This is a genomic window from Streptomyces sp. SKN60 (assembly GCF_026236535.1).
Taxonomy (GTDB): domain Bacteria; phylum Actinomycetota; class Actinomycetes; order Streptomycetales; family Streptomycetaceae; genus Streptomyces.
Map to the genome: position 1 here is coordinate 1 of NZ_JAHTMW010000014.1, position 57,671 is coordinate 57,671.

Below are 57,671 nucleotides of genomic sequence, written 5' to 3' on the forward strand. Positions count from 1 at the left end.
GAGCGCGGAGGCCCTGGAGACCCACGCGAAGACGTTCGGTCCGGTCCTGGCCGACCTCGGCCATGCCGACCTGCGGCAGCCGGGTCGATCAGCCCGCGGGCCTGATCCTGGCGAACTTCGCCGCCAGGACCGGGCCGAGATGCTCGACGATGTCGTGCCCCTCCTCGCCGGGATACGGCAGGTACTCGAGGAACGACGTCACGATGACCCCGTCGACCTCACGGATGCCGAGGCTGCTCTGCTCCTCCAGGAACCGGAGCACTTCGCGCCAGTCCGGAAGGTCGGACGCCGCCTCGTCATCGTGTGCGAGGAACGAGCGCATCGTCTCCTGGTACACGTCCCAGAAGAACATGTGCGGCAGCACACCGTGCTCGTTCTCGATGTGGTCGGAGAGCATCTCCTCGAACTCGGGAATCCGAGCGGCGAGCTCCCTCACGAGCTGTTCGTCCCGTCCCATCAGCAGCTCGCCAGGACCGGGTAGTTCTGGAACCCCTCGTACCGCCCGGCCAGGGCGTCGTCGAACGCGGCGATCAGCGCCTCCGCGACCTCGACGTCTCGTGCGCTTCTCACGATCGGCTGCTTCTTTCCGCCCTTGGGCTTCCACTCGGCACCGTCCGCCATGAAGTTCACCAGCGAGGCTCGCGCCTGGTGTCCCTTAGCGACGTGGTCCCTGTTCTCGACCTGGTCCCCGCCGAGGAACTCGTGGTTGGCCGCCGCCATGGCGGTGCCGTCACCCGTGCGGACGGGGTTTCCGATGCCCTTGTAGAGGCTGTTGATGATGTTCTGCAGCTTCGGGTGGTCGACCTGGGGGATCGACGGAATGCCGTCGTTGTGGACGAGGAGTCCCGTGGTGCCTGCGACCACATAGTACGTGTGCAGGTCGGACACCGTCAGGTTGTAGACGGGGGCGTCCGGGACGGTCCACCGCTCGACCGACGTGACCTGCACATGCGTGCCCGTGCCGGTCTGCAGCCACTGGCCGGAGTGCAGCTCGGTCGCTTCGACCCACGCCCGCAGCTCGGGCACCCAGAACGGGTGGTTGTCGGTCGCGGTGACCTGGGCCGTCTTCTGCCCAGCCGTGCCGGCCTTGCCGTCGAGGTCGATCGTGACCTTGACGAGGTGCTTGAGGCCGGTGCCCTTGATCTCCGCGGTCACCGTCTCGACCCGGGTCTCCCCGGTCTTCGGGTTGGTCGCGACGACCTTGTCGCCGGTCTTGACCTGCTCGATGGCCTTGACGGAGCCGTCGGCCATCAGCACCTTCGTGCCGGGGACGAAGCTGTTTCCGCCGCGAGTCGGGCAGGCAGCGCCGCCCCCGTCACCGGCCCTGCCGGAGCCGCCGCCGCCGCTCGAGCCGCCGTTGCTGCGGGAGGAGCCGCCGGACTTGCCGCCGCCTCCGTCCCCGGAGCTCTTGCCTCCGCCGCCGGAGCTCTTGCCTCCGCCGGAGCTCTTACCGCCTCCGCCGGAGTGGGAGGAGGACTTGGGCGCGGACTTGGCCTGGGCCTGCTTGTGGACGGGGTTGCCCGTCTTCCGCTTCGCGGCGGCCGCCGCGTCGGCCTTTCTCTTGGCGGCTTCGGCCGCCTTCTTCTTGGCTCTTTGCGCGGCCTCCTTCTTGGCCTTCTCGATGGCCAGCTTCTTGGCTCTCAAGGCTGCCGCTTCGGCGGCCTTGGCGGCCTTGAGGACGGCCTCGGCGGCACGCTTGGCGGCCTTGAACGCCTTGATGGCGCCGATGGTGCGGTTGACCGCCTTGATGACCGACGGGATCTTGCCGAGCTTCGTCCATGGAATGGCGTCGACCACGATGCTGACGCAGGACCACATGTCGCCGCCGAAGCAGGCGATGGCGTCGTTGATGCCGATGAAGTCCTTCAGCGTCTCCCACGCCACGGCCAGGATCACCGAGGTCAGGGACTTGCCCATGGTGGACTGCGCCTGCGCGACCTGCGCGGCCGACAGACCCGCGCCGGCGAGGGCCGCGGCCTTCTCCGAGGCGGTCAGGCTGATCGCGAGACCGGTCGGGTCGGAGTACGTGACCGGGTTGTTCTGCGCGTACGCGTAGCCGTTGGCCTGCAGTGGGTCGTTCAGGTCGAGCATCGGGTCGGCGGACAGGAAGCGTCCGACCACCGGGTCGTAGAGACGCGCGCCGAGCGGCTGGTAGCCGGAGGCGTCGTCCCTGGTCGCGCCGAGGAATCCCTTGTGGTTCTGCAGGTTGGCATCGGCGATGCCGCGCTCGTTGCCGAAGGGGTCCTGCTTGCGGATGCGTACCGACATGCCGCCGTAGAGGGCGACCTCCGCGTACGCGCTGCCCTGGTGGTCCGCGGTCTGGGCGACCAGGGTCTCCGAACCGGTGCCGTAGGCGTAGCGCATGACCGCGCCGCCGGGGGCGGCGTACGTGCGCTGGGTGTTGACCAGGACACCACCCTGCTGGACGGTGACCTCGGCCTCTCCCAGATGCAGCGTGGCCTGCTTGCCCTTGACGGTCAGCAGGCGGCTGCCGTCGGGGCCGTAGATGTGACGGGTGTCGTTCTGCGGCAGCCACTGCTGGGCGGCCTGGGCCGCGTCGCAGGTGGCGAGCACGATCGCGGTGCCGTTGACGTTCGCCGCGCCCTGCACCGCGAGGCACAGGCCGGAGGCGACATGGGTCAGCTGACCGGAGGCGTTGCGCTTCAGTTCCTGTGCGGCGGAGCCGTCGCACTTCTGGATCTGGACGGCCGCCCCGGCCGTGTTGGCGGCGGGCTGGAGACACCAGGCGTCGTTCACCGAGAGCGCGCCCCGGTCGGGATCCGTCTGCGGTGCCGTCGCCGTGCCCGGAGTGGGCGTGAACTTGAAGTTCTGGGCCGTCGACGCGTTGCAGGCGTAGAGCTGGATCGGCTGGCCGGCCGCGCCCAGACCCGACTTCAGGTCGAGGCACTTCTGGCCGAGACCCACGTACGGGGTCTTGCCGCCCGTGCCGGCACCGGTGATCCGGTCGACCTGACCGTCATAGGTCCAGGTCAGGTCCTGCTTGTCACCGTTCTCGATGGAGGTGACCGACTTGGTCTCACCGGTCAGCTCGTACAGACGCTGTGCCTCCGCCTTGACCTGCGCACCAGCGGGGCTGGTGTAGGTCTTCGACACCTTGGTCAGCGTGTGCGGCTGGCTGCCGTCCGCCTTGCCGTAGGCGTAGGTGCTGGTGGCGTCCTTGGCGGTGTTGCCGGAGAGGTCCTTCTCGGTCAGCTTGGTGCGGTTGCCGAGGAGGTCGTACTCGTACTCCTGCCAGTAGCCGGAGGCGTCCGCGCCGGCGGCGACGTTGAGCGTGCCGTCGGCGTTCTTCGGGGTGGTGCAGTTCTGCGTCGCCGGGTCCTTGGAGGTCCAGGCGGACTTCAGCTGGCCCATCGGGTCGTAGACGAAGCACTGACGCTCCTCGATCCCGACGGACTTCTCCTGGATCGAGGTGACGTTGCCGGCCGGGTCGTAGGTGTACGCCCGGTTGGAGACCAGGTTGCCGCCGACGACGGAGTTGTCCGCGCTCGCGCCGGACTTCTCGCGGTAGACCGACTGCTCCTTGAGCTCGCCGGAGCCCTCGTCGTAGGCCTGCTGCGTCCAGACGCGGTACGGCTGGGCACCGAGGGTCGACCGGAGGACCTGGCCGTACGCGTCGTAGACGGTCTCCGAGCCGTACCAGTCCTTGCCGGAGATCGAGAGCGGCTTGCCGTCCTTGTTGTAGCGGACGACCAGCTTCTCGGCGTCGAGCTTGCCGACCGCCGGAAGCTGCGCCTCGTCCAGCATGCCGGTGTCGGAGTACGTGTAGTCGTACCGGTAGTCCTTCTTCAGCCCCCACGTGTCGGCGATGGACTGCGGCAGGCTGAGCGTGGTCGAGGTCGGCTGGTAGTCCTTCGTGTAGCCGTCGACCTTCTGGGTGTACGCCAGCGCGTCCGTGTAGCGGGTGGCGGTGGCGGGCATGCCCTTTCCGCCCGGCGCGGAGTCGTACGAGAACTCGGTGAGCAGAGTACCGGTGGAGCTGTCCAGACGCTGCTGGGTCGGCCGCGACAGCTCGTCGTAGCCGTTCCAGACCTTGATGCCGCGGGCGTTGGTGGACGTCAGGACACGGCCGCGGTGGTCGTACTCGGTACGGGTCGTGCCCGTGTCCGGGTCGGTCGCCGTCTCCATACGGCCACGGTGGTCGTACGTCCAGGACCACGGGTGCGTCGGGTCGGCCGAGGCGGTCGCCTTCACCATCTGGCCGTGGGTGTCGTACTGGTAGCTCGTGGAGGTGAACCCGCCGGGCGCCGCCGGGTTGAAGGTGTCCGTGCGGGTGGTACGGCCCAGCGCGTCGGTCCAGACGCGGTAGGACGAGTCGCCCTGCGGCTGGACGATCTTCGACCAGTCCTCGCCGTACTCGTAGCGGACGGCCCGCTCCGGGTACGCCCGGGAGCTGGACTCCTTGGTCGTCGGGTCCACGTACTTCATGTACGGGGTCTCCTGGAGCACACGGCCCAGACCGTCGTACGTGTAGCGCGTGATGTTCGGGATCGCCGTGTCGGACAGCGGCGTGAACAGCTCGCCCGGCGTGGCCTCCTTGGTCAGGTACGCGTTGTTGGTCTGCCAGACCTCACCGGAGCTGTTGTACAGCGTGTCGGTGACGAGGTAGCCGGCGTCGTTGTCCGCCTCTTCGAGCGACTGGCGCTCACGGCCGAGGCCGTCGTAAAGCGTGACGGACGTCTCGATCCGGTCCTCGTAACCACGCGCATAGGTCGTGACGTACGGAGGCTTACGGATCTTGATGTTCTCGTCGGTCGGGTCCGTCTCCTCCGCAGGAATGGTGTAGACCGCACGGAAGTCCGGGATCGAGGACGGCGAAGGGGTGCGGCCCGGGCCCCAGGCCTCGGCGAGACGGCCCATCGGGTCGTAGACGGCTTCACTCACCAGCCCGTTGGGGTCGGTGGTCTTGAGCGTGACCGAACGGCCCGGCTCAAGCTCCGAGATCTGGGTGTGGCCCAGGACGTTCGCCTCGGTGATCTTGAAGACCTGACCCGTCGGCGGGTCGAACGTGATCGACGAGGACTTCTGATCGGGGTCGGTCTCCCGGATCACACGGCCGATGGCGTCGAAACCGGTGGTGCCTTCCGTCTGGAAGCCGGTGCCGTCGCCCTTCAGCGACCACGACTCGGTCGCCAGGCCGCGGGTGGTGGAGCCGAGGGCCGTCCCGTAGGCGGTGCCGTCGTAAGCGGTACGGGAGCCGCCGCTCAGCGTGCTGAGATCGGCGAAGTTCGCGTTCGCGCAGGTCGTCGGCGACACGAGGACCTGCTTGGACAGACCGATGAGGTTCTTGCCCGTGTGGTGCAGGTACTCCAGCTTGGTGCAGGACTCGTCACCGGTCTTCCCGGTGTCACCGAGCGACTCCACCAGCGTCGGCAGCCCGTACGTGTCCTCGTACGTCGTCGACGTCTTCACCGTGCGCACCGTGCGCGGGTCGTCCGTGTTCGTGCCGGACGACTTGGTGTACGCGATCTCCTCGGGTTCCGTGACCCGCCAGGCCCGCAGCGGGGTCAGGCCGTCGTCGCGGTCACGCTTGGCGAGTTCGGTGGCCTCGGGCTTGGTGATGGAGCGGGACAGCCAGTCGGTGTCGGCCTTCGTGGAGTCGAGGTAGGTGAGCTCCTCGGCGATCCGGCCGGCGAAGGGCTCGCGGTCCTTGGCGATCTCGGCGCCGGTGATGTCCGTGACGGGCACCGTGTCGCCCATGCCCCGGAAGAAACGGGTCACGGCCTTGGAGCGCTGGCCGGGGGCGTCCGGGGTGCCTTCGACGACCGGGCCCGTGAGGACCGTGGTCTGCTCGAAGCCGGCGAACTGCGAGTACGTCCGGGTGGACTTCTTCGTGAACTCCGCCTCGGCGAGCTTCCAGGCCGGGCTCTTGAACTCGTACTCGGTCCTGGTGGCGAAGCTGCCGTCGATGTTGGGCAGTTCCTCGACGGTGTCCACGACGTACTTGTGGAACCAGTCGATGTCCTCGACCTCGGGGTCCGGGTTCCAGTACGACGGGTAGCAGAGCCGGCTGTTGGCCTTCAGGGCCGCCGTGTCCGTCTTCGTCGGGAGGTTCTGTCCGGTGGCGCAGTCGCCCTCGATCGGCTTGTAGCGGACGATGGTCTCGCCGCCGTACTCGTTGACGACGCGGACGATGCGCAGCCGGGAGAAGCCGGGGCGCTCCGGGTGGTACGCCTTGACGCGGTTCGGCATGTCCTCGGCGTTGGACTCGAACCGGACCGGGTTCAGCGTGACCTTCGCGTCGGTGGAGCCGTTGCGCGCGTAGCCGGTGCGCTGGACGGACTCCAGCCACAGGGCCGTGTTGGGGCCGGTCTTCAGCGTGGCGAAGCTCTGCACGAGCTGGTAGTCGTCGACGACCTGGCGGGCGGTGGTGTCGGTGCGCCGCTGGGCCGAGGTCTGGATCTTGTCCAGGCGCTTGCGGGTCCAGAAGGACGGGCCGGCGTTCCAGCACTTCTTGCCGGCCTCACAGCGCAGGTCGGCCGGGGTGTCGAACCAGGGCCGGTACTGGCCGGGGTCCTTCGAGGTGAAGTTGGCCTCGGTGCAGGTGACGGTGCCGACGGTGTAGCAGCGCTCCGCGACGGTGAAGCCGACCCTGGCCGGGGCGGTCGCCGTGAAGATGTTGTCGCTGCGCTGGCCGTAGTAGATGTGGTCGAGCCAGCCGTCGCGGTCGTAGACGACCGGAGCCTTGAAGTTGAAGTTGCGGGCGTAGTAGTTCTGGTCCTTCTTCCACCACAGCGACATGGCGTTGCCGTGGACGTCCTCGACGTAGTCGAGGCCCCAGCGCCAGCCCTGCGTGCACCAGGAGTTGGTCCAGTCGGTGGTCGTCGGACCCTTGTAGCAGTCCTCGCCGCTGTGGTTGCCGTAGACCGGGACGGTGAGCACCGAGTCGGTGGTCGGGTCGTCGGCGGCGGTGCCGTGGTCGGACCAGCCCGGGAGCTTGTTCTTGCCGAAGTGGTACTTGGTGCCGTCCTTGGTGGTGACGACCCAGTACTCACCGTCCTTGGCGCCGTTGCCGGTGGCCTCGCCCTTGATCACCTGCACGGTGGAGCCGTCGCCGTTGGCGGTGAACCACTTGGCCTTGGTGGCGTCCCACACCAGCTCGGTGGTCATGCCGCCGAGCGAGAGGGTGGCGTTCTCGGAGCCCCAGCACAGGTCCGCGGTGCGGTGCGTGGAGTTGTTGGAGCCGGCCTTCTTGGAGTCCTGGCGGCAGTTGGCGTACGTACGGGTGATGGAACCCGCGTTGTAGTCCCAGCCGTCGCCGATCCAGGAGGCCTGGTTGTTGGTCGACGAGGTGCGTCCGTCGACGGACTGCGAGGAGTACGCCAGGTTGACCTTCGGCATCAGACCGCCGGCGGTCTCCGGCACCTGGATGTCGTACGAGTAGGTGAACGCGCCCGAGGACGAGCCCGCCGACCAGGCACCCGAGGAGAGCAGCGGCGAGGCCGTGAAGTCACCGGACACCGACGAACCGGTGTCGAGGCCACCGACGGCGGCGCCGCCGTTCGCGGCGACCGCGGGCTGGACGCCGTCCCGGTAGGAGGCCTTGGTCGCGTTGGAGGGGACGAAGCCCTCGCCGACGAGGCTGGAGACCGGGATGCTGCCGCTGAGGATCTTGCGCGTCTTGGCGCTCTTGGCCGCGGTGGACTTGGTGGGCGCGTCCTTGGCGGCCACCGTCTTCACCGAGCTGCGCAGCCGCTGGAAGTTCTTCTTGCCGTTCTTGACGTCCTTGTCCGCGTCGGAGAACGACATCGGCTCCGTACCGCCGCCGTCGGCGCAGTCGCCGGTGGTCGGGGACGAGTAGACGCAATCGGGCAGCAGCATCAGACCGAAGCGGTCGGCGGCCTGCGGCCCGTACAGGTCGGCGAAGCCGGTGGTGTCGATGCTGATCGCCACTTCGGCGTTCGGATCGACCGTGGCCGGCGGGGTGAGCTTCATGACGATGCCGGAGACGCCCGCGTCCTGCGAGGTCGTCTGCGGGGCCACGCCCACGGTCCAGTCACCGGCGAGCGCCGCCGGGTCCCCGCCCTCCGGCACGCCGATGGCGACCGGCAGGTTGTTGGTGACCGGCACGGTGGTGCCCGGCGTGCTGGTCCCGGAGAGCGTGGCGTTACCGGTGCCCGAGGTCCACGCCGCGGTGTTGGCGGGGGCGTACGGGTCGACCGGGACCTGCGGAGCCAGGGTGAGCGCCTTGTCCGCGGCCACGTCGCCCTCTGCCGTGGTGGCCGTCGGCAGGTCCGGCAGGTCGACCTGGGAGATCGACTCCTCACGGCTCATGCCCGGGCCGGGGACGGCGAGCGCCTGCCCGCCCAGGCTCGTCACCGTCAACGTCGAGGACAACAGAAGAACGATCGCCGCGCGGCTTCGCCGCCGGCGCCGTCGTTGTGACTCTGTCATGGCTGGGCGTCCTCGCCCCAGCCATGACAGCGGACCTGAAGCACGCATACGCGTCGACTCCCACCCTGGCAATTCAGACAACGGACGAGGTGCGAAAACACCAAAGAGCACACGCCTGACCAGGCGTGTGCGTGCGCACTCTCTGTCATGTCCGGAGCGGATTTCAAGATCGGTCCGAGTCCCGGAAGGAGATGCGAGTGATCTGCGTCACAGGGCGAAATGGATCATTCCGTTTCACCGACGCCCAATCAGAGAGATGGGGCCTTTCCGCCGATCAGGGCCAATGCAGCCCCATGAAAGCCCTAAACCAGACCCAGTTGACGCCGCGTCGCATCGGTTCCACCTTCGCGTAACGGATTCATAAAACCTTCATACATGGACGCCGCCCTTCGCATGTGTGACCGTGTGCGCGCCTTCTGCCCCGCGGCCTGCCGACCGGGGCTGTCTGTGCTGTCCTCAATCCGCCTGGTTCCCACGGGAGTAGACCGCCGTGACCGCGCCGCCCCGATATCTCAGCCCCTTCGTGCGCACGCGCACGCGGCTGTCCCTGACCCTCGGCCTCGTCCTGGCCGCCCTGACCGCCGCCCTGTTGCCCTGGTGGCAGCCCGGCGGCTCTTCCCCGTCCACCGCCGGTGGCGCCACCGACGCCACCCAGGCCTCGACCGGTCCGCGCGACGAGGCCGCCGCCATGACCGAGGCCCTGCGCACCCGCAAGCAGGTGCTCGTCGACACGGCGACCACCGCCACCGCGCTGACCTGGGCGCTGCCTGACGGGCAGTTCAAGACCCGGGTCACGGCCGCGCCGACCCGGGCCAGGAACGCCGAGGGCGAGTGGGCCCCGATCGACAATCGTCTGAGGCGGACGGCCAAGGCCCCCAAGGGCCTCGGCATCGCGCCCGCGAACCCGGCCGTTCCGGTACGTTTCGCGAGCGGAAACGCCCAGAAGCCCCGCGCCGACCGGTCGTTCGCCCGCGTCGAGACACCCGGCGAAACGGTGCTCGCCGAGGTGGAGCTCGACGGGCACACCGTCGCCTACACCTGGCCGGGCGCACTGCCCGAGCCGGTGCTCGACGGACCGCGCGCGCTGTACTCGGAGGTGCTGCCGGGGGTCGACCTGCTGCTCGTGGCCCGCGAAGAGGGCGGCATGGCGCAGGTGCTCATCGTCAAGTCCCCCGAGGCGGCCCGGCAGGAGGCGCTGAAGACCGTCACGTACGGGCTGCGCTCGACCACCGCCGTGTTCCGGCAGGACCGCAAGGCCAGCCGGGTCCAGGTCCTGGACGAGGCAGGCAAGGAGGTCGGCTCGATCCCGACCCCGTTCGCCTGGGACTCCAGTGGCCGTGACCCCGAGCTCCCCCCGGGCACCCCGAACCGCACGGCCGTCGCCACCCCGGCCGACGTGCTGAAGCTGTCGGGCCTCACTGGCATCGAGCCGGGCGCCCACTCGGCCGCGCTGCCGATCGCCCTGGCCGGCGAGAACACGCACGCGGCCCGGCTCGGCCTCGGCTTCGCCGCCACCGGCCTGACCGCCCGCGAGGGCGTCACGTACCCGCTGTTCGTCGACCCGCCGCTGAACACCGGCTGGGACGCGTGGACGGTGGCCTACAAGCCGTACCCGAGCACGAGCTTCTACAACGGCACCAACTTCTCCTCCGGCACCTCCGACGCCCGCGTGGGCCACGAGTCCGACACCGGCGGCACCGCCCGCTCCTTCTGGCGGATGGACTGGTCCAGCAGCATCAAGGGCGCGGAGATCACCAGCGCGACCTTCAAGGTGCTCAACAACCACTCCTGGTCCTGCACCGACCGTGAGATGCAGCTGTGGCGCACCGGCTCGATCTCCTCGGGCACGACGTGGAACGCGCAGCCGAGCTGGTCCGCCGAGATCCAGCGCAAGTCCTTCGCGCACGGCTGGTCGACCTCGTGCCCGGACGCGTACGAGGCCTTCAACGTGAAGTCCGCCGCCCAGTACGTCACCGACAAGGGCTACTCGACGCTCACCATGGGCATGCGGGCCACCAGCGAGTCGGACACGCAGACCTGGCGCAAGTTCCGGGCGACGTCCGCGACCGTCGAGGCCGTCTACAACCGCAACCCGAAGGAGCCCTACAACGGCACCTCGACCCCCGGCGGCGCCTGCACGCCCGGCCCCGGCGCGGGCGTGACGGTCGGCAAGACCAACATCACGCTCAAGGTCACCGCCACGGACCCGGACGACAACATGAGCAAGGTCCGCTTCCGGTTCTGGAAGACCGGCGGCACCGTCCCGGCCGGCACGTACGTGACGATCGGCGCGAGCGGCGGCACCGCCTCGCTGACCATTCCGGTCACCGACCCGCTCCTGAAGGACATCACCGCCAACACCACGTTCTCGTGGGACGCGATGGGCCAGGACTCGGCCGGCGCGACCTCCACCAACTACCCGCCGGGCACCGAGCCCTGCCGGATCACGGTCGACCCGAGCGGCCCGTCCCAGCCCATCGTCGAAAGTGACGTGTTCCTCAAGGCCACCTCGGACGGCGCCACCTGGGCGACCGTGAAGTTCGGCCAGACCGGGCCCATCACCTTCGAGTCCCCCGGCGCCGTGAAGTTCACGTACGCCTGGGGCGGCGTCACCCCGGTCACGGTCAACGCCGACGCCAACGGCCTGGCCACCGTGTCCGCCCTGAAGCCGCTGAACGCCGGCCCGAACACGCTCCAGGTGTACGCGTACGACAGCCTCGGCAACCCGAGCGTGCGGACCGACTACACCACCTACGTCCCGCCGAAGGAGAGCGAGGACGCCCCCGGTGACACGGGCGGCGACGGCACACCTGACCTGCTCGTCATCAACGCCGACGGCACCCTGCGGACGTACCCGGGTCAGCCGGTCGCCGGAACGGGCCAGCCGGGCGGCGAGCTGTACGGCCAGCTGTCCGCCTCGTACACCATGGGCGCCGACGGCAAGCCGGTGCTCAACCCGACCGGGCACTGGTACGACGCGACGACCGGCAAGGCCGCGCTGATCGCGCACTACCAGGACGCCTACCCCGGCGACGGCACGACGGACCTCTTCGCCGTCACCCCCGACGGAGGCTTCTGGCTCTACCCGGGCGACGGCTACGGCTCCTTCGACGTCGGCCAGCGGATGAAGGTCCGCCTGCCGTCGAACGCGCCCGCGCCGTCCACCTGGACCCAGCTGAAGGCCGTCGGTGACATCACCGGCGACAAGCACCCCGACCTCGCGCTGCGGGCCGGGACCGCCTTCTGGGTGCTCTCCGGCTACACCGGCGGCGCCTTCCAGGCCGCCACGCTGATGGAGGGCACCGCCTGGGCCCCGCGTGACATCGTCAACATCGCGGACATGAACAAGGACGGCACGCCCGACCTGCTCTGGCGCAACGTCGACAACGGCAACATGTACGTCCGCCACGGCAAGCCGGGCCCGGTGGCCGGCAGCGTCGACCTGGAGTCGATCAAGCTGGCGGCGAACTCGCTCAACGGCGACGTGTCCTTCGGCACCAGCTGGACCAAGGCCAACATCGACTGGGCCATCGGCATCCCGGACATCAGCGGCGACGGCATCCCGGACATCTGGGCCCGTTTCGTGTCCGACGGTCACATGGCGATCTACCACCCGTCGACCACCAACACCAACGCCCCGGTGAAGACCGTCATCGGGTCCGGCTGGATGGAGAAGCTCGGCTTCGGGTGATCCGAGGCCCTTCGGGTCGTGTACGAGTGAGCCCCCGGCGCCGGAATCCCGGCGCCGGGGGCTCACCCCTTTCCAAGAACCATGGGGCGCTACGACGCCGCCGCCCCGCCCTCCGCGATCGCCTCCGTCACCTCGGCGACCCGCAGGGCCTCCTCCGTCGCGAAGCGTTCGCGGTCGAGGGCCTCCGCGATCTCCTCGTCCTGGGTCATGAGGAGGTCGAGGTTGGAGTCGCCGAGGTCGAAGACGCCCATGTCGAGGTAGGCCTTCTGGAGGCGCTCGCCCCACAGGCCGATGTCCTTGACGCAGGGCACGATCCGGCTGAAGAGCAGTTTGCGGAAGAGGTGCAGGAACTCGCTCTGTTCGCTGAGTTCCTCGGCCTCCTGCTTCGGGATGCCGAAGTTCTCCAGGACCTCGACGCCGCGGAGCCGGTCGCGCATCAGGTAGCAGCCCTCGATGACGAACTCCTCGCGCTCGCGCAGTTCGGCGTCGGTGAGCTGCTGGTAGTAGTCGCGCAGCGCCATCCGGCCGAAGGCCACGTGGCGGGCCTCGTCCTGCATCACGTACGCCAGGATCTGCTTGGGCAGCGGCTTGTCGGTGGTGTCGCGGATCATGCCGAAGGCGGCGAGCGCGAGGCCCTCGATCAGCACCTGCATGCCGAGGTAGGGCATGTCCCAGCGGGAGTCGCGGAGGGTGTCGCCGAGCAGGCCCTGGAGGTTGTCGTTGATCGGGTAGAGCATCCCGATCTTCTCCTGGAGGAAGCGCCCGTAGATCTCGGCGTGCCGGGCCTCGTCCATGGTCTGGGTCGCCGAGTAGAACTTGGCGTCCAGGTCGGGCACCGACTCCACGATCCGGGCGGCGCAGATCATCGCGCCCTGCTCGCCGTGCAGGAACTGGCTGAACTGCCAGGAGGTGTAGTGCCGGCGCAGCTCGCCCTTGTCCTTCTCGGTGAGCTTGGGCCAGTACTTGGATCCGTACAGCGACATAGCCTCGTCAGGGGTGCCGAGCGGGTCGTACGGGTCGACCTCCAGGTCCCAGTCGATGCGTTTGGCGCCGTCCCACTGCTTGTCCTTGCCCTTCTGGTAGAGGGCGAGGAGGCGGTTCTGGCCGCTCTGGCCGTCCGCCGCCTGGGGGTCGTACTCCCAGGTGAAACGGGCGGCGCCGGACGCCGGCACCGACCAGATCGGCTCCCCCGGGGCCCGGACGTAGAAGTCGTGCGTCGACACTGACGGCTCCTTCCCGCTGTCTTCCAGCAGGCTCACACGTTGGTAGACGCAGGGTCAACAAGTCGTGCGCGAGGGATTGACCGAGTTACTGACGAGGAGTCTTATAAATGGCATGCCCCGCCTGACCGAGCCCGACTTCAGCCTCCTGCGGGACGCCCTCGGGCCGCTGCGCGACCGCGAGCAGGTCGCACAGCGGCTCCTGGAGTCCTCCCTCAAGCACTCCTACGACCCCGAGACCGAGCTCGACTGGAACGCGCCCTTCGAGGACGGCACGTGGTTCTGGCCGCCGGAACTGGTCTCCCTCTACGGCACCCCGCTCTGGCGCCGGATGTCCGAGGAGCAGCGGATCGACCTGTCCCGGCACGAGGCCGCGTCGCTCGCCTCGCTGGGCATCTGGTTCGAGATCATCCTCATGCAGCTGCTCGTCCGGCACATCTACGACAAGTCGCTGACCAGCAGTCATGTGCGGTACGCGCTCACCGAGATCGCCGACGAGTGCCGCCACTCGATGATGTTCGCCAAGCTGATCCGGCGGGGCGGCGCGCCCGAGTACCCGGTGCCGCGGATGTACCACAACCTCGGCCGCGTCCTGAAGACCGTCTCCACCACCCCCGGCTCCTTCGCCGCGACCCTCCTCGGCGAGGAGATCCTCGACTGGATGCAGCGCCTGACCTTCCCGGACGAGCGGGTCCAGCCGCTGGTCCGCGGCGTCACCCGCATCCACGTGGTCGAGGAGGCCCGCCACGTGCGCTACGCCCGCGAGGAACTCCGCCGCCAGATGATCACCGCCCCGCGCTGGGAGCAGGAGTTCACCCGCCTCAGCTGCGGCGAGGCCGCCCGGGTCTTCTCCACCTGCTTCATCAACCCCGCGGTCTACGACAACGTCGGCCTGGACCGCCGCGAGGCCGTCGCCCAGGTGAAGGCCAGCGGTCACCGGCGCGAGGTGATGCAGTCGGGCGCGAAGCGGCTGACGGACTTCCTCGACGACATCGGCGTGCTGCGGGGCGCGGGCCGGCGGCTGTGGAGGTCGTCGGGGCTGCTGGCCTGAAGGGGGCGGGGCGGGGGCCGGCCCGAAATCCCGAGCTGGCATCGCCCCTCGGCCGTCGCCCGCGCGGGGTTACGCTGCGGGCATGACCAGTGCCGCCTCGCCCGCGTACCGCCGCCTCAGTGTCGAGGAGCGGCGGCGGCAGCTGCTTGAAGCCGCGTTGACGCTGTTCGCGCACCGGCCGCCGGAGGAGGTGTCGCTCGACGACGTGGCGGAGGCGGCGGGGGTGTCGCGGCCGCTCGTGTACCGGTACTTTCCCGGCGGGAAGCAGCAGTTGTACGAGGCGGCGCTGCGCTCCTCCGCCGACGCGCTGGAGCGCTGCTTCGCCGAGCCGCCCGAGGGGCCGCCCACCGAGCGCGTTTCCCGGGTGCTCGACCGGTATCTGGCCTTCGTGGACCAGCACGACGCGGGGTTCGCCGCCCTGCTGCGCGGCGGGAGCGTCGCCGAGACCTCGCGGACCAGCGCGATCGTGGACGAGGTGCGGCGGGCCGCCGCCGAGCAGATCCTCTTCCACCTGGGCGTGGGCGCGCCCGGGCCGCGGCTCGGGATGATGGTGCGGACCTGGATCGCGGCCGTCGAGGCGGCCTCGCTGATCTGGGTCGACGAGGGCAAGCGCCCGCCGGCCCCCGAGCTGCGGGACTGGCTGGTCGACCATCTGGTCGCGCTGCTCGCCGCGACCGCCGCCGGCGACGCGGAGACCGCCGATGTCGTCGCCCGGCTGCTCTCCCAGGAGCGGGCCGCGGGCCCGGTGGGGCGGCTGGCCAAGCGCGTGATCCCCGTGGTCAGCCAGGCCGCGCACCTCCTCTGAACCCCTCTGAACCGGCCAGAGGGGACACTGGTGGGGTGAAGAGCGAGAACACCCCCTTCCGCGGCGGCCCCCTCGACGGCCGGGTCCTGCCCGTGCTCGTCGGACCGACCGGGCACCCCCCGAAGTGGTACGAGGTGCCGGTCCCGGCCCACGACGGGCACCCGGCCACCGTGTACGCGTACCGCCGCGAGCCCGCCGGCTACACCAAGCGGCTCGGGCTGCAGCGCGGCTGGGTGTACGAGTACGCGCCGGGCGGCCGCGAGCGGCGCGAGCTGAAGTGGCCGTGGACCAAGCCCTCACCCAAGCCCGCTGCGCCGTCCGAGTGAGCGCGCCGCACACCGTACCGATGGTCCGCTCATCGCACCATTCGTGCCGTCATCATCCACCTGGAGGTGGTGACGTGCCGGGACGACTGCTGCGCATGGTCTGTACGGGAGCCCTCGCGGGCGCCCTCGCGTTGTCGACGACGGTTACCGGCACCGCCGCCCCCACCGATCCCACCGACTCCGTCGGCGGCCTCCTCACCCGGCTCCGCACCCTCTACCAGGAGACCGAACGCGCCGGCGAGGCCTACAACGCCGCCGACGAGTCCCTGAAGAAACAGGCCGCCGACACCCGGAAGACCGGCGCCCGCCTTGCCGCCGCCCGCACCGCGCTGCAGAAGGGCCGCGACGAGGTGGGGCGGCTCGCGCGCCAGCAGTACCGCAGCAGCGGCGAGCTCTCCCCGTACCTCGGACTGCTGCTCTCCGCCGACCCCGGCGAGGCCCTCGACCAGCGCCGGCTGCTCGCCCGCGCCGCCCGCGAACGGGCCGCCGCCGTCGCCCGTCTGCAGACCGCCGAGAAGAAGGCGGACGCCCTCGCCGCCGCCTCCCGCACCGCCCTGGAACGCCGCACCGCGCTGCTCGGCGGCCGGAAGAAGCAGAAGGAGACCGTCGAGGCGAAGCTCCGCGAGGTCGAACGGCTGCTCGCCGGCCTCTCCCCCGACCAGCTCGCCCGGCTCGCCTCCCTGGAGACGCAAGCGACCGCCGGCGCCCAGAGCGCCCTGCTCGGCTCCGGCGCGCTCGACGGCGCCCTCGACCCGACCCGTACCCCGTCCGAGGCCGGCGGCGAGGCGCTGCGCTTCGCCGTCGGGCAGATCGGCAAGCCGTACGAGTGGGGCGCGGAGGGCCCCGCCACATACGACTGCTCCGGCCTGACCCAGGCGGCCTGGGCGGCGGCCGGCCGGGAGCTCCCCCGCACCAGCCAGGAGCAGTGGGAGACCCTCCCGCACGTGGCCCTGACCGACCTGCGCCCTGGCGACCTGGTCGTCTACTTCCCCGAGGCCACCCACATCGCGCTCTACCTCGGCGACGGCATGGTCGTGCACGCCCCGCGCCCCGGCGCCCGGATCAAGGTCTCCCCGATCGCGGCCAACCCGCTGCTCGGCGCCGTACGCCCGGACCCGGCGGCCCGGCCCCTGGACACGTTCGCGCCGCCCGAGCTCCCGGCGGGAGCCACGGACGGCGCGGACGAGGGTTTCTCCGGCGATCGGCCGCCGGAGGGCAGCCGGGCTCAGGCCCCGGCCGCCACGGACTCCAGGTAGGCCGCGGTCTTCTCGGGCTCGAAGAAGAAGTTCTCGAAGTCCGCCGGGTTGTCGAAGCCGTTCGCGAACCGGTCGGCCACCGGCGGCAGCTGCCCCGCCGCGCCGATCAGGTTCAGGACGTGCTCCGGCGGGACGCCGAGCATCGCGTTGGTCCACTTCGTGACGTGCTGGGCGGTCTCCCAGTAGCGGTCGAAGGTGGCCTGCATCCACGCCTCGTCGAAGGGCCGGTCACCGTGCTCGACGATCGCGTCGAGGTACGCGGCGGCGCACTTGGCCGCCGAGTTGGAGCCCTGGCCGGTGATCGGGTCGTTGGCGACGACCACGTCGGCGACGCCGAGCACCAGACCGCCGCCCGGGAGGTGCCCGATCGGGTTGCGCACGGTGGGGGCGTATCGGCCCGCCAGCGTGCCGCCCGCGTCGGTCAGTTCGACCTTCGTGGCCCGCGCGTACTCCCACGGCGTGAACTTCTCCATCAGTTCAAGCGTGAGCGCCAGGTGGTCCGCCGGGTCCTTGATGCCGCGGAAGGCGTCGACCGGGCCGCCCGGGATGCCCTCCCAGAAGAGGATGTCGGCGCGGCCGGAGGTGGTGAAGGTCGGCATCACGAACAGCTCGCCGACGCCCGGCACCAGGTTGCAGCGCACCGCGTCGAAGTCGGGGTGCTCGGGGCGCGGGCCGAGCCCGTGCACGTACGCGACGGCGAGCGCGCGCTGCGGCTCCGCGTACGGGGAACGCTCCGCGTCCCGGCCGAACATCGACACCAGCTCGCCCTTGCCGGCGGCGACAAGCACCAGGTCGTAACCGCGCGCGAAGTAGTCGAGGTCGCCGACGGCCGCGCCGTGGATGACCAGCTGGCCGCCGCGCTGGGCGAAGGTCTCCAGCCAGCCGGCCATCTTGACCCGCTGGTCGACGGACTGCGCGTAGCCGTCGAGCCGGCCGACCCAGTCGATCACGCGCTCACCGGCGGGGCCGGCGACGGAGACGCCGAGGCCCTCGGTCCGCGGGGCCTGCGACTCCCAGAAGTTGAGGCCCAGGTCGCGCTCGTGGCCGAGCGCGGTGTCGAACATGCACTGCGTGGACATGACCCGCCCGGAACGGATCTCGTCCGCCGTCCGGTTGGACATCAGGGTGACTTCGTAGCCCTTCGACTGCAGTCCGAGGGCGAGCTGGAGGCCGGACTGACCGGCCCCGACTATGAGGATCTTCCGCATGGGCGACCTTGGGGGTGTGCTGGGGGGCGGGGCTATTCGGGGGTGGCTTCGAGGGCGTGCTCGACCATCGCGAGGAGCGTCTCGACCACGCTGTACCGCTTGCGCGCGTCCATGATCAGGACCGGCACGTGCTCGCCGATGGTCAGTGCGTCCCGGACATCCGGGACCTCGAAACGCTCGGTGCCCTCGAAGTGGTTGACGGCGACGATGTACGGCAGTCCGCAGCTCTCGAAGTAGTCGAGCGCCGGGAAGCAGTCGGTGAGGCGCCGCGTGTCGGCCATGACGATCGCGCCGATCGCGCCGCGCACCAGGTCGTCCCACATGAACCAGAAGCGCTGCTGCCCGGGCGTGCCGAAGACGTAAAGCACCAGGTCGTCGTCGAGGGTGATCCGCCCGAAGTCCATCGCGACGGTCGTGGTCAGCTTGTCCGGCGTGGCGGTGAGGTCGTCGGTCTCCTCGCTCGCCTGCGTCATCAGCGCCTCGGTCTGGAGCGGGGTGATCTCCGAGACCGCGCGGACGAAGGTGGTCTTGCCGACGCCGAAGCCGCCCGCGACGACGACCTTGGTCGCGATCGGGGCGCGGGTGTGGTCCAGCTGCCAGTCCCGGGCGCCCTCTTCGGGATCGGGATCGGGTTCGGGCTCGGCCGCGCGTTCAGGCTCGTGTTCGGGCTCGGCCGCCGTGGGCTGGGCGGGGATGCCGGTGAGCACCGGCGCTTCGGTTTCGTCGGAGACGGAAGTCGCCTCAGAGACGGCGGAGTCCACTCAGCACCCTTTCGAGCAGCGCGCGGTCGGGCTGGCCGGTGCCGTGACCGGTCCCGTACACACGGATCTTTCCCTGGTCGGCCAGGTCGCTGAGCAGCACCCGGACGACACCCAACGGCATCTTCAGAAGCGCCGATATCTCGGCCACCGTCCGCATCCGGCGGCAGATCTCGACGATGGCCCGCATCTCCGGCATCAGACCGCGCGCGGCCTTCCCGCCGTCAGTGAGAGCCTTCCGTCCCGGCGCGGCCTCCAAGGCCGCCACGAAGGTCTCCACGAGGAGGACGTGGCCGAAGCGGGTGCGGCCGCCGGTGAGCGAGTAGGGGCGGACCCGGGAGGGGCGGCGCCCCTCCCCGCGTATCGGCAGCCGGTGGGTGTGCGACGCGGCGGTCACTGTGCGCTCTCCATGGACCGGGCGGACTTGGCCAGTTCGCTGCGGAGCTCAGGGGTGAGGACGTGGCCGGCGCGGCCCACGAAGAGCGCCATGTGGTACGCGATGACGCTCATGTCGCAGTCGGGCGTGGCGTGCACGCCGAGCAGCGAGCCGTCGCTGATCGACATGACGAAGACGCTGCCCTCCTCCATCGCGACCATGGTCTGCTTGACCCCGCCGCCGTCCATCAGCCGGGCGGCGCCGATGGTGAGGCTGCCGATGCCCGAGACGATGGTGGCGAGGTCGGCGCTGGAGCCGCGCGGCCCGTCGGCCCGGTCGGCCGCCTCGGGCGCCCCGGTCGGGACGTCCGGGTCCGACGACAGCAGGAGCAGGCCGTCGGAGGAAACCACGGCGACGGAGCGGACGCCCGGCACCTCCTCGACCAGGTTGCCCAGCAGCCACTGCAGGTTGCGGGCCTCGCTGCTCAGTCCGAATGTTCCGGTCGCAGTCAACTGCGTGCCTCCTCGACTGTGTCCCCCGTCTTCTCCTCGGTACGGCTTGCGTCAGCGGCGCGGATCTCGGCCGCGACGTCGCGGCGGCCGTTCTCGGCTCCTCGCTGGAAGCCGCCCAGGCGCCTGCGCAGCGCCTCGGCGTCCACGCCGCCGCGTCGTATCGGCGCGGTGGGGGCACCGGCCTGACGCACTATCCGCGGGGTGCGCTTGGGCAGTCCTTTGTCGGTGACCCGCTCCCACTGCCCGGAGCGCGGGCCGGACACGAGGTCGGCCTCGGGCTCGGCCTCGGGCGCGTACGCGACCTCCGGCTCCGGCGCCGGGAGCTCCTCGGTGGCGCGCTCGTGCGCGTCGGGCTCGGCCGGCGGGTCGGGCAGGCGCACCTGGAGCGTGGTCTCGGACACGGACTCGCCGAGTCCGAGGGTCTGTACAGGCTCCTGTACGCGTACGGGTACGGGCTCGGGCGCGGGCTCGGCGGCCGGAAGCGGCGGCTCCGCCTCCACCCGCGCGATGGCCCGCTCCGCCGCCTCGACCAGCGGGTCGCGGTGCGAGGGCAGGGTGTTGGAGTTCGCCTCGGCGACCGAGCCCGGCAGGGTCAGTACGGGCACGTGGCCGCCCGCCGCCAGGGTGACGGTCGGCGGGACGGTGGCCGGCGGGGCGGAGGGCAGCAGCGGCAGCGGGAGCACCACGACGGCGGTCGTGCCGCCCTGGGTGTGCTCGCGCAGCTCGACCCGTACGCCGTGGCGCTCGGCGAGCAGCGCGGTGACCCGGATGCCCAGGCCCTCGCCGTCCGCGCCGGTGCCGGCCGGGTCGCCGGGGTCGGCGAGCCGGGCGTTGAGCTCGGCGGTCCGGTTGGCGGAGATGCCGATGCCCCCGTCCTGGACGGAGAGCATGACCTCGCCGGATTCCAGGAGCCAGCCGGACAGCTGGACCTGGGTGTCGGGCGGCGAGAAGGAGGTGGCGTTCTCCAGGAGTTCGGCGATCAGGTGGCTGAGGTCGTCCGCGGCGAAGCCGGCCACCTGGGCGTGCGGCGGCAGCGACTGGATGCTGACCCGCTCGTAACGCTCGATCTCGCTCACGGCGGCGCGCAGCACGTCGACCAGCGGCACCGGGCCGGGGTGGCCGTGGTGGTGCTCGTGCCCGGCGAGGACGAGCAGGTTCTCGCTGTGGCGGCGCATGACGGTCGCCATGTGGTCGAGCTTGAAGAGGGTGGCCAGCCGGTCCGGGTCCTGCTCGCGCTCCTCCAGCTTCTCGATGACGCCGAGCTGCCGCTCGACCAGGCCGAGGCTGCGCAGCGAGAGGTTGACGAAGGTGTGCTGGACGGTGCCCCGCAGCCGCTGCAGCTCGGCGGTGAGCAGCGCGTTCTGCCCCTGGAGCTCGGCGCGCTGGGCGGCCAGCTCGGCGGCGACGGCCTCGCGGGCGCCGGCCAGTTCGGTGCGCTCGCCGTCGAGCCGCTCGACCCGGGCGGAGAGCTCGGCGAGCCGGCCCTGCAGGGTGTTGAGGGACCGTACGACCTGGGCGAACTCGTCGTTGCGCCCGGTGAAGCGGATCGGGCCGGCGTCGCCGTCCGGTACGGAGCCGGGCTCGGTCGCGGCGGCGAGCCGGGCGGCGCCGATGCGGAGCACGGCGAGCGGGCGGGTCATCGAGCGGGCGACGTAGGTGGCGATGCCGACGGCGACGAGCAGACAGCCGCCGAGGAACGCGATCCGGACCTCGAGCGCGGTGACGTCGTCGTCGCGGAGCGCGGAGAGGGCGTCGACGCGCTGGGTGGCGAGGGTGGACTCGACGCCGCGCATCTGCTCGATGCGGGCGGAGAGCGCGGCGTCCAGCTTGACCGGGTCGGTGTCGAGCTCGGACTCGGAGAGCTCGGGCCGGTCGGTGAGCTTGCCGAGGTAGCGCTCGGCGCTCTTGACGTCGGGGCCGGCGACGGTGGCGGCGAGGGAGTCGCGGGCCGGGGCGGCGGCGGCCTGGTCGAAGTCGGCGAGGGCGGCGAGTTCACGGACCCTGGCCTGCTGGGCGGCGGCGGTGAGCGCGTTGCGGGCGCGGTCGGCCTCCTCCGCGCCCTCGGGCTTGTCCGTGACGTAGGTGCCGGTGGCCGGGTCGTAGTGGGTCGTGCCGCCGGACTCGGGACGCGGGACGGCGAGTGCGGCGAGCAGCAGTCCACGCTCGGCGGAGGCCTGTTCGGTGGCGCGGCCGAGGGCGGCGGGGGCGCGCAGGGCCTCGGCGGCGCGGGCCGGGGTGCGTTCGGCGAGCGCGTCGGCGAGGGCCTGGAGCTTGCCGATGACGTCGGTGTAGGCCTTGTGGGCCTCCAGGGCGGTGCCCTTGCCGGTGAGCGCGGTGCGCCGGACGGAGGGCAGGCCGGCCAGGTCGCGGCGGAGTTCGGCGGGGGCGGCGGCGCGGATCTCGTCGATCTGGCGGTCGACCCGGGCGGAGCGGGCGTCGGTGATCCGGCGCTTGTCCTTGGCGCTGCCGGTCTGCTCGTCGCGGCCGGCGGCGATGTAGGCGACGACCTCGTCGCGCTCGTCGGAGAGCGAGTGGGCGAGGGTGACGGCCTGGCGGTCGAGTTCGGCGAGGGCGACCAGGTCGACCGACTCGTCGAGGTCGGCGGAGGCGGTGAGGACCATGGGGGCGCCGGCGGCGAGCACGGTGACGCCGACCAGGGCGACACCGGCGAAGAGCCGGCTGCGGACGCGCTTGGCCCGGCCGGCCGGGGCCGTGGCGCCGGGGATCGTCGCACCGGGACCGGCCGTGGCACCGGGACCGGGGGGCGTGACGCCGGGGGCCGCGGGGGTCGCGGGCAGCCCGGGGTTCTGCGGGTCACCGGGGGTCTGGCTCCGCGTGCCGTTGTTGCTCCGAGGCCGCTTCTTCTGCACCGGTGCTCGCATTCTTGACTCGTCCGCCCATGAAGCAGAGGTGACGACCGGTCACATGTAAGAGCCCCCACCCCTGGTGTGTCTTCCGACCATTTCAGCGGTTCTGGTCAGGGGTCTGGCATCGGCCGCTCCGCCACCCGAACGAGTGAACAACACTCCGTAGTTGGCGAACAACTCCCGCCCGCGGGTACGGGTGTGTCCGGCTTACCGCCGGTTGGATCTTCCGCGCGGGCTTTGGCAGGATGCCCGCCCGCAGCTTCCCGGAGCCTTCACTTCCGGGCCTCCGCCCCCGTCAGGTGCCTTTGGTACAGGCCATTTTCGGGCGTCTGGAGGCGGCGTGAAGGAAGGATGCAGGCGGGTCGTCCGACGAGGCCGTGCGGGGCAGACTGTGGATCATGCGCACGGAAGCGGTGACCCTCCCCGGCAGTCCCGAACGCCCCAATGAGGACTGGGCGGCCGCAGCTCTGCCCGCCGCGGGGGCGGGTGGGACGGTCGTGGTCCTGGACGGGGTGACGCCCCCGGCGGGCGACGACGGTTGTGTGCACGGGGTGCCCTGGTTCACCGCTCGGCTGGGCGGCGCTTTGACGGAACTGTCCGCTTCACGGCGCGATCTGACACTGTCCGGGATTCTCTCCTTGGCAATCCGGCGCACCGCGGACGCCCACCGGAACACCTGTGACCTTTCTCACGTCCGCACTCCGCAGGCGACGGTGGCCATGGCGCGCTGGGACGAGGCGACGGTGGAGCACCTGGTGCTGTCCGACGCGGCGCTGCTCCTCGCCGCCCCGGACGGCGCGGTACGGGCGGTGCTGGACGACCGGCTCGACCGGGTGCCGGACGAGGTGCGCCGCTCCCTGGCGGCCACGGACCGGCTGCGCAACGCGGAGGGCGGCTTCTTCACGGCCGCCGCCGACCCCTCCGTCGCCGCCCGCGCGGTGACCGGGACGAGCCCGCGCTCGGCCGTACGGGCGCTGGCGGCGCTCAGCGACGGCGCGACCCGCTGGGTGGAGCTGTTCCGGGCCGGCGACTGGACGGACCTCTTCGCGGTCCTCGACAAGGAGGGCGCGTACGGGCTGCTGCGCCGGGTGCGGGCCCTGGAGACGGCGGACGCGGCGGCCGGCGGCGTACACCGCTGGAAGGTCCACGACGACGCGACGGTCGTCTACGCGGCTTTCTGACTGGTCCGGGACCACCCATGTGACCGCCGAGTGAGCCAAAGGGCGCGCCGGGGGAACAGCCCTGAGCGCGCGGAGCCTCCCGAGGCACGAGGGAGGCGAGCACGGTCGGGGCTGTGAGCCCGGCTCAAAGCGCCCGGAGGCGAGGGAGGCCAAACAAAGGGGGCACCCTCAGCCTTCGGCCGACCGTACGTTGAAGTGGTGGAGCAGCCGGGCCAGTTCCGCGACCTCGGCGCGGTCCCAGTCGGCGAGCTTGCGGACGTAGCGCTCGCGGCGGGCGTCCCGGACGTGGCGGAAGCGGCCCTGGCCCTCCTCGGTGAGCCGGACCAGGGAGGCGCGGCCGTCGGCGGGGTCGGGGTCGCGGGCGACCAGGCCGAGGTCCTCCAGGGCGCGCAGCTGGCGGCTCATCGTGGCCTTGCCGACGCCGAAGTAGCCCGCCAGGTCGGTGGCGCGCTGGGGTCCGGCGTCGTCGAGCCGGACGAAGAGTCCGTAGGCGGCGGGCTCCAGTTCGGGGTGGACCTCGCGGGCCATCTCGCCGGACTGGGCGCGGGCGCGGCGCAGAAAGACCGCCAGTTCGCGTTCCAGGGCGAGGAATTCCTGGTCCACACCACTCCCGCTCTTGGGTCCGGCTTCACTCCCCGTACCGCTTACGTGCACGTCAGCACCCCTCGCGCGCTTTCCGCTCGCTGAAAGTTTCTTACGCCGCCGGCCATCGCCGCAGCTCTTTCAGTATTTCGCAGGCGTAGACCAACGGCAGCCGCCGGGCCCTCTTCCGTCCGGCGGGTCTACGTGCGTAGCGTCGTCTCCGGCGACACTGCATGACATGTCCGCGCCAGCTTTGACGCGGGCAGCTCCGTCCTGGTTCCCCCGTCCTGGTTCCCCCGCCGAGCCCCTCGGAGGCACGCGATGCGTGTGCACAGATCCGGAACGACCCTCGCCGGCGCCGCTCTCGCGGCCCTGACCCTCACCCTCCCCCTCGCTCTCTCCGGCACCGAGAGCGCCGCGCCGGACCCCGACGCCAAGACCCCCAAGGCCGCCAAGCAGGTCCCCGCCCGCGGCTCCGCCTACATGGGCATGGGCGTGATCGCCCACGACGGCCAGGGCACGGCGCCCGGCGGCATCTCGATCCAGGCCGTGCAGACCGAGGGCGTGGACGTCTCCAGCCACCAGGGGAACGTCGCCTGGTCGACGCTGTGGAACAGCGGGGTGAAGTGGGCCTACGTCAAGGCGACGGAGGGCACCTACTACAAGAACACCTACTTCGCGCAGCAGTACAACGGCTCGTACAACGTGGGCATGATCCGCGGCTCGTACCACTTCGCCACGCCGGACACCACGACGGGCGCGGCGCAGGCCGACTACTTCGTGAACAACGGCGGCGGCTGGTCGAGGGACGGCAAGACGCTGCCCGGCGCGCTGGACATCGAGTGGAACCCGTACGGCGCGACCTGCTACGGCAAGACGCAGTCGGGGATGGTCTCCTGGATCCGCGACTTCGTGAACCGCTACAAGTACCGGACCGGCCGCGACCCGGTGATCTACACGGCCACCAGCTGGTGGAAGCAGTGCACCGGCAACTACGGCGGCTTCGCCACCACCAACCCGCTGTGGGTCGCGCGGTACGCCTCCGAGGTGGGCGAGCTCCCGGCCGGCTGGGGCTACTACACGATGTGGCAGTACACCTCGTCCGGCCCGACGGTCGGCGACCACAACCACTTCAACGGCGACCTCTCGCGGGTGCAGGCGCTCGCAAACGGCTGACGGAACCGTACGGCGGCGGGGTCCCGGGCGAGCGGCACGCCCGGGACCCCGCCGTCGCGCGTTCGCGGCCACCTCTTGCCTATTGGTATGGACCAATGCGACCCTCTTGGCGGCGCCACCGGGAGACCGCAACTCCCATGAGCCGCACGTGTGTTGCTCGACCCGTCCTCCCCACGCACGAGAGAGAGCCCCCGCATGCCGTCCCCTCGCCGCACCACCGCCGCCCTCGCCGCGGTCTCCGCCGCCGCGCTCGTCTCCCTCACCCCGACCGCTGCGCAGGCCCACGGCGCGGTGTTCAACCCGGTCAGCCGGATCGCCGCCTGTTACGCCGAGGGGCCGGAGTCCCTCGACTCGCAGGTGTGCAAGGACCTCGTCGCCGACTCCGGCACCCAGCCGCTGTACGACTGGAACGAGGTCAACATCGCCAACGCCGCCGACAACCACCAGGCCGTCATCCCGGACGGCAAGCTCTGCTCGGCCAACCGCGACAAGTACCGCGCGCTCGACTGGGCCCGCACCGACTGGCCGGCCACGGCGGTCGCCTCCGGCCCCTTCGGCTTCAAGGTCCGCGTCACCGCCCCGCACTCCGGCACGATGACGATGTACATCACCAAGCAGGGCTTCGACCCGACGCAGCCGCTCAAGTGGTCGGACCTCGACAGCACCCCCGCCGCCGTCTACAACACCACCCGCACCTCGACCGACGGCTACTACTCCTTCAACGGCTCCCTGCCGTCCCGCACCGGCCGCCACATCGTCTACATGGTCTGGCAGCGCAACGACAGCCCCGAGGCCTTCTACAGCTGCTCGGACGTCACCTTCGGCAGCACGGCCGGCGCGACCAGCACGGCCGCGCAGGCCCCGACCGAGTCGAAGATCGCCGCGGGCGCCTCGCTCTCCACGGTCAGCCACGCGGGCCACGGCGGCGACGAACAGCCCCCGGCCCTCTCCGCCGACACCACCGAGTCCCCCGCCTCCCCGCTCCCCCTGGCCCTCGCGGGCGCCGGCGCCCTGGCCGCCTTCGGAGCGGGCAGCATCCTGCTGACCCGCCGCCGCAACGAGGGCTAAGGCGTCAGGCCTTCAGGGCGGCGACGAAGGACTCCCACGCCGGGGCGGCCACCACGAGGACCGGCCCGGCGGGGACCTTGCTGTCGCGGACCGGGACGACGCCGGGAACGTCGTCCCGGACCTCGACGCAGTTTCCGCCGTCGCCGTCGCTGAAGGAGCTCTTGCGCCAGCCGGCGTCCGCGAAGTCGTACGAGACCTCGACGCACTCGCCGCCGTCGCCGTCGCTGTAGGAGCTCTTGAACCAGTGGGCGTTGTTCAGGTCGTAGGCGCGCATCGTCTGTAGTCCTCCGCCGCCGATTCGATCAGGGCCAGGGACGCCTCCGGCGACAGCGCGGCGCTCCTGAGCAGATCGTAGGCCGCCTGACTGCGCTTCACCACCGCCGGATCGTCCAGCAGATTCCCCGAAAACAGCGCCTCCGTATAGACCGTTGGAGGCTGGTCCTCGAACTCCATCATCTGAATCATCTTCCCCATCTGGGGGTACGCGCCCGCCGCGTACGGCAGCACCTGGACCAGCGCCTTGCGCTCGCGCACGTACGCCGCGATGTGGTCCAGCTGCTCGGCCATCACCGCCGGGCCGCCCACCGGGATGCGCAGCGCCGTCTCATGCAGGATCGCCCAGTACACGGGCCTCGTCTCGTCCTTGAGGATCGCGGCCCGATCCATCCGCCCCTTGACGGTGTCCTCGACGTACTCGTCGGTGGCGAGCGGGTTGCTGGAGAGAGTGACCGCGCGCGCGTAGGCGGGCGTCTGGAGCAGGCCGGGCACAACGGTGGGGGCGAAGGCACAGATCTTCGTCGCCACCGCCTCCAGCTCGGCCGCCGCCTGAAAATACGACGCGTACGGCGACTTGTTGATCAACCTCCGCCAGGTCTTCTCAAACAGGTGCCCCGTCTTCAGCACCTCGTCGAACATCGTCGCCAGCTCCAGCTGCGGCTTCCGGACCCCCTGCTCGAACAACCCGATGTACGCCCCGGAGACGAACACCCGCGCACCCAACTCGCTCTGCGTGAGCCCCGCCGCCTCCCGGTGCTCCTTCAGCAGCTCACCGAAGAACTCCCACGCTTCCTGCCGCTTAGCCTTGGCCATGGTTTAACTCCCCAACCCTGCAGCACAGTTGCCACCCCCGTAGCCACCACCGACTCTACGGACTCCCCCTCACCCAAAGCACCCGGACCCGGAGATTCCCCCGAACGGGGGTTAACGGCGAACAGGAGGGCTCCGCTTCCGGCCACATTGACGCCCTATCAGCCATTGCCCCCCTGAACCTGACACAGTCCCCGTTTCCATTCCTGCTCGTCGGCCGCGTAGCTGAAGAATCGCAGACTCATGCCAATTTGAAGTAAGTTGAGGATTCTCACATGCGCATATCGGCCTCCAAGGTTGCTGTCGCGGCCGCGATCACGCTGGTACCGGTACTGGGAGCCGCCTCCACAGCGAGCGCCGGAACCGCAGGCGCGCAGGTCACCACCTGCCCCAGCGACGGATACATCACGCGCGGCGATCGTTGCACCACGCTCTCCAACGGCTACCTCTCGATCCACCTCGGAGACGGTGGTAAGACGATCTCGGTCGTGTACCGCAAGACGGGCGGAAGCGCCATCACTGGGAAGTTGGGATATCTCCGTAGCGGCAGCACCCATTACAAGGCGTCCCAGACCATCACGACGTCGGTAGAGGCTTACGCCCTGTGGGGCGGGGTCGCCAATCCGTGCTACCCCACCAACGGGCTTCTCTACACATCCGGAACGACCTACCAGACGCCTGCCGCCACCTCCAGCAGCTGCTGACACGGTTCGCGTCCGACCTGCTTCCCGTCCCGGTGCGCTACCGCACCGGGACGCATCACATCGCGCTGCCATCGCCTAGAGAGACCCTGAATTGCTGTACGCGGTATTCAAAGGGCACGAGATGTTCGTGCTCTTGGCCACCCTCATCGCCTTGTCCGTGGGAGCTCTGCGCTTTCGCATCGCGCGATCGAGAGAAACCGAGCGCCCCGCGTTCCACGCCTTGCTCGCGGCAGCCGTCACCGCCGTCGTCTCTCTGACGCTGTGGTCGACCGGATCGCCCACGGAACAGTCGCGGATCTGCATCGTGAACAGCGACATAACCGAGCCCCTCACGACATCCCAGGGAATCCTGAACGCTGGACTCTTCCTCCCGGTCGGCCTCCTCGGCGTGTTGGCGACACGCAACGTCCTGGGAACCCTCATCGGCGGCTTCCTGCTGACCACCGGCATTGAAACCGCCCAGGCCACACTGACCTTCCTGGGGCGGGGCTGCGACACGAGCGACCTGCTGATGAACACTCTCGGAGTTGCCGCCGGCGCCGCCGTCGGATGGGTCGCGACAAGGATCGACGACTCCGAAGGTTCGGTGCGCCTGCTTTACGCCACGCGCCGACTCGTCACCGTGTGGCTGGGTTCTGCCGCGCTCCTCATCGGCCTTTGGGTGGCGTTCATTCACCCCGAGAGAGTGGCATATACAGTCGCTGTCGTCGACGCAAACGAAGACCAGCAAGGCGCGGCTCGCAAGGCCGTCGCATCCGCATTCGGCAACCATTTCAAAATCAACAGCATCGATTTTGCGCGAGGCCCGAGTGGTGATGCCGGCACGGTGATGGCCAACCTCGACGTGGGGTTCGCCGAGTTGAGCTGGCCGGATCGCAGAACCTTCAAGGCATCCCTCGACATGTCGAGCGGGAACGGCTCCACCGGGTATCCGCTCGGCGGCAACCCTGTCGGTCGCCCCATCAACGCGCAGGCGGCACATGATCTCGCTCTCTCGTATGCCAAGGACCACGCCCCATGGGCCCTGGGCGGCGCCGAACCCGTCACGTCGCCCGTGGGGGCCAAGGCCGAGATGGGCTGGATGACAAGCTGGCGCCGCCACAACAGGGATGGCGTGATGATGCCGATGCGGCTCGACATTCAGGTCGACCCTTCCGGAGCGATGACCCAGCTCATCATGCGCGATATCGATGATCCCGCTCTTCCTGCCCCCAGAGTGACGAGGGAAGAGGCGGCCAGAATGTTCCGTCAGGCAGCCGCGGTCGACTCGGGTACACCGGTCGAACTCGAGCTGGTCGCGAAATCAGTCGACGACGAGTGGAAGATTCACTGGCTCGCCTTTGGCCAGATCAAGGGAGGGAGCGGCCTCGCAGTCATCGACGCCGAGGCGCGAAATCTCATTAGTTTCAGCTCGCAACCAGCGGGCGTGCCCATCAATGAAGTGGTGAGCGAGGCGGCTCAGTAACAGCGCCTGCCGCCCCGTCTGCCGGACAGGCCACGCGGGAGGCGCCCGGGGTGTGCGTCGCCCTCGTGCCCTCCGTCGCTCCATCGGGTGTCGATTTCGCGCCATCCGCACCAGGACGGGTGGGAGTGGGTGGTTCCGTGGACAAGCTTCGGGAGAGCTCTGTTCGAACGGCCGTCAGCGCACGTCGTCCGATCGCGAAGGTGAGCACTCCATGCGGAAGCAGCAGCGGTGGGTCTACCACCGCGGAGATGGGCCGCGCACGGTCGGGGTGGAGGAGGAACTGCTCCTCGTCGATCCCGAGAGCGGGATGCCCCGGCCGCTGTCCGGCGCCGTCACCGAGATCGCCGCCTGGCACGCCGATGTGCTGCGGCCGGCGGAGCGGGGCGAGCCGGCGAAGTCCGAGTTGTTCTGCGAGATGCTGGAGATCGCCACCCCGCCCTGCGCCACCTCGGCCGAGCTCGACGAGCGGCTGCGGCAGGCCAGGACCGCCGCCGCGGCCGCCGCCAAGGAGGCGGGCGCGGCCGTCGCGGCCCTCGCGACCGCGCCGGTGCGCTTCGACCCGCTGCTCAATCCGGCCGACCGCTACCGGCGGATCGAGGACCGGTTCGCCCGGCTCGTCGACGACAAGCTCACCTGCGCCTGTCACGTGCACGTCCATCTCGCCTCCGCCGAGGAGGGCGTCGGGGTCCTCGACCGGCTCCGGCCCTGGCTCGCGCCGCTCCTCGCGCTCAGCGCCAATTCGCCGTACTGGCAGGGCCGGGACACCGGCTACGCGAGCTGGCGCCACCAGCTCTGGTCGCGCTGGCCGATGAGCGGGCCGAGCGAGCTGTACGGCGACGTCGCGGCGTACGAGGAGACCACGCGGGCGATGCTGGCGAGCGAGGTGCTCGTCGACGACCACATGGTCTACTTCGACGCCCGGCTGTCCCGCCGATACCCGACGGTGGAGGTGCGGGTCGGCGATGTGTGCCAGCACGTCGAGGACGGGGTGCTCCTGGCCGTCCTCGTCCGCGCCCTGGTGGACACCGAGGCCCGGTCCTGGCGGGCGGGCCGGGAGGCCGATCCCGTTCCGACCGCCGTGCTGCGCCTGGCGTCCTGGCGGGCCAGCCGATACGGGCTCCGGGGCGAGCTGCTGCACCCCCTGACCTGGCAGCCGGCCCCGGCGGCGGCCGTCCTGGAGGCCCTGCTCCACCATGTCACCCCGGCCCTGCGGGCCGCCGGCGACCTGGACCGGACCGTGCGCGGACTGGAGCTGCTGCTCGCCCGGGGCACCGGGGCCGACCTCCAGCGGGCCGCGCGGGACGGCGCCCCGGGTCTTGCCTCGGTCGTCGCCGACGCCGTACGCCGCACCACCCCCGCCTGAGACGGCCGGTGGGGCGCGCCCCACGCGGAACGCGCCCCACCAGGCCGGCCGTCAGGCCGGACCGGCCGTCAGGCCGCCGCGCTCACCGCGAGCTCCGCCGGGGTCAGCGCGATCTCCAGGACCTGGCGGACGTCCGTGACCGGGTGGACCTCCAGCTTCTGGAGGATCTCGGCGGGGACGTCGTCGAGGTCGGCCTCGTTGCGCTTGGGGATCACGACGGTCGTGATGCCCGCGCGGTGGGCGGCGAGGAGCTTCTGCTTCAGGCCGCCGATCGGCAGGACCCGGCCGGTGAGGGAGACCTCGCCGGTCATCGCGACGTCCGTGCGCACCTGCCGGCCGCTGAGCAGCGAGGCGAGGGCCGTGGTCATCGTGATGCCCGCGCTGGGGCCGTCCTTCGGGACCGCGCCGGCCGGGAAGTGGATGTGCACGCCGCGGTCCTTGAGACCGGTGACGGGCAGCTCCAGCTCCGCGCCGTGCGAGCGGAGGAAGGAGAGCGCGATCTGCGCGGACTCCTTCATCACGTCGCCCAGCTGACCGGTGAGGGTCAGTCCGGCCGCGCCGGTCTCCGGGTCGGCCAGCGAGGCCTCGACGAAGAGGACGTCGCCGCCCGCGCCGGTGACGGCGAGGCCGGTGGCCACGCCGGGCACCGAGGTGCGGCGCTCGGCCGGGTCCTGGGCGGACTCGGGCACGTGGTGCGGCCGGCCGATCAGGCCGCGCAGGTCGCCCTCGCCGAGGGTGGCGGGCAGCTCGCGCTCGCCGAGCTCGTGCTGGGCGGCCACCTTGCGGAGCAGCCGGGCGATCGAGCGCTCCAGGGTGCGGACGCCCGCCTCCCGGGTGTACTCGCCGGCCAGCTTGCGCAGCGCCGACTCCTCCAGGACGATCTCGCCCTCGGCGAGCCCGGCCCGCTCCAGCTGCCGGGGCAGCAGGTGGTCACGGGCGATGACGACCTTCTCGTCCTCGGTGTAGCCGTCGAGGCGGACCAGCTCCATGCGGTCGAGCAGGGCCTCCGGGATGGCCTCCAGGACGTTCGCCGTGGCGAGGAAGACCACGTCGCTCAGGTCGAGTTCGACCTCCAGGTAGTGGTCGCGGAAGGTGTGGTTCTGCGCCGGGTCGAGGACTTCGAGCAGCGCCGCCGCCGGGTCGCCGCGGAAGTCGGAGCCGACCTTGTCGATCTCGTCGAGCAGGACCACCGGGTTCATGGACCCGGCCTCCTTGATCGCCCGGACGATGCGGCCGGGCAGCGCGCCGACGTACGTGCGCCGGTGGCCGCGGATCTCCGCCTCGTCCCGGACGCCGCCGAGGGCGACCCGGACGAACTTGCGGCCCATCGCGTGCGCGACGGACTCGCCGAGCGAGGTCTTGCCGACGCCGGGCGGGCCGACGAGCGCGAGCACGGCGCCGCCGCGGCGGCCGCCGACCACGCCGAGGCCGCGCTCGGCCCGGCGCTTGCGGACGGCCAGGTACTCGGTGATGCGCTCCTTCACGTCCTCCAGGCCCGCGTGCTCGGCGTCCAGGACCGCCTTGGCGCCCAGGATGTCGTACCGGTCCTCGGTCCGCTCGTTCCACGGGAGTTCGAGCACGGTGTCCAGCCAGGTGCGGATCCAGGAGCCCTCCGGGGACTGGTCGCTGGACCGCTCCAGCTTCTCGACCTCCTTGAGGGCCGCCTCGCGGACCTTCTCCGGCAGGTCGGCGGCCTCGACGCGGGCCCGGTAGTCGTCGGTCTCGTCCGCCTCGCTCTCGCCGTTGAGCTCGCGCAGCTCCTTGCGGACGGCTTCGAGCTGACGCCGCAGCAGGAACTCGCGCTGCTGCTTGTCGACGCCCTCCTGGACGTCCTTGGCGATGGTCTCGGCGACGTCCTGCTCGGCCAGGTGCTCGCGCAGCTGCGCGGTGGCGAGCTTGAGGCGGGCGACCGGGTCGGCGGTCTCCAGGAGCGCGAGCTTCTGCTCGACGGTGAGGAAGGGCGAGTAGCCCGAGTTGTCGGCGAGGGCGCCGACGCCCTCGATCTGCTGGACGCGGTCGACGACCTGCCAGGCGCCGCGCTTGCGCAGCCAGCTGGTGGCCAGCGCCTTGTACTCCTTGACCAGTTCGGTCACGGAGCCGGGCACCGGATCGGGCAGGACCTCCTCGACGACGGTGCCCTCGACCCACAGGGCGCCGCCGGGGCCGGTGGTGCCGGCGCCGATACGGACCCGGCCGCGGGCGCGGATCAGCGCGCCGGGGTCGCCGTCGGACAGCCGTCCGACCTGCTCGACGGTGCCGAGCACACCGGTCCCGGCGTACGTGCCGTCCACCCGCGGCACCAGCAGCACCCGGGGCTTCCCGGTGCCGCCGCGCGCGGCGGCCTGCGCGGCCTCGACCGCGGCCCGTACGTCGTTGTCGGACAGGTCCAGCGGCACCACCATTCCGGGCAGCACGACCTCGTCGTCGAGCGGCAGCACAGGCAGAGCGATCGGCGCGGACGCCATGGACTCAGCAGCCATGATCTCCCCTTCGGCAGTCAAGTTGAGCTATGCCGACTCAATGCATCTGCGCCCCCGAATGTTCCCCACCCCGTGTTCGCTCTGAGCGATCACCTCTCCGCAGGCCGTGAACAGCAGATGTAATGACCTCATGGATATCGCAGCCATTACATCGGCCTGGGTGGCCGGCTGGACCGTCTCCCGGGGCACCCCGCCCGCCGTCGTCGAGCCCTGGGGCTACCGGATCGACGTCGGACTCCCCGGGCACGTCTTCCGGCACGTGCTGCCGCACCCGGACGCGGTGTCCGTCGGGAAGCTGTGCGCGGGCATCGCCGAGCGGGGCGCCTGGCTGAAGGTGATGGCCGCGCCCGAGGAGGTGACGCCCTGGATCACCGAGGGCTGGACGGTGCCCGACGACCCCGGCTTCATGATGACCAAGCGGCTCGACCCCTCGGTCCGGCCCGCGCCGCCCGAGGGCTACGCGCGCACCACCGAGACCCGCGACGGGGTGATCCGGGTGCGCATCCTCGCCCCCGACGGCACCCTGGCGGCCCGCGGCCAGATCGCGCCGACCGGGGAGACGGCGGTCGCGGACCAGATAGAGACCGATCCGGCCCACCGGCGGCGCGGCCTCGGCGCCAATGTGATGCGCACCCTGGAGGCGGCCGCCGCGCAGGCCGGCGCCGAGACCGGGGTCCTGTCGGCGACCACCGACGGGATGGCGCTCTACGACTCCCTCGACTGGTACTACCGCGGCCCGCTCACCGGCATCGTCCGCACCGCCTGAGCCGCCCCCTTCACTCGTTCCGGCTGCGGACGACCCCGAAGTGCGGGCATGCTCGGGCCATGGAGCACGTGAAGCGGTACGGAGCGGCGGCGGTCCTCGCCGCGGTCGTCGTGGTCACCGGCTGCGGCCAGGCCCCCGCGGCGCCCCCGGAAACCCCGGGCCCGAGCAGCACCGCGACCCGGGACGAGCAGCCGGCCCCCCAGGAGGACCTGGTCGAGGTGGTCGTCAGCGGCGGCTTCGCGGGCGTCCGGAACAAGCTGGTCGTCCACTACGACGGCTCCTGGACCCTCCGCAGGGGCACCGGCGAGCCCACCACCGGCCGGATGACCCCGGCCCAGGTCGCCGAGCTCCGCGCCGCCCTGGAGGACCCGGCGTACGCGCAGGTCCCGGACCGCCCCACCGGCCGCCCGGTCGCCGACGGATTCGAGTACGCCGTCACGTACGCCCACCGGCTCGTCCTCACCCGCGACGGCGAGGACCGCCCGCCCGCGCTCCAGCGGGTCTTCGACGCCCTCCCCGACGGCGGCCCGCCGACCGCGCCCTGAGGTCGCACCCCGAGGCCGCGCCCTGACGCGCCGCGCCCCGTCCGCGCCCCGCCTGCGCCCCGCCTGCGCGCCCCGTCCGAAAAGCGTCGATAAGCGTTTGTCCCGGCCGCCCCGCCTTCCGGAGGATGGCCGGGTCGGACACGTACGCACCGAGCCAGGGAGTGAGCATGACCAGCCCCGTCACCCTCGACCGCCGCGAGGGCCCGTACGGAGAGGTCGTCCTGCGCCGGCGGGACGCCGCGCACGCCGGGGACCGCACCCATTACGAGATCATCGCCAACGGCACCTTCCTGATGGACACCTCCGACGGGCGCTCGGAGCGGCTGCTCGTGGACGCGGCGATGGACGCGCTGCCCGAGGAGCGGCGGCCGGGCGCGGCCGTCCTGATCGGTGGGCTCGGCGTCGGCTTCTCGCTGGCGCACGCCGCCGCCGATCCGCGCTGGGGACGGATCGCCGTCGCCGAGCGTGAGGAGGCGATCATCGACTGGCACCGGCAGGGTCCGCTGGCCACCGTGTCGGGTCCGGCGCTCGCCGATCCGCGCACCGTGATCCTGCACACGGACCTGGTGGAGTACGTCCGCACCTCCCCGGACACGTACGACGCGCTGTGTCTGGACATCGACAACGGGCCGGACTGGACGGTCACCGAGGACAACGAATCCCTTTATTCCGCCGAGGGTTTGGCGGCCTGCGCGGCCCGCCTGAAGCCGGGCGGGATCCTCGCCGTGTGGTCGGCGCAGCCCTCCGCCGATTTCGAAGGCTCGTTGCGGAATGCCGGATTCAGCGGGGTACGGACGGAAGAGATCCCCGTTGCCCGGGGCGTCCCCGACGTGGTCCACCTCGCCGTCCGCCCCGCCGGATCGCCTGCGTAGCCTTGACGGCGCCGCTGCCTCTAGGCTGCTGCACCGATGTTGGCGACGCGAGGCGGGGCAATGGAGCAGACACACACCACGAACCACGGTGCGGCGACGACTCCGGGAGCTCAACGCCGCGTCCTGGTCGTTGAGGACGACGCCACGATCGTGGAGGCGATCTCCGCACGGCTGCGGGCCGAGGGCTTCCTGGTGCAGACCGCGACCGACGGCCCGGCGGCCGTGGACGCCGCCGAGGCGTGGCAGCCGGACCTGATGGTGCTCGACGTGATGCTGCCCGGCTTCGACGGCCTGGAGGTGTGCCGCCGGGTGCAGGCCCAGCGCCCCGTCCCGGTCCTGATGCTCACCGCGCGGGACGACGAGACGGACATGCTGGTCGGCCTCGGCGTCGGCGCCGACGACTACATGACGAAGCCGTTCTCCATGCGCGAGCTGGCCGCCCGGGTGCACGTGCTGCTGCGCCGGGTGGAGCGGGCCGCGCTCGCCGCCGTCACCCCGCGCAGCGGGATCCTGCGGCTCGGCGAGCTGGAGATCGACCACGCGCAGCGCCGGGTCCGGGTCCGCGCGGAGGACGTGCATCTGACGCCCACCGAGTTCGACCTGCTCGTCTGCCTCGCGAACACCCCGCGCGCGGTGCTCTCCCGCGAGCAGCTGCTCGCCGAGGTGTGGGACTGGGCGGACGCCTCCGGCACCCGGACCGTGGACTCCCACATCAAGGCGCTGCGCCGGAAGATCGGCGCCGAGCGGATCCGTACGGTCCATGGCGTCGGCTACGCCCTGGAGACCCCGGCGCCGTGAGCCGGCGGGGGCCCAGGGGGCCGGAGGGACCAGCGGGGTCGGAGCGACCCGACGGACCACAGGGACCCGAAGGACCGGCGGGCCCCGAGTCGCCGAGCGCCCCCCGCGGGCCGCTCGCCCGCCGCCGGCGGCGGCACCGGATAGCGATCTCGATCAAGACCAAGCTGGGCGCCCTGGTCGTCGGGGCGGTCCTGCTGACCTCGGGCCTCGCCCTGGTGGCGATCCGCACCTCGACCGAGTTCCGCTACATCACGATCTTCGCGATGATCGCGACCCTGCTGATCACCCAGTTCGTGGCGCAGTCGCTGACCGCGCCGCTCGACGAGATGAACCATGTCGCCGGGTCGATCTCGGACGGCGACTTCAGCCGCCGGGTGCGGGGCGCCGACCGCCGTGACGAGCTGGGCGACCTGGCCTCCACGATCAACCGCATGGCGGACGACCTGGAGGCCGTGGACCGGCACCGCAAGGAGCTGGTGGCCAATGTCTCGCACGAGCTGCGGACCCCCATCGCCGCGCTGCGGGCGCTTCTGGAGAACGTCGTGGACGGTGTCTCCGAGGCCGACCCGGAGACCATGCGGACGGCCCTGAAGCAGACCGAGCGGCTCGGTCGGCTGGTGGAGACGCTGCTCGACCTGTCACGGCTCGACAACGGTGTCGTCACGCTCCGGCGCACCCGCTTCGAGGTGTGGCCGTATCTGTCCGGGGTGCTGCGCGAGGCCAATCTCGCCGCCTCCCAGCGCGGCCTGTCCTCCACCTCCGGCCTGCACCGCCGCACCGACGTGCATCTGCACCTGGACGTCTCGCCGCCCGAGCTGACCGCGCACGCGGACGCGGAGCGGCTGCACCAGGTGATGGCCAATCTGATCGACAACGCGGTGAAGCACTCCCCGCCGCACGGGCGCGTGACGGTACGGGCGCGGCGCGGCCTGTGTCCCGAGTCGCTGGTGCTCGAGGTCGCCGACGAGGGCCCGGGGATCCCGGCGTCGGAGCGGCACAAGGTCTTCGAGCGCTTCAACCGGGGCTCGGTCCCGGCGCAGCAGGGCCCGGGCAGCGACGGCGGCACCGGTCTCGGCCTGGCCATCGCGCGCTGGGCGGTGGATCTGCACGGCGGTCACATCGGCGTGGCCGAATCGTCACGTGGATGCCGCATTCAGCTCACTCTTCCGGGCAGCTTTCCCGCACGGGATTGACGTAGGGTTCGAACCGGAAGCTCTCGTTCTGCGTGTACGTGTACGACTGCCCCGTGCGGGATTCGTACAGGTGACGCGCGGAACCGGTCAGGGGTGCGGTCCAGCGGGCCGCAGCCACGCTGCTCCGTACCCTCACTGCACCGGAACCACGCTTGTTTCCCGCCATTCACAGCGGCGAAACACCCCGTCAAGTGTGACTTGCGCGACGTTGGAGTGCCCGGCCTGCACCTCCAGGCCAGGGAGGCGTAGCCTTTATTTCCGCTGTCCATCACCTTGTGAAGCGGAAGAGGGCGGTTGCCGCCGTGTCGTCTCAGTCCCCCAGTACCCCGAGCTCCCCGACCGACCAGGACGGGCAGGGGAAGTCCCCCGCCGCCGCCTTCGGTGCCAATGAGTGGCTCGTCGACGAGATCTACCAGCAGTACCTCCAGGACCCGAATTCGGTCGATCGTGCCTGGTGGGACTTCTTCGCCGACTACAAGCCCGGTGGCGCGGAGACCCCCGCCCCGGCCGCCACCACGCCGACCACCCCGAGCGCGCCCGCCGCGCCGCAGGCGGGCCCCGCACAGGCCGCGCCTGCCGCTCCCGCCGCTCCGGCCTCCGTGCCCGCGCCCGCCGCCCCCACCGCGGCCAAGCCCGCGGCCGCCGCCCTGGCTCCGGTGAAGGCCGCTCCGGCCGCCCCGGCCCCCGCGAAGGCCGCCCCGGCGAAGCCCGCCGCGGCCCCGGCCACCGAGGCGCCCGCCGGCCCCGAGCTGATCACGCTCCGCGGCCCGGCCGCCGCCGTCGCGAAGAACATGAACCTCTCGCTGGAGATGCCGACGGCCACGTCCGTCCGCGCCGTCCCGGTGAAGCTGCTCTTCGACAACCGGATCGTCATCAACAACCACCTGAAGCGCGCCCGGGGCGGGAAGATCTCCTTCACGCACCTGATCGGCTACGCGATGGTGCAGGCGATCAAGGCCATGCCGTCGATGAACTACTCCTTCGCGGAGAAGGACGGCAAGCCGACCCTGGTCAAGCCGGAGCACGTGAACTTCGGTCTGGCGATCGACCTGGTGAAGCCGAACGGCGACCGCCAGCTCGTCGTCGCCGGCATCAAGAAGGCCGAGACCCTGAACTTCTTCGAGTTCTGGCAGGCCTACGAGGACATCGTCAAGCGCGCCCGCGTCGGCAAGCTGACCATGGACGACTTCTCCGGCGTCACGGTCTCCCTGACCAACCCCGGCGGCCTCGGCACCGTCCACTCCGTGCCGCGGCTGATGCCCGGACAGTCGGTCATCATGGGCGTCGGCTCCATGGACTACCCCGCCGAGTTCCAGGGCACCTCCCAGGACACCCTGAACAAGCTGGGCATCTCCAAGGTCATGACCCTGACCTCGACCTACGACCACCGGGTCATCCAGGGCGCGGCCTCCGGCGAGTTCCTGCGGATCGTCGCCAACCTCCTCCTCGGCGAGGACGGCTTCTACGACGACGTCTTCAAGTCGCTGCGTATCCCCTACGAGCCGGTCCGCTGGCTCAAGGACATCGACGCCTCGCACGACGACGACGTCACCAAGGCCGCGCGGGTCTTCGAGCTGATCCACTCCTACCGGGTCCGCGGCCACGTCATGGCCGACACCGACCCGCTGGAGTACAAGCAGCGCAAGCACCCCGACCTGGACATCACCGAGCACGGCCTCACCCTGTGGGACCTGGAGCGCGAGTTCGCGGTCGGCGGCTTCGCCGGCAAGTCGATGATGAAGCTCCGCGACATCCTCGGCGTGCTCCGCGACTCGTACTGCCGCACCACCGGCATCGAGTTCATGCACATCCAGGACCCGAAGCAGCGCAAGTGGATCCAGGACCGCGTCGAGCGTCCCCACGCGCGCGTGGAGCGCGAGGAGCAGCTGCGCATCCTGCGCCGGCTGAACGCGGCGGAGGCCTTCGAGACCTTCCTGCAGACCAAGTACGTCGGCCAGAAGCGGTTCTCCCTGGAGGGCGGCGAGTCCGTCATCCCGCTGCTCGACGCGGTCATCGACTCGGCGGCCGAGTCCCGCCTCGACGAGGTCGTCATCGGCATGGCCCACCGCGGCCGCCTCAACGTCCTGGCCAACATCGTCGGCAAGTCGTACGCGCAGATCTTCCGCGAGTTCGAGGGCAACCTCGACCCGAAGTCGATGCACGGCTCCGGCGACGTGAAGTACCACCTGGGCGCCGAGGGCACCTTCACCGGTCTCGACGGCGAGCAGATCAAGGTCTCCCTGGTCGCCAACCCCTCCCACCTGGAGGCGGTCGACCCGGTCCTGGAGGGTGTCTCCCGCGCCAAGCAGGACGTCATCAACAAGGGCGGCACGGACTTCACCGTCCTGCCGGTCGCCCTGCACGGCGACGCGGCCTTCGCGGGCCAGGGCGTCGTGGCCGAGACGCTGAACATGTCGCAGCTGCGCGGCTACCGCACCGGCGGCACGGTCCACATCGTCATCAACAACCAGGTCGGCTTCACCGCGGCCCCCGAGTCCTCGCGTTCCTCCATGTACGCGACGGACGTGGCCCGCATGATCGAGGCGCCGATCTTCCACGTGAACGGCGACGACCCGGAGGCCTGCGTCCGCGTCGCGCGGCTCGCCTTCGAGTTCCGCCAGACGTTCAACAAGGACGTCGTGATCGACCTCATCTGCTACCGCCGCCGCGGTCACAACGAGGGCGACAACCCGCAGTTCACCAACCCGCAGATGTACACCCTGATCGACAAGAAGCGTTCGGTGCGCAAGCTCTACACCGAGTCGCTGATCGGTCGCGGCGACATCACCCTGGAAGAGGCCGAGCAGGCGCTCCAGGACTTCCAGGGACAGCTGGAGAAGGTCTTCGCGGAGGTCCGCGAGGCCACCTCGGCGCCGGCCCAGGCGCAGGTCCCGGACGCGAAGCCGCAGTTCCCGGTCGCCGTGACCACCGCGGTCTCCCAGGAGGTCGTGAAGCGGATCGCCGAGTCGCAGGTCAACATCCCGGAGCGGGTCACGGTCCACCCGCGTCTGCTGCCGCAGCTGCAGCGCCGCGCGGCCTCGATCGACGACGGCACCATCGACTGGGGCTTCGGCGAGACCCTCGCCATCGGCTCCCTGCTGATGGAGGGCACCCCGGTCCGGCTCTCCGGCCAGGACTCCCGCCGCGGCACCTTCGGCCAGCGCCACGCGGTCCTGGTCGACCAGGAGACCGGCGAGGACTACACCCCGCTGCTCTACCTGACGGACGAGCAGGCCCACTTCAACGTCTACGACTCGCTGCTCAGCGAGTACGCGGCGATGGGCTTCGAGTACGGCTACTCGCTGGCCCGCCCGGACTCCCTGGTCGTCTGGGAGGCCCAGTTCGGTGACTTCGTCAACGGCGCGCAGACCGTCGTCGACGAGTTCATCTCCTCGGCCGAGCAGAAGTGGGGCCAGACCTCCGGCGTCACGCTGCTCCTGCCGCACGGCTACGAGGGCCAGGGCCCGGACCACTCGTCCGCGCGCCCGGAGCGCTTCCTCCAGATGTGCGCCCAGGACAACATGACGGTCGCCATGCCGACGCTGCCGTCGAACTACTTCCACCTGCTGCGCTGGCAGGTCCACAACCCGCACCACAAGCCGCTCATCGTCTTCACCCCGAAGTCGATGCTGCGTCTGAAGGCCGCGGCGTCGAAGGTGGAGGAGTTCACCACCGGCGGCTTCCGCCCGGTGATCGGCGACGACTCGGTGAACGCGGCGGACGTCCGCAAGGTCGTCTTCTGCGCCGGCAAGGTCTACTACGACCTGGAGGCCGAGCGGCAGAAGCGCGGCGTCACGGACACCGCGATCATCCGTCTGGAGCGCCTGTACCCGCTGGCGGGTGCCGAGCTGCAGGCCGAGATCGCGAAGTACCCGAACGCCGAGAAGTACCTGTGGGCCCAGGAGGAGCCGGCGAACCAGGGTGCCTGGCCGTTCATCGCGCTCAACCTGATCGACCACCTCGACCTGGCGGTCGGCGCGGACATCCCGGCGGGCGAGCGCCTGCGCCGGATCTCCCGCCCGCACTCCTCGTCCCCGGCGGTCGGCTCGGCCAAGCGTCACCAGGCGGAGCAGGCGCAGCTGGTCGCGGAGGTCTTCGACGCCTGATCCGAGGCGTACGGAGCGGTTGTGCGTGCGGAGGCCCGGCTCCCCGAAAGGGGGGCCGGGCCTCCGGCGTTTCGCGTGCTCGTACGCGGTCGTACGGGCTGTCAGCCGAGGTTGGCCTCGAAGTCCCAGTACGGGCGGTTCCGCTGGCGCGCGGAGAGGGTGTGCGGGTGCTGGGCGCCCAGCGTCCGGGTGAGGGTGAGCAGGGCGTCCTCCTCCAGCTTGCCCGCCTCCTCGTTCTCCCTGAGCCCGCGCAGGTCGGTGGCGAGCGCCACCTGGCAGGAGAGCGTGAGCGGGTGCTCGTTGCCGAGGGTGTGCCGTGCCCGGCGCAGGGTGTCGCGGCTGAGCTCGGCGGCGTCGGCCACCCGGCCGTTGAAGTTGCGGGCGGCACAGGCGTTGAGGGCGCAGCCGAGGACCCAGGGGTGGTCGGGTCCGAGGGAGGCGGTCAGACCGGCGAGCGCGGCCTCCAGGATGGCGAGCGCGTCGGCGCGCTGCCCGGAGGCCTGGAGCACCAGCGCGGTGTTGGCGAGAACGCCGGTGGCGACGGGGTGGGCGGGGCCGAGCAGCGAGCGGTAGCCCGCCTCGGCCTCCTGGCTGAGTTCGCGGGCGTGGTCGAGGTCGCCGTGCTCGCGCAGGAAGTTGGCGTAGTTGTTGATGGAGGAGAGCGTCACGTAGTGGGTGCGGCCGTGCACCTGCTCCAGCTGTTCGAGGAGGCTGGCCATGGTGGCGCCGAGGTCCTGCTGGAAGCCGCCCTCGCGGCGCCGGCACAGGGCCAGCTGGGCGCGGGCGTACAGGGTCTGCAGATGCTGGGGGCCGAGGATCCGGACGTGTACGCGGACGCCGGCCTCCTGGCGGGCCAGTGCCTCCCGGTAGTGGCCGAGCAGGCGCAGGTCGTGGGCGACGTTGTTGCTGATGGTGAGGGTCTGCGAGTGCAGGGCGCCGAGGGTGTTCTCCGCGCGGGCGAGGGTGGCGATGTCCTGGTCGTACGCCTCCTGGTAGCGGCCGAGCAGGCGCAGCGCGATCCCCAGGTTGTTGCCGGCGACGAGGGTGAGGAACTCGTTCTCGCCGAGCAGGCGCTGGGTCTCGGCCAGGATCTCGCGCTGCATCCGCTCCGACTCCTGGTACTGGCCGAGGAAGCGGAGGTCGTTGGCGATGGAGACCGAGGAGCGCAGCGAGGCGAGCGGGTCGGGGGTGGGCGCCTCCTCGATCCGGGCGCGCAGGGCGAGGTCGAGCTGGTAGGCGTCGCGGAAGCGCCCGTAGCGGCGCAGGATGTAGCTCTCCTGGTTGGTGAGCTCCTGCATCTCGGGGCTGACCGGGTCCATGAAGGTGGACCAGTTCTCGCGGATCCGCTCCGCGAGCCGGACCCCGGCCTTGAACTCGCCGCTGCGGAAGCAGTAGCGCAGACAGTTGAGGACGGCGGTCTGCACGCGCGGGTTGCGGCTGGCGAGCGCGCCGGAGGGTTCGAGGTGCGGGAGGAGTTCGGCGTACCGGGGCCAGTTCCGGCTGTCCAGGGGGTTGCCGGGGTCGGCCTCGGCGAGCAGGGTGCGCACCGCCTTGCGGTGGGCCGAGCGGTGTTCGCCGTCGGTGAGCCGGGAGACGATGTCGTGGACGAGCCGGTGCATGTGCACGGACTCCTGCTGGGGTCCCAGCTCCCCGCCGGCCACCGGGCCGCGGGACTCGCGGCTGAGCACCGAGTAGTTGACGAGGGTGTCCAGGGCCCGGGACCAGGCGGCCAGGTCGGTCACCATCCAGCGCAGGTCCTCGGGGAGTTCGGCCTGCGGATAGGCGCGGACGACGCCGAGCGGGATGCGGCCGGGGGCGAAGGAGGCGCACAGGCTGAGCACGTCGATGGCCTGCGGCTGGGAGCGCCGGAGCCGGTTGATCAGTATCGACCAGGAGGTGAGGGACGCGTTGGGGATGCCGTCGCCGCCGGAGGGCTCGTCCACGGCGGAGATGCGTCCGTCGCGGACCATCCGCAGGTACTCGGTGACCTCCATGCGGGACTCGCCGAGCCAGGCGGCGGCCTGGACGAGCGGCAGCGGTACGTCGCCGAACTCGGCGGCGACCTCGTCGGCCTCGGGCGCGGTGATGTGCGGGGCGCGCCGCATCAGATAGCCGGTGGACTCGGCCCGGTCGAAGCCGGGGACTTCGAGGATGTCGGTGTGGTCGCCCCAGCCGCGGTTGCGGGAGGTGACGAGGACGTGGCCGGGGCCCTGGGGCAGGATCACCCCGGCGCCGTCGGTGTCGTCCCAGCCGTCGAAGACGACGAGCCAGCGGGAGTGCGGGGCGCCGCGGCGCAGCGCCTCGCGGACGGCGCGGATGCGTTCGCCGGGCTCGTTGCCGGTGGTGAGGCCGAGCTGGGCGGCGAGTTCGCCGAAGCGGTCGCGCTGCACGTTGCGGTCGTCGGAGCTGACCCACCACACCACGTCGTAGTCGGAGCTGAAGCGGTGGGCGTACTCGGCGGCGATCTGGGTCTTGCCGATGCCCGACATGCCGAGCAGGGTGCAGGCGGCGTTGCCCCGCTCGGCGTCCATGAGCCGTTCCTGGAGCTCGGTGAGCAGGTCGTCGCGGCCGGTGAAGCGCGGGTTGCGGCGCGGGATCTCGCCCCAGATCTCGGGCGGGGTGTCCGGGAAGCGGACCAGGGCCGTGGCGGGCAGCCGGCGGCCGGTGGTGCGCCCGGGCTCGACGCCGAGCCGGCTGAGCAGCCGGGCCTCGGCCTCCTCCTCGCCGACGCCCCAGAGGCTGACGGGTTCGAGGACGGCGGTGGCCGGGAGCAGGGTGCGGTTGGTGAGGTTGACGGCGGCGAACCGCTCGGCGTGGGCGGCGACGAAGCCGCGGAGCACGTCGTTCCACTCGCCGGCCGCGCGCGGGCCGAGCTGGAAGAACCAGTCGTCCAGGACGAGCAGGACGTGCCCGCGGGCGAGCAGCAGGTCGCCGAGCGAGTCCTCCAGGGGCACCTCGCGCGGCGGGTCCCAGCGCTGCAGGCTGGCCCGCACCCCGTGGGCGTCGAGCCGCTGGTTGATCCAGTTCGCCCACGGGCGGTGATAGCCGGGGAAGACCACGAGGACGTGCTCCGGCGCACCCCTGCCTCCGTGCTCCGCCGCACCGCCCGACCGCTGTTCCGCCATCTGTCGTGTCTCCCGTCCCGCTCCCGCGCGCAACGCAGTGTCATGTGCCGTCGGCACAGTGTTACCCGGCGGCGAGGGGAGTCGCGCCCAGGCTCGCATGATGCTGCCTCATTTGGTCCGCGAACTCCCGTCCCTCCGCAGTCAGTTCATCGGATTCAAGCAGGATCAGGAGGGCTTCACCCACCTGATCGTGGATGTCGTCGAACTGCTGCCCGGCACCCGACCGCCAGGCCCTCGGGACCCCGTCGGCGGTGACCGCGCGCCGCCACAGATCGGCCAGGGCCAGATGCGCGTAGGCGCCGTGCAGCACGCCCGCGATGGGCCGCGGGTCCGGCCGCCAGCCGACCCGGTGGACGGCGTCCCGCCCGGATCCGTACAGCGGCACGATCTCGTGGAGCGTGGCCAGTTTGCTGTGGTGCAGCTCGTGCACGAGGGTTTCGGCCATGCCCTGCCCCTCGGCGGGCAGCGAGGTCAGTACGGCCCCGGGGGCGGCGCTCAGGGTGGCGCCGAGGTGCCGGGGGCCGTGCCCGACGAGCGGGACGACCACCCGGACGGCGCCGGCGACCTCGGCCGCCCGGCCCGGGTCGGTGCGCAGCAGCACCTCACGGGCGGCGCGCCAGCGGTCGGACCAGGCGGCGTGGTCGGTGTCGGCGTGCTCGGCGGCGGTGCCGACGGACGGGCCGCCCGCGTCGGCCGGCACCCGGTACGGATCGAGGTCGTCGAGCCGGGCGGTGCCGCCCGGCAGCCGGTGCACCGCCCTCCAGCCCGGGCCGTGGCCGGCGAGGACGCCGCGGTGCCGGTCCATGAGGGCCAGTCCGGCGGGCAGCGCGGCCCGGGCGCCGTCCGGGTGGAACCGCGCGGTCCGGCCGTCCGCGCCGACCCGGACCCGCCCGGCGGCCACCCGCAGGCGTCCCACGCCGGGCAACGACAGGAGGCCGTCCGGGGTCGCGACGGTCAGGTCGAGCGGACTGCCGCAGCGCAGCGCCGCGGTGAGCGCGAGCGCGTCGAAGCGGGCGAGCAGCCGGTCGAGGCCCGGCCCGGCGGGCTCGGCGAGCGCGGCGGCCAGCCAGACCCCGGTCGACGGGTAGTCGAGGACGCCCCGGACCACGGCGGGGTGCTGCCGCTCGACCCGTTCGAGCAGCCCCCAGGAGCGCTCGAACCCGGCGAGCACGCCGGGTTCGACGGCCTCCCGGTGCCGCTGCACCCGGACCAGGAGCGCCTTGAGGAGCAGCAGTCGCCGAGTGTGCAGGGCGGAGCCGAGGAGGGTGAGCCCGGCCGGGTCGGGGCTGGTCCGGGCCAGACGCGCGAAGGCGGCCGGGGACAGCGGCACGGTCTTCACTCGCGCCTCCCTCCCCACCGCTGCGGGCCCTGCGCTCCCCACGGGCATCTGGCCGGAAACGACCGGTCGGTCGGGCCGGTCCGGCCGGTCCGCCTAAGGTCAGCGGGCTCTGTCCTCCATCCAGGAGTCGGCCAGGTCCTGCGTCTGCCAGAGCACCCGCTCGATCGCGGCCGACAGGTCGGGATCGTCCATGAAGCGCAAGGTCCGCAGGTCGACGCCGGTGAGATCCGGCATGCGGCGCGGCCGCCCGTCGGTCCTGTCGACGCCGGCCACCCACTCCATGTGCTGCAACACCCTCGGCTCCTCCTCACCGACCCTTGTCCCCCACGGTCGTAGCGGCGGACCGGTTCTTCCCGACCGGCCGAACCCAGAAACCCGTTCGACTCAACTGCGCCCATGCACGCCCCCGTTATCAAGCCGTCCCGATTCCGCCAGGGCGGTACCGGCCGTGGCGTCCGGACCCCTCCGGATCGCACGGCCTACGTGTCCCCGCCGCGCCAGGCCCACCACGGCGGGGCGATGCGCTTCCGCTCCGCCCGGGTGAGCCTGCCCGGCACCGGAGCCGGCACGGCCGTGACCTCGGCGAGCAGCGTCCGGGTCCGCTCCACGTCCGCCCAGTCCACCGGCACCAGGGCGCCGTCGAGGCGCCGCCACTGCTCCGCCGCGGCGCGCAGGGCGGTCGCGGCGGCGGCCAGCCGGTCCATCAGGAGGAGGACCGCGCCCTGGCCGTGCAGGGCGCGGGCCAGGGTCACCGTGCCCGGGTTCGTGCCGTGGGCGGTGCGGGTGTCCTCGGCCGCGTGCTGGTAGGCGGTGAGGGCGTCGGCGAGGCGTCCGTCGCGGGCGGCCTCGCTCAGCTGGAGGCGGACCCAGGCGAGTTGGAGCCGGACCTCGGCGCGGGCGGCCGGGTCGCGGGTGGTGCGGACGGCCTGGTCGAGGAGGTGGCGGCTCTCGAAGAGGTCGGGCAGGAAGCCCGCGCGGTCGAAGCGCAGCGCGAGGACGCTGCCGATGAGGACGATGGCCCGGGAGCGGACCCCGGCGGTGGCGGGCAGGCAGGTGAGGGCCTCGCGCAGGACGGACTCGGCGCGGTCGACGGGCGCCGTCCCGGTGTCGGCGGCGGCCCGGCGCAGCAGGGACTCGCCCCAGGTGAGGAGGAGCCGGCCGCGCTGTTCGCCCTCGGCGGGGGTGAGCAGGGTGGCGCTCTCGTACGCCTCGTCGGCGGCCGGGCCGTCGCCGGTGGTCTCGTACAGCCGGGCCCGCGCGGTGGTCCAGCGCAGCCGCAGCGCGAGGGAGTCGCCGAGCAGCGGTTCGGCGCGGTCGAGGGCGTCGGCGACGCCCTCGGGCGGGGCGGCGGCGAGGTGGAGGGCGTCGGCCAGGTCGAGCAGCACCGGGCCGGTGGTCCGCAGGGCGAGCGCGGCGGTGAACTCGGCGGCGGCCTCGGCGCCTTCGGTACGCGCGAGGTGCAGCCGGCCGCGCCGCACCCGCAGGGCGTGCCGGTGGCTCTCGGGCCAGTCGGCCGGGTCGCCCGCGAGCGCGGCGAGGGCCGCGTCGAGCCGGTCGGTCTCCTCGGTGTGCCGCCACAGCGCATGCTGGACGGCGGCCTGTTCGAGCCGGGCCTCGGCCCAGTCCGGGCCGCCGGGCGCGGCGAGCTCCCCGGCCCGTACGAGCTCGGCCAGGGCCCGGTCGAGCAGTTCCCGGCGCTGTCCCCGGTCCCGTACGGCGGCGGTGCCGGCCTGCGCGTACAGCACCTGGCCGAGCACCAGACGGGCCCCGGCGAGGTCCTCGGGGCGGGCGGGCGGTCCGTCGGCGCCGAGCGCGGTCTCGGCGAGCTCGCGGGCGGAGGCGAGGAGCGAGGGGTCGGACTGGCCGCGCCACTGGTCGAGCAGCCGGCGGGCGGCGGCGAGCGGTTCGGGGGTGACGAGGTCGGGGTGGTAGAAGCGCAGCACGCGCGCGGGGATGCGGGCGAAGAGCTCGGTGGCGGCGCCCGCCTGCGGCTCGTCGTCCTCCACGGGCACGGTGGCGGCGCCTGCGACGGCCGGTTCCTCGTCGGTGCCGTGCCCGGCGAGCCGGGCGGCGGCGAGCGCCGGGAAGTTGCGCATGCCCTGTCCGAAGTGCCGCTCGACGAACTCCGAGCAGTGCTTCAGGACCAGCGCGGCGGCGCCCCGGTCGAGCGAGCCGAGGAGATGGTCCTGGACGGCCGGCGGATAGCTGTAGCAGGGGTACGGGGTGGGGCCGGGCAGCCGCCGTAACAGCCCGCTGAGCAGCACCTCGGCGAGCTCCATGGGGCCGGTGTCGGGGAGCATGGCGCGCTGCACCAGCTGCATCACGGGCAGCGCGAGCGGGGCGGCGGCAAGGTGCACGGCCAGCCGGACCGCCCCGGGCGAGGCGCCGGCCCGGAAGGCGCGCAGGAGTTCGTCGTCGCCGCGCCGGGTGGCGGCCCCGGGGTGCGCCGGATCGGCCGGACGTGCGGATCCGGACGGTACGGGGCCGATGCGGGCGGCCCAGCCGCGTACCGCTCCCCCGCCGTGCCCGGTGAGCAGCCGCGCCCAGGAGGCGAAGGCCTCGGGGGTCGGGGTGAGCACGGGCACGGCGCGCAGGTCGGCGGCGACGGGCTCCCAGTCCGGCTCGTCGGGCTCGAAGCGGACGTGTCCGCCGGGCCCTGCGGGCCGTTCCAGGGTGCCGGGTTCGACGGTCAGCGCGGTGCGCGGCCACAGCCGGGGCGGCAGCGGCTGGACGAGGGCGAGCGGGGAGTGCCGGGGCCACTGGTGGATGAGCTTCTGGGCGGCGCCGCGCTGCCAGAGCGGGCCGACGCAGTCGGAGACGACGAGGGTGAGGCGGCGCCCGGTGGGGTCGTGGAGCTGGTCGCCGGGCCGGAGCCGGGGCCGCCCGTCGCGATCGGTGGTGGTGGTGACGAGCGGCGGGCCCTCGCCGGTGTCGTGCAGGCGGTGCACCCGGACGTCGCGGAAGGCGCCGGACTGCTGGCAGGCCTGGCGCAGTTCCTCGACCATCCGGGTCCACACGACCATCGCGGGCCCGGTGTCCATGAGCAGCTGGATGTCGGGGCGCTGGCCGGCGGCGGGGCGCAGCACGGGGGTGAGGATGCCGGAGGCGGCGCTGCGCTCGGCGGTGGCCTCCTCGTCGAGGCGGCGGCTGCCGGGACGGGCGGGCAGCCCGGCGGCGTAGTGGCGCAGCGGCCGGAGCGCCTTCTGCAGGCCGAGGAGGCCGGGCAGGGCGTTGGCGCCGGGCGCGCGGACGGGCAGCGCGGCGCCGCCGCCGCGCGCGGGGACGGCGCGTCCGCCGGGGCCGTCGCCGGGTCCGCCGCCGTCCTTCGGCATCAGCAGGTCGACGGTCTCGGCGGGCCGGCCCGGGGCCGTTGTCGGGGCCTCGGGTGCCTCCGGGTCCGGTGGGGCGTCGGTGGCGGGTGTTCCGGAGCCGCCGTCGGCCCCGGCCCCGGTGGCCGGATCCCGGCGGTCCTCGTCGGTGCCGGGCGCGGCCGGCGGGCCCGGTGGCGGGTCCCCGGCCCGGCCCGCCGGATCGGCGCGCGGCAGCCACTGGGCCAGCCAGACGGCGTCCGCGATCTCCTCGGCCGTCGGGTCCTGCCCGCCGGCCCGGAGTCTGCGGGTGAGCTCTTCCAGATGCATCCGGTGCATCCGGCCATCACCTCGGCTGATCGAGCGGCTGCATGAGCATGTCCGCGATGCGGTCCCGGGTCACCCGCTCGGCGCGGGGGGCGTGCTGGGTCAGATAGAGGGCGTTGAGCAGCTGGTCGGTGGCGATGACCTCGCCCGGCTCCCGGTGCAGGAAGCGGGCGACGAGCCCGGGTTCGGCGGCCGCGGCGTCGGCCCCGAGGTGGGCCTCGATCATGGCGTTGAGCTGCTCCTCCCCGGGCGCCTCCAGCTCCAGGCGGATGCAGCGACGCAACAGGGCGGCCGGGAAGTCCCGTTCGCCGTTGGAGGTGAGCACGATGAACGGGAAGGTGGTGCAGCGGACCCGTCCGCCGTACACGGGCACCTTGCGTCCGTCGTCGGTGAGGACCTTCACGACGGGTTCGCGGTCGGCGAGCCGCTCCAGCTCGGGGATCGCGAACTCGCCCTCCTCCAGGGCGTTCAGGAGGTCGTTGGGCAGGTCGAGGTCGCTCTTGTCGAGCTCGTCGATGAGCAGCACGCGGGGCAGCTCGGAGGGCAGCAGCGCGGTGCCGAGCGGCCCGAGCCGCAGATACGAGCCGATGCCGGCCGCGCTCGCGGCACCGCCCTCCCCCGCGCCGTCCCCCGCTCCGTCCGCGGTACGGGACTCGGCGCGGGCGCGCTCCAGCTGCACGTCCTGGAGGCGGCCGATCGCGTCGTAGCGGTAGAGGCCGTCCTGGAGCGTCGAGCGGCTGACGATCGGCCACCGCAGCACCCGCCCGAGGCCCAGCTCGTGAGCGACGGCGTGCGCGAGGGTGGACTTGCCGGTGCCGGGGTTGCCGGTGACGAGCAGCGGACGGCGCAGATAGAGCGCGGCGTTGACGGCGTCGGTCTCGGCGGGCCGGGGATGGTGGTTCTGCACGAGCCGGCGGCGCACGCCGAGCCGCCGGTCGGAGCCGGCCAGGGTGTCGTCGGCGCCGCCCGCGGAGAAGTCCCGCCACGGCGGCGGCGCGGGCAGTCGCCGTATCTCGTCGTGCGGATGGCCGGCCCCACGGTAGATCCGCCAATCGTTCACGCCTGACCCCTCCTGGCTGTGATGCCTGTGCCGACCCCCGTCGACCGTACCGCTCGGACCTCCGGTCCGTCTCCGGCCAATCCAGCCCCGTCGAGCGCGAGTTGACCCGAACGGCCGAAGCCGGTCCGCACCCGCCGGCCCGCGCCGTGCGGCTTCCCCGTCGAAACTGCCCCGTCGCGGCCGTGTTGAGTCCGCGCGGCGCCGAACGGCCTCGCACGGGCTCCCACTCGGACAACCGTCCGGACCCCCGCCAGGACTCCCGCCCCAGGGCCTGTCCGGCGGATCAGGGTCGGACAGGCCGCGGCGTCTGGCGCATGGGGTCTTCCCAGGCCCGCCAGGGCCGAGGGGAAGCATCGCAAGGCGCCGGAGCGTCTCGACAGCGGAGCTATCGGGACGTTTCGGCTTGGGGTCTCCCCAGGCCCGCCAGGGCCGAGGGGAAGCGGCGTGGGGGTCCGCCCCCTGGCTTCGCCGGTGGTACCCCCACCGGGCCCGCAGGGCCCAGGGGGCGTGCCGTGCTGGGGGCACCACCCAGGCGAAGCTCTGGGGGAGTCGCGGACCCGGCCATGATCCGCCGGACAGGCCCTGACCCTGACCGGTCCCCCATTCCGCCCCGTACGGGTCACCGCTCGTCCTCGCCGAGCAGCGACGGGCCCTCCAGCGGGGCCTCGAAGGGCGGGCGGTCGGGCGGGTCGTAGAGCACCGCCAGGCCCTCGGCCCAGGCGTGCTCGGCCCGCTCCCGGGGGTCCGCCTCGGTGTCGCCCACGCGCCGGCGCAGGGTGCGCACGGGGCGGTGCAGGCCGTCGGCGGCGCCGGCGCCGGCGAGCAGCACCCCGGCGCCCTTGTGGAACTCGGGGCAGTCGCCGTGCTCGCGGGCCGAGTGCCGCCACAGCGCGACCGGGTGCCCGGCGGCGAGCGCGGCGTCCAGGGCGCGCCGGCCGTCGCCCGTACCGACCGCGCCGCAGAAGACCGGCACGCTGCCGTCGGGGGCCGCGTCCAGGCGCTCGTACGACGCGGTCCGGCTCTCCTTGCGCAGCTGCGGGGCGTGCGCCTCGGCGCCGGCGGCGAGCACCTCGGCGCGCAGCGGCACGGCCCGCAGCGGGCCGCCCTCGCTGCCCCGCCAGCGCCGGTGCCACTCCGGGGAGGGCCGGCGGCGGCCGCGGTGGCGGTCGCGGAGGACGACGGTGCGCCGCTGGCCGAGCGGCAGGGAGCGCTCGCCGAAGGGTTCGTCCTCGGGCGCGAGCCGCCAGGTGTCGAAGGGCACGTCGAACAGCTCGCGCGGCACCACGAATTCGACGGCGGCGAGGTGGTCGCCGCTGTCCCCGTGACCCAGCGCCTCGTCGAGCGGGCCGCGCAGGCTGTCCTGGAGCTGCTCCCGGAGCAGTCCCTCGTCGTGGCCGGCCAGCGGGGTCATGGTGCGGCCGTCGAAGAGCAGCATCACGCGCCAGGTGTAGCGCGGGGCGCCGGTGGCCCAGGGCACGGAGTCGATCTCTATCCGCACGTCGGCGCGCGGTCCGGCCGCCCTGGCGGGGGCGACGGGGTCCGCCGGCGCGGGGTCGAGCAGGGCGGCGATCTCCTCGCGCACGGCGGCGTGGGCGTCGCCGGACTCGTCCGTGATCCAGTCGACCAGGCTCCCGAGCCCGAGGGCGGTCGGGGTGCCGGGGCCGGCCTCGGCGCCGTAGCGCTCGGTGAGGTGGCGGACGACGTGCGCCGCGTAGAGGAGCACGGCGTCGAGTCCGAGGTCGGTGCTGCCGCGCCCGTCCTCCCGCTCGCCCTTGTGCAGTTCGTGGAGCAGGCCCACGCCGTCGCGCCAGGTGCGGGCGTCGGTCTCCAGGACGGCCTGGTAGTCGGGGTGCAGGACCCGGCGCTTGACCGCGTCGACGAGGGCCATCACCTCGCCGGGGCCGGTGGGCGAGGGGAGTTCGGCGAACCGCCCGTACAGCTGGGTGCGCCGGGCGGGGCTGACCCCGCGGGCCGCGGCCGGCCAGAGCGCCATCTGGCCGTCGGTCCAGGTGCGTCCGGAGCGGAGCGAGCGGTGGCGGGCGAGGTGGTGCCGGTCGTGGGCGCGCAGGACCTCGTGCAGCACCTGGCCGCCGGGCACGTCGTGGAGCTCGCGCAGCGAGGTGAGCGGCACGGCGGCCCCCTCGTCCTGGCCGCGGCCCTTGTTGACGCCGATGACGGCGCCCCGGGTGAGGTCGACGACCGGGCCGCCGGAGCAGCCCTCGACGGGGACGCCCCACTTGAGGAGCAGGGCGCCGGCCTCGAATCCGTACGCCGTGCCGAGCACGTCCCGGACGCCGACCTCGCCGGTCTGCCGGGCCCAGCCGTGCAGGCTGACCTGGGTGGGGGTGGTGGGCGGGCGCTCGCTGAGCCGTACGCAGGCGGCGCCCTCGGCGCCCTCGACCCGGACGAGCGCGAGGTCGGGGAACTCCCAGAAGCCGAGCTCCTCGTCGGGCGTGGCGGGGCGCGGCTTGGCGAGCACCAGCCGGCCGGTGGTCCGGCCGCCCTCCCAGGTGATGCCGACGGCGGGTTCCTCTCTCCACACCGCGCTACCCCCCTTGGCCACGACGTGGGCACAGGTCAGCACCCAGCCGGGGGCGATGAAGAATCCCGTGCCCCAGAACGGGTCGCCGTGCGGGTCATACCCGTCGCCGGGAGCGGCGATGCGCACGAGCGCGGGGCGCACGAGCGCGTCGAAGGCGCTCATACGGCGCCAGGGCCGTTCTCCGGGGAGGCGGCGGGCGGGGGCAGGGGCAGGGTGGGCGCGGCAGGCGGGGCGGGCGGGGCCGGTGGCATGGGCGGTACGGAGGCGGGTACGGGCGCGGTGGCGGGTGCGGCGGCGTCCTCCGCGCGCGTGGCGCCGTCCTCGGCCGGACGGCCGGGTTCCGTCCAGGTCAGGGAGACGTTGATCGAGGCCTTGCCGCCGCCGTCGGCGAGCACGCCGATCACCTTGCCCGCCTGCGCGGAGAGCTCGATGCCGAAGCTGACCGCGACCTCGACCGAGCCCTCCGGGTCGAGTCCGGCGCGCAGCGAGCCGACCACCCCGCGCACCACGTCCGTGAGGCCGCCGGCCATGGAGACCACCCGGTCCCCGATCCGGTCCCCGATCCCGGTGTCCTGGAACGCGCCGCCGGGGACGCCCCGGCGCAGCTCCTCCGCCCCGCTGACCCGGGCCCACACGGGCGTGCCGTCGTCCAGCCGAATCCGGGCGATTCCATCCGTCACAGCGGCCCCCGCTCCCCGAAACGATGATGAAAGAGGCTAGTCCGTGGTGCTCAAGAGGAACAGGGGACGCGGTCGGCTCCGCTGACCACGGCCTATTCTGATCGCATGTACTTCACCGACCGTGGCATCGAGGAACTGGAGAAGCGGCGCGGCGAGGAGGAGGTCACCTTCGAGTGGCTCGCCGAGCAGCTGCGCACGTTCGTCGATCTGAATCCCGACTTCGAGGTGCCGGTCGAGCGCCTCGCGACCTGGCTGGCGCGGCTCGACGACGAGGACGACGACGAGTAGGCGCCGGTCGCGCGATCAGGGGGCGGCTTCCGGCAGGTGGTCGTAGAGGCGGTCGTAGAGACGGTCGTAGGCGAGGCCGGCGGCCCCGTGCACGACGAGCAGCGCGCCGGCCGTCGCCCAGCCGCCGCTGCGGCGGCCGATCCCCCAGGCGAGCAGCGGAAGACCGGCCACGAGCTGGGCGGCGGCGATGACGCGGGCGCGGGGACCGCGCAGGTACGGGCCGATGCGGGTGTCCTCGACGGCGTCGAGTTCGGCGCGTACGGCGTCCCGCCAGCCGGACCATTCGAGGAGTTCGGCGCCCTGGGCGCGGGCCGCCGAGCGCAGCCGGTCGGCGCTGTCGCCGGGCGTGAGGCCGGCGGGCAGGGCGAGTCCGGTGCGGGCGAGGACGGCGACGAGCCCGACGAGCCGGGCGTGGGCGTCGGCGTCCGGGTCGGGCCGGGTGAGCGGTTCCAGGGCCTGGACGTCGAGCACGGGGTCGAGCGCAAGCCGGGCGGCGAAGGTCCGCATGGCCTCGTCCTCGCCGACCGGGGTGCCGTCGGCCAGCCAGGTGTAGCCGACGGTACGGCGGAAGCCGGCGGCCAGCGTGAGTCCGGCGCGGTCCGTGTCCCACCAGAGGGCGAGAACCGGCCAGGTGGCGGCGCCGACGGCAAGAGCGGTGGCCCAGCCGGTGACGACGCGTTCGACGGGTTCGCCGTCGTCGAGCCAGGGTTTCCCCTCCGGGACGAGCACGCTCCAGTCGGGGCCCGCGGGTGCGAGGAGGAGCTGTTCGCGGAGCAGCTGGGCCGGCGGGCGGACCGCCGGGGGCTCGGCGCGGCAGAGCAGCAGCGCTCCGGCGGAGCGGGTTCCCGATGTCACAATCATCCCCCCAACGTAGGGCAATTGTCCGCTTTGAGGGGTGAATGCCCCGGAGTGCACACCCACCCACCCCTGTCAGGGTCGGGCTCGACTCCGCCCGGGGCGAGTCAGGGTTGACTTGACCGCACCGCGATATATCGTGTCTATCGGAAGACGCGATATGTTGCGTCGCAGTCGACATCGTGACCGTGACACGGGAGGGCAGCACCATGACAGAGTGGTCCGTCACCGAGCCTCGCAAGATCCCGCTGACCGACCCCGTCCGGCGGCTCCAGGTCCGTGTGGTCAACGGAGCGGTGAACGTGGTGGGGACCGACGAGAGTTCCGCGCGGGTGGAGATCTCGGAGATCGAGGGCCCGCCGCTGATCGTCTCCCAGCAGGGCTCCACGCTGGTCGTGAGCTATGAGGACCTGCACTGGAAGGGCATCCTCAAGTGGCTCGACCCCAAGGGCCACCGGCGCCGGGTCGTGGTCTCCGTGGCCGTGCCGGCCGGCACCGACGTCGAGGTCGGCGCGATCGGCGCCGAGACGGTGATCTCCGGCGTCAGGGGACGCACGGCGGTGCGCGGCGTCACCGGCGACACCACACTCGTCGGCCTCGCCGGCCCGGTGCGCGCCGAGACGATCTCCGGGAACCTGGAGGCGCAGTCGGTCACCGGCGCGCTGCAGATCAACTCGGTGACGGGCGACGTCACCGTGATCGACGGCGCCGGCTCGGCGGTGAAGGCCGAGACGGTCAGCGGGGACATGGTCATCGACCTCGACCCGGCGGCCGGTCAGGACGGGCCGCCCGCCGACATCCGCCTCACCAGCGTCTCCGGCGAGGTCGCGATCCGGCTGCCGCACCCGGCGGACGCGCGGGTCGAGGCCAGCACCACCAGCGGTTCCGTGTCGAGCGCCTTCGAGGACCTGCGGATCGGCGGCTCCTGGGGCACCCGTTCCATCTCCGGCACGCTGGGCGCCGGCCAGGGCACCCTCAAGGCGACCACCGTCTCCGGTTCCATCGCCCTGCTGCGCCGCCCCGAGCCGGAGCCCGAGCACGGGCCGGACGGCGACGGCGACGGCTCGTCCGCCGCCTCCCCCGCATCCGGAAAGGTCCTCTGACATGGCGCCCGTCTTCGCCCACGGCCGGCTCCGGCTCTATCTCCTCAAGCTGCTCGACGAGGCCCCCCGCCACGGGTACGAGGTGATCAGGCTTCTTGAGGAGCGCTTCCAGGGCCTGTACACGCCCTCGGCGGGCACGGTCTACCCGCGGCTCGCCAAGCTGGAGGCGGAGGGCCTGATCACCCACGCCACCGAGGGCGGCCGCAAGGTCTATTCGATCACCGACGCCGGCCGGGCCGAGCTGGCCGGGCGCGGCGGCGAACTGGCCGATCTGGAGGAGGAGATCCGCGAGTCCGTCTCCGAACTGGCCGCCGAGATCCGCGACGACGTGCGCGGCGCCGCCGGGAAGCTGCGCAGCGAGATGCGGGCGGCGGCGACCGCCTCCCGTACGGCCGGCGCCTCGGCCTCCTTCGACGCCCGGGAGGAGCTGCGCAAGGCGAAGCAGGAGCTGAAGGAACAGGCCCGCCAGGCACGGGCGGAGGCGCAGTCGGCCAAGCGGCAGGCCAAGGAGTACCAGCGGATCGCGCAGCAGCTCCAGGACCAGTTCCAGGACCGGCTGAAGGGCGGCGACTGGCCGAAGGGCGTCTGGGAGGGCATCTCGGACATCACCGCCCAGCTGGGCAACCTGGTGACGAGCACGACCCACGGCCCGGCCGCCGGCCGGCCGAGCTCGCCCGAACAGGCCGTCTCCGACTGGGCGAAGGACATCGACGGCGCCGCCGAGCCGGCCCGTGAGCTCGACCGGCTGCTCGACCGCTTCCGCGACGACGTCCGCGACGCCGCCCGCGACCACGGCGTGAGCCGCGACCAGCTGGCCGAGGCCCGCCGCCATCTGGCGACGGCGGCGGACGGCATCCTGTCCCTGCTCGCCCCGGACCGCCGCAGGCCGTAGCCCCCTCCCCCGCCGGGTCGACCGCGACCCCGTCAGCCGCGGTCGGTGGCGGTCACCGTGACCGTCACCCGGGTGCCCGGGGTGGCGAGGACGAGGGCCTTGCCCTGGGCGGGGCGGAGCACGATCGCCCTCCCCCGGGTCGCGACCTGCCACGCGCCCGGGGGCAGGGAGAGTTCGGTGACGCGGGAGCCGCGGGAGCCGGCGGCGTCGTACTCCAGGCGGTAGACGCCGGCCGCGGCGTCGTAGGAGGAGGCGCGGACGGTGCCGGCGACGGCCTCGGCGTAG

At 72.2% G+C, this 57,671-nt stretch carries 41 protein-coding genes (1 of these 41 running past the window's edge); 20 read left to right on the forward strand and 21 right to left on the reverse strand.

Translation table 11 applies throughout. From position 1 onward, the window contains the following. Window positions 1–88 precede the first annotated feature (88 nt). Both KV205_RS23245 and KV205_RS23250 read right to left on the reverse strand, forming a co-directional pair. The gene (locus KV205_RS23245; protein WP_265866504.1) at window positions 89–457 is read right to left on the reverse strand and encodes a hypothetical protein; all 369 of its coding nucleotides are present in this window, start codon (window positions 455–457) and stop codon (window positions 89–91) included. Beyond that, entirely contained in the window at window positions 457–8,292 is a 7,836-nt protein-coding gene (locus KV205_RS23250) for a ricin-type beta-trefoil lectin domain protein (RefSeq protein ID WP_265866706.1), read from the reverse strand. The genes KV205_RS23245 and KV205_RS23250 overlap by 1 nt, the downstream gene beginning before the upstream one ends. Before the next feature lie 610 nt (window positions 8,293–8,902). Here KV205_RS23250 and KV205_RS23255 point away from each other — a divergent pair. After that, window positions 8,903–12,103, forward strand: coding sequence for a DNRLRE domain-containing protein (locus KV205_RS23255; protein WP_265866505.1), 3,201 nt, complete (start codon window positions 8,903–8,905; stop codon window positions 12,101–12,103). 89 nt (window positions 12,104–12,192) lie between these two features. Here the strand turns inward: KV205_RS23255 and KV205_RS23260 are convergent, their stop codons facing one another. Beyond that, complete coding sequence (locus KV205_RS23260) at window positions 12,193–13,326, reverse strand: ferritin-like domain-containing protein (RefSeq protein WP_265866506.1); 1,134 nt, start codon at window positions 13,324–13,326, stop codon at window positions 12,193–12,195. 112 nt (window positions 13,327–13,438) lie between these two features. On the opposite strand from KV205_RS23260, the gene KV205_RS23265 reads away from it, so the two are divergent. The 4 genes from KV205_RS23265 to KV205_RS23280 all read left to right on the forward strand — a co-directional run bounded on the left by KV205_RS23265 (window position 13,439) and on the right by KV205_RS23280 (window position 16,761). Next, complete coding sequence (locus tag KV205_RS23265) at window positions 13,439–14,374, forward strand: diiron oxygenase (RefSeq protein WP_265866507.1); 936 nt, start codon at window positions 13,439–13,441, stop codon at window positions 14,372–14,374. An 82-nt stretch (window positions 14,375–14,456) separates the two neighbouring features. Then, window positions 14,457–15,179, forward strand: a complete 723-nt coding sequence (locus KV205_RS23270; RefSeq protein WP_265866508.1) for a TetR/AcrR family transcriptional regulator — start codon at window positions 14,457–14,459, stop codon at window positions 15,177–15,179. Between the two features lie 35 nt (window positions 15,180–15,214). Beyond that, window positions 15,215–15,505: a hypothetical protein gene (locus KV205_RS23275; RefSeq protein ID WP_265866509.1), complete on the forward strand. Its 291-nt coding sequence runs from the start codon at window positions 15,215–15,217 to the stop codon at window positions 15,503–15,505. Between the two features lie 74 nt (window positions 15,506–15,579). Beyond that, on the forward strand, window positions 15,580–16,761 hold the full coding sequence (locus tag KV205_RS23280; RefSeq protein ID WP_265866510.1) for a C40 family peptidase: 1,182 nt from the start codon (window positions 15,580–15,582) through the stop codon (window positions 16,759–16,761). Here the strand turns inward: KV205_RS23280 and KV205_RS23285 are convergent. Genes KV205_RS23285 through KV205_RS23305 form a run of 5 tightly spaced genes read right to left on the reverse strand, consistent with a single transcriptional unit; the run spans window position 16,731 to window position 22,497 of the window. Further along, a complete protein-coding gene (locus KV205_RS23285; protein ID WP_265866511.1) occupies window positions 16,731–17,969 on the reverse strand; it encodes a styrene monooxygenase/indole monooxygenase family protein in 1,239 nt (412 codons plus the stop codon). The two genes, KV205_RS23280 and KV205_RS23285, sit on opposite strands and share 31 nt — an antisense overlap. Before the next feature lie 32 nt (window positions 17,970–18,001). Beyond that, window positions 18,002–18,730, reverse strand: a complete 729-nt coding sequence (locus tag KV205_RS23290) for an ATP/GTP-binding protein (protein WP_265866512.1) — start codon at window positions 18,728–18,730, stop codon at window positions 18,002–18,004. Then, entirely contained in the window at window positions 18,711–19,124 is a 414-nt protein-coding gene (locus tag KV205_RS23295; protein WP_265866513.1) for a DUF742 domain-containing protein, read from the reverse strand. Before KV205_RS23295 ends, KV205_RS23290 begins: the two co-directional genes overlap by 20 nt. Continuing rightward, on the reverse strand, window positions 19,121–19,615 hold the full coding sequence (locus tag KV205_RS23300; RefSeq protein WP_265866514.1) for a roadblock/LC7 domain-containing protein: 495 nt from the start codon (window positions 19,613–19,615) through the stop codon (window positions 19,121–19,123). The genes KV205_RS23295 and KV205_RS23300 overlap by 4 nt, the downstream gene beginning before the upstream one ends. Continuing rightward, window positions 19,612–22,497 (reverse strand): nitrate- and nitrite sensing domain-containing protein, encoded by a 2,886-nt coding sequence (locus KV205_RS23305; protein ID WP_265866515.1) that lies wholly within the window; start codon window positions 22,495–22,497, stop codon window positions 19,612–19,614. The genes KV205_RS23300 and KV205_RS23305 overlap by 4 nt, the downstream gene beginning before the upstream one ends. 383 nt (window positions 22,498–22,880) lie before the next feature. Between KV205_RS23305 and KV205_RS23310 the strand changes: the two genes are divergently transcribed. Next, a complete protein-coding gene (locus KV205_RS23310) occupies window positions 22,881–23,663 on the forward strand; it encodes a protein phosphatase 2C domain-containing protein (RefSeq protein WP_265866516.1) in 783 nt (260 codons plus the stop codon). Between the two features lie 168 nt (window positions 23,664–23,831). On the opposite strand, the gene KV205_RS23315 is transcribed toward KV205_RS23310, so the two are convergent. Then, window positions 23,832–24,317 carry a MarR family transcriptional regulator gene (locus tag KV205_RS23315; RefSeq protein ID WP_265866517.1) on the reverse strand — a complete coding sequence of 162 codons (486 nt, stop codon included), beginning with the start codon at window positions 24,315–24,317 and terminating at the stop codon, window positions 23,832–23,834. Between the two features lie 249 nt (window positions 24,318–24,566). Here KV205_RS23315 and KV205_RS23320 point away from each other — a divergent pair, with 249 nt between their 5' ends. Together KV205_RS23320 and KV205_RS23325 are read left to right on the forward strand one after the other, a co-directional pair. After that, window positions 24,567–25,421, forward strand: coding sequence for a lysozyme (locus KV205_RS23320; RefSeq protein WP_265866518.1), 855 nt, complete (start codon window positions 24,567–24,569; stop codon window positions 25,419–25,421). A gap of 195 nt (window positions 25,422–25,616) precedes the next feature. Then, a complete protein-coding gene (locus KV205_RS23325; protein WP_265866519.1) occupies window positions 25,617–26,489 on the forward strand; it encodes a lytic polysaccharide monooxygenase in 873 nt (290 codons plus the stop codon). 4 nt (window positions 26,490–26,493) lie between these two features. Here KV205_RS23325 and KV205_RS23330 read toward each other — a convergent pair whose 3' ends face one another. Both KV205_RS23330 and KV205_RS23335 read right to left on the reverse strand, forming a co-directional pair. Then, on the reverse strand, window positions 26,494–26,763 hold the full coding sequence (locus KV205_RS23330; protein WP_265866520.1) for a DUF397 domain-containing protein: 270 nt from the start codon (window positions 26,761–26,763) through the stop codon (window positions 26,494–26,496). Further along, the gene (locus KV205_RS23335; protein WP_265866521.1) at window positions 26,745–27,578 is read right to left on the reverse strand and encodes a helix-turn-helix transcriptional regulator; all 834 of its coding nucleotides are present in this window, start codon (window positions 27,576–27,578) and stop codon (window positions 26,745–26,747) included. Before KV205_RS23335 ends, KV205_RS23330 begins: the two co-directional genes overlap by 19 nt. Window positions 27,579–27,850: 272 nt before the next feature. On the opposite strand from KV205_RS23335, the gene KV205_RS23340 reads away from it, so the two are divergent. From KV205_RS23340 to KV205_RS23350, 3 genes are all read left to right on the forward strand, one after another. Continuing rightward, on the forward strand, window positions 27,851–28,279 hold the full coding sequence (locus tag KV205_RS23340) for a hypothetical protein (protein WP_265866522.1): 429 nt from the start codon (window positions 27,851–27,853) through the stop codon (window positions 28,277–28,279). A 133-nt stretch (window positions 28,280–28,412) separates the two neighbouring features. Beyond that, a complete protein-coding gene (locus tag KV205_RS23345) occupies window positions 28,413–29,744 on the forward strand; it encodes a VanZ family protein (RefSeq protein ID WP_265866523.1) in 1,332 nt (443 codons plus the stop codon). 211 nt (window positions 29,745–29,955) lie between these two features. Beyond that, a complete protein-coding gene (locus tag KV205_RS23350) occupies window positions 29,956–31,107 on the forward strand; it encodes a glutamate--cysteine ligase (protein WP_265866524.1) in 1,152 nt (383 codons plus the stop codon). A gap of 68 nt (window positions 31,108–31,175) precedes the next feature. Here the strand turns inward: KV205_RS23350 and lon are convergent, their stop codons facing one another. Further along, window positions 31,176–33,587, reverse strand: coding sequence for an endopeptidase La (lon, locus tag KV205_RS23355; RefSeq protein WP_265866525.1), 2,412 nt, complete (start codon window positions 33,585–33,587; stop codon window positions 31,176–31,178). A 130-nt stretch (window positions 33,588–33,717) separates the two neighbouring features. Between lon and KV205_RS23360 the strand changes: the two genes are divergently transcribed. The 6 genes from KV205_RS23360 to KV205_RS23385 all read left to right on the forward strand — a co-directional run bounded on the left by KV205_RS23360 (window position 33,718) and on the right by KV205_RS23385 (window position 41,867). Beyond that, complete coding sequence (locus KV205_RS23360) at window positions 33,718–34,353, forward strand: GNAT family N-acetyltransferase (protein ID WP_265866526.1); 636 nt, start codon at window positions 33,718–33,720, stop codon at window positions 34,351–34,353. 59 nt (window positions 34,354–34,412) lie between these two features. Next, a complete protein-coding gene (locus tag KV205_RS23365; protein WP_265866527.1) occupies window positions 34,413–34,898 on the forward strand; it encodes a hypothetical protein in 486 nt (161 codons plus the stop codon). A gap of 167 nt (window positions 34,899–35,065) precedes the next feature. Continuing rightward, on the forward strand, window positions 35,066–35,770 hold the full coding sequence (locus KV205_RS23370) for a spermidine synthase (protein WP_265866528.1): 705 nt from the start codon (window positions 35,066–35,068) through the stop codon (window positions 35,768–35,770). A gap of 60 nt (window positions 35,771–35,830) precedes the next feature. Further along, window positions 35,831–36,568 carry a response regulator transcription factor gene (locus KV205_RS23375; RefSeq protein WP_265866529.1) on the forward strand — a complete coding sequence of 246 codons (738 nt, stop codon included), beginning with the start codon at window positions 35,831–35,833 and terminating at the stop codon, window positions 36,566–36,568. A gap of 140 nt (window positions 36,569–36,708) precedes the next feature. Next, on the forward strand, window positions 36,709–37,761 hold the full coding sequence (locus KV205_RS23380) for an ATP-binding protein (protein WP_265866707.1): 1,053 nt from the start codon (window positions 36,709–36,711) through the stop codon (window positions 37,759–37,761). Between the two features lie 302 nt (window positions 37,762–38,063). Next, window positions 38,064–41,867: a multifunctional oxoglutarate decarboxylase/oxoglutarate dehydrogenase thiamine pyrophosphate-binding subunit/dihydrolipoyllysine-residue succinyltransferase subunit gene (locus KV205_RS23385; RefSeq protein ID WP_265866530.1), complete on the forward strand. Its 3,804-nt coding sequence runs from the start codon at window positions 38,064–38,066 to the stop codon at window positions 41,865–41,867. Between the two features lie 101 nt (window positions 41,868–41,968). Here the strand turns inward: KV205_RS23385 and fxsT are convergent, their stop codons facing one another. The 7 genes from fxsT to KV205_RS23420 form a co-directional block, all read right to left on the reverse strand. Continuing rightward, the gene (fxsT, locus tag KV205_RS23390; protein WP_265866531.1) at window positions 41,969–44,992 is read right to left on the reverse strand and encodes an FxSxx-COOH system tetratricopeptide repeat protein; all 3,024 of its coding nucleotides are present in this window, start codon (window positions 44,990–44,992) and stop codon (window positions 41,969–41,971) included. Between the two features lie 61 nt (window positions 44,993–45,053). Continuing rightward, window positions 45,054–46,331, reverse strand: coding sequence for an HEXXH motif domain-containing protein (locus KV205_RS36335; RefSeq protein ID WP_265866532.1), 1,278 nt, complete (start codon window positions 46,329–46,331; stop codon window positions 45,054–45,056). Between the two features lie 99 nt (window positions 46,332–46,430). Then, window positions 46,431–46,625 (reverse strand): hypothetical protein, encoded by a 195-nt coding sequence (locus KV205_RS23400; RefSeq protein ID WP_265866533.1) that lies wholly within the window; start codon window positions 46,623–46,625, stop codon window positions 46,431–46,433. Between the two features lie 185 nt (window positions 46,626–46,810). Next, window positions 46,811–49,978, reverse strand: a complete 3,168-nt coding sequence (locus KV205_RS23405) for an SAV_2336 N-terminal domain-related protein (protein WP_265866534.1) — start codon at window positions 49,976–49,978, stop codon at window positions 46,811–46,813. Between the two features lie 7 nt (window positions 49,979–49,985). Beyond that, the gene (locus tag KV205_RS23410) at window positions 49,986–51,026 is read right to left on the reverse strand and encodes a MoxR family ATPase (protein ID WP_265866535.1); all 1,041 of its coding nucleotides are present in this window, start codon (window positions 51,024–51,026) and stop codon (window positions 49,986–49,988) included. Between the two features lie 619 nt (window positions 51,027–51,645). Then, window positions 51,646–53,730 carry a trypsin-like peptidase domain-containing protein gene (locus KV205_RS23415; RefSeq protein WP_265866536.1) on the reverse strand — a complete coding sequence of 695 codons (2,085 nt, stop codon included), beginning with the start codon at window positions 53,728–53,730 and terminating at the stop codon, window positions 51,646–51,648. Beyond that, entirely contained in the window at window positions 53,727–54,248 is a 522-nt protein-coding gene (locus KV205_RS23420) for a CU044_2847 family protein (protein ID WP_265866537.1), read from the reverse strand. Before KV205_RS23420 ends, KV205_RS23415 begins: the two co-directional genes overlap by 4 nt. Before the next feature lie 105 nt (window positions 54,249–54,353). On the opposite strand from KV205_RS23420, the gene KV205_RS23425 reads away from it, so the two are divergent. Further along, window positions 54,354–54,536 (forward strand): DUF6104 family protein, encoded by a 183-nt coding sequence (locus KV205_RS23425; protein ID WP_019075209.1) that lies wholly within the window; start codon window positions 54,354–54,356, stop codon window positions 54,534–54,536. Window positions 54,537–54,551: 15 nt separating this feature from the next. Here KV205_RS23425 and KV205_RS23430 read toward each other — a convergent pair whose 3' ends face one another. Beyond that, complete coding sequence (locus KV205_RS23430) at window positions 54,552–55,397, reverse strand: hypothetical protein (protein WP_265866538.1); 846 nt, start codon at window positions 55,395–55,397, stop codon at window positions 54,552–54,554. A gap of 203 nt (window positions 55,398–55,600) precedes the next feature. Here KV205_RS23430 and KV205_RS23435 point away from each other — a divergent pair, with 203 nt between their 5' ends. After that, window positions 55,601–56,494, forward strand: a complete 894-nt coding sequence (locus KV205_RS23435; protein WP_265866539.1) for a DUF4097 family beta strand repeat-containing protein — start codon at window positions 55,601–55,603, stop codon at window positions 56,492–56,494. Window position 56,495: 1 nt separating this feature from the next. After that, window positions 56,496–57,386, forward strand: a complete 891-nt coding sequence (locus KV205_RS23440) for a helix-turn-helix transcriptional regulator (RefSeq protein ID WP_265866540.1) — start codon at window positions 56,496–56,498, stop codon at window positions 57,384–57,386. Window positions 57,387–57,418: 32 nt separating this feature from the next. Here the strand turns inward: KV205_RS23440 and KV205_RS23445 are convergent, their stop codons facing one another. Continuing rightward, window positions 57,419–57,671: the final stretch of a cellulase family glycosylhydrolase gene (locus tag KV205_RS23445; RefSeq protein WP_265866541.1), read on the reverse strand. The gene runs 1,139 nt beyond the window's last position; 253 of the gene's 1,392 nt are visible here — the last part of the coding sequence; the start codon falls outside the window, past its right edge; it ends in the stop codon at window positions 57,419–57,421.

Excerpts from the sequence above, each read along its gene's own strand:
- KV205_RS23350 (WP_265866524.1), top strand. The coding sequence starts at position 29,956 with ATGCGGAAGCAGCAGCGGTGGGTCTACCACCGCGGAGATGGGCCGCGC.
- KV205_RS23340 (WP_265866522.1), top strand. The coding sequence starts at position 27,851 with ATGCGCATATCGGCCTCCAAGGTTGCTGTCGCGGCCGCGATCACGCTG.
- KV205_RS23365 (WP_265866527.1), top strand. The coding sequence starts at position 34,413 with ATGGAGCACGTGAAGCGGTACGGAGCGGCGGCGGTCCTCGCCGCGGTC.
- KV205_RS23440 (WP_265866540.1), top strand. The coding sequence starts at position 56,496 with ATGGCGCCCGTCTTCGCCCACGGCCGGCTCCGGCTCTATCTCCTCAAG.
- KV205_RS23305 (WP_265866515.1), bottom strand. The coding sequence starts at position 22,497 with ATGCGAGCACCGGTGCAGAAGAAGCGGCCTCGGAGCAACAACGGCACG.
- KV205_RS23310 (WP_265866516.1), top strand. The coding sequence starts at position 22,881 with ATGCGCACGGAAGCGGTGACCCTCCCCGGCAGTCCCGAACGCCCCAAT.
- KV205_RS23430 (WP_265866538.1), bottom strand. The coding sequence starts at position 55,397 with ATGATTGTGACATCGGGAACCCGCTCCGCCGGAGCGCTGCTGCTCTGC.
- KV205_RS23320 (WP_265866518.1), top strand. The coding sequence starts at position 24,567 with ATGCGTGTGCACAGATCCGGAACGACCCTCGCCGGCGCCGCTCTCGCG.
- KV205_RS23245 (WP_265866504.1), bottom strand. The coding sequence starts at position 457 with ATGGGACGGGACGAACAGCTCGTGAGGGAGCTCGCCGCTCGGATTCCC.
- KV205_RS23265 (WP_265866507.1), top strand. The coding sequence starts at position 13,439 with ATGCCCCGCCTGACCGAGCCCGACTTCAGCCTCCTGCGGGACGCCCTC.
- KV205_RS23270 (WP_265866508.1), top strand. The coding sequence starts at position 14,457 with ATGACCAGTGCCGCCTCGCCCGCGTACCGCCGCCTCAGTGTCGAGGAG.
- KV205_RS23375 (WP_265866529.1), top strand. The coding sequence starts at position 35,831 with ATGGAGCAGACACACACCACGAACCACGGTGCGGCGACGACTCCGGGA.
- lon (WP_265866525.1), bottom strand. The coding sequence starts at position 33,587 with ATGGCTGCTGAGTCCATGGCGTCCGCGCCGATCGCTCTGCCTGTGCTG.
- KV205_RS23330 (WP_265866520.1), bottom strand. The coding sequence starts at position 26,763 with ATGCGCGCCTACGACCTGAACAACGCCCACTGGTTCAAGAGCTCCTAC.
- fxsT (WP_265866531.1), bottom strand. The coding sequence starts at position 44,992 with ATGGCGGAACAGCGGTCGGGCGGTGCGGCGGAGCACGGAGGCAGGGGT.
- KV205_RS23360 (WP_265866526.1), top strand. The coding sequence starts at position 33,718 with ATGGATATCGCAGCCATTACATCGGCCTGGGTGGCCGGCTGGACCGTC.
- KV205_RS23405 (WP_265866534.1), bottom strand. The coding sequence starts at position 49,978 with ATGCACCGGATGCATCTGGAAGAGCTCACCCGCAGACTCCGGGCCGGC.
- KV205_RS23370 (WP_265866528.1), top strand. The coding sequence starts at position 35,066 with ATGACCAGCCCCGTCACCCTCGACCGCCGCGAGGGCCCGTACGGAGAG.
- KV205_RS23435 (WP_265866539.1), top strand. The coding sequence starts at position 55,601 with ATGACAGAGTGGTCCGTCACCGAGCCTCGCAAGATCCCGCTGACCGAC.
- KV205_RS23335 (WP_265866521.1), bottom strand. The coding sequence starts at position 27,578 with ATGGCCAAGGCTAAGCGGCAGGAAGCGTGGGAGTTCTTCGGTGAGCTG.
- KV205_RS23325 (WP_265866519.1), top strand. The coding sequence starts at position 25,617 with ATGCCGTCCCCTCGCCGCACCACCGCCGCCCTCGCCGCGGTCTCCGCC.
- KV205_RS23285 (WP_265866511.1), bottom strand. The coding sequence starts at position 17,969 with ATGCGGAAGATCCTCATAGTCGGGGCCGGTCAGTCCGGCCTCCAGCTC.
- KV205_RS23415 (WP_265866536.1), bottom strand. The coding sequence starts at position 53,730 with ATGAGCGCCTTCGACGCGCTCGTGCGCCCCGCGCTCGTGCGCATCGCC.
- KV205_RS23250 (WP_265866706.1), bottom strand. The coding sequence starts at position 8,292 with ATGAGCCGTGAGGAGTCGATCTCCCAGGTCGACCTGCCGGACCTGCCG.
- KV205_RS23425 (WP_019075209.1), top strand. The coding sequence starts at position 54,354 with ATGTACTTCACCGACCGTGGCATCGAGGAACTGGAGAAGCGGCGCGGC.